The 55,316-nt window shown below is 59.5% G+C and carries 54 protein-coding genes and 3 pseudogenes (1 of these 57 only partly in view); 32 read left to right on the top strand and 25 right to left on the bottom strand.

All coding sequences use genetic code 11. The features are described 5' to 3' along the window. The 7 genes in view from rutA to rutG are tightly spaced (at most 21 nt apart) and all read left to right on the top strand, a layout consistent with a single transcriptional unit that may run on beyond the window. Positions 1-174, top strand: partial view of a pyrimidine utilization protein A gene (rutA, locus tag FQK12_RS12480; RefSeq protein ID WP_014228799.1) — the 3' end only. Its footprint begins 918 nt before the window's first position; 174 of the gene's 1,092 nt are visible here — the last part of the coding sequence; its start codon lies beyond the left edge, outside the window; the stop codon is at positions 172-174. Further along, complete coding sequence (rutB, locus tag FQK12_RS12475; protein WP_004849808.1) at positions 174-884, top strand: pyrimidine utilization protein B; 711 nt, start codon at positions 174-176, stop codon at positions 882-884. Before rutA ends, rutB begins: the two co-directional genes overlap by 1 nt. After that, positions 877-1,269 carry a pyrimidine utilization protein C gene (gene rutC, locus FQK12_RS12470; protein WP_014228798.1) on the top strand — a complete coding sequence of 131 codons (393 nt, stop codon included), beginning with the start codon at positions 877-879 and terminating at the stop codon, positions 1,267-1,269. The genes rutB and rutC overlap by 8 nt, the downstream gene beginning before the upstream one ends. Continuing rightward, complete coding sequence (gene rutD, locus FQK12_RS12465) at positions 1,266-2,069, top strand: pyrimidine utilization protein D (protein WP_014228797.1); 804 nt, start codon at positions 1,266-1,268, stop codon at positions 2,067-2,069. Before rutC ends, rutD begins: the two co-directional genes overlap by 4 nt. Next, the gene (locus FQK12_RS12460) at positions 2,066-2,656 is read left to right on the top strand and encodes a malonic semialdehyde reductase (protein ID WP_014228796.1); all 591 of its coding nucleotides are present in this window, start codon (positions 2,066-2,068) and stop codon (positions 2,654-2,656) included. Before rutD ends, FQK12_RS12460 begins: the two co-directional genes overlap by 4 nt. Positions 2,657-2,665: 9 nt before the next feature. Further along, positions 2,666-3,160: an NADH-dependent FMN reductase RutF gene (gene rutF, locus FQK12_RS12455; RefSeq protein ID WP_014228795.1), complete on the top strand. Its 495-nt coding sequence runs from the start codon at positions 2,666-2,668 to the stop codon at positions 3,158-3,160. 21 nt (positions 3,161-3,181) lie between these two features. Next, a complete protein-coding gene (gene rutG / locus FQK12_RS12450) occupies positions 3,182-4,504 on the top strand; it encodes a pyrimidine utilization transport protein G (RefSeq protein WP_009653397.1) in 1,323 nt (440 codons plus the stop codon). A 235-nt stretch (positions 4,505-4,739) separates the two neighbouring features. On the opposite strand, the gene FQK12_RS12440 is transcribed toward rutG, so the two are convergent. Further along, positions 4,740-4,913, bottom strand: a complete 174-nt coding sequence (locus tag FQK12_RS12440) for a general stress protein (protein ID WP_004131287.1) — start codon at positions 4,911-4,913, stop codon at positions 4,740-4,742. Between the two features lie 374 nt (positions 4,914-5,287). Here FQK12_RS12440 and wrbA point away from each other — a divergent pair, with 374 nt between their 5' ends. Both wrbA and FQK12_RS12430 read left to right on the top strand, forming a co-directional pair. Next, positions 5,288-5,884, top strand: coding sequence for an NAD(P)H:quinone oxidoreductase (gene wrbA / locus FQK12_RS12435; protein ID WP_004100968.1), 597 nt, complete (start codon positions 5,288-5,290; stop codon positions 5,882-5,884). Positions 5,885-5,904: 20 nt separating this feature from the next. Then, positions 5,905-6,132, top strand: coding sequence for a YccJ family protein (locus FQK12_RS12430; protein ID WP_014228794.1), 228 nt, complete (start codon positions 5,905-5,907; stop codon positions 6,130-6,132). Positions 6,133-6,271: 139 nt separating this feature from the next. Here FQK12_RS12430 and agp read toward each other — a convergent pair whose 3' ends face one another. Next, positions 6,272-7,519: a bifunctional glucose-1-phosphatase/inositol phosphatase gene (agp, locus tag FQK12_RS12425; protein ID WP_014228793.1), complete on the bottom strand. Its 1,248-nt coding sequence runs from the start codon at positions 7,517-7,519 to the stop codon at positions 6,272-6,274. Between the two features lie 139 nt (positions 7,520-7,658). Then, on the bottom strand, positions 7,659-7,883 hold the full coding sequence (locus FQK12_RS12420; RefSeq protein WP_014228792.1) for a hypothetical protein: 225 nt from the start codon (positions 7,881-7,883) through the stop codon (positions 7,659-7,661). 271 nt (positions 7,884-8,154) lie between these two features. Here FQK12_RS12420 and FQK12_RS12415 point away from each other — a divergent pair, with 271 nt between their 5' ends. Continuing rightward, complete coding sequence (locus FQK12_RS12415; protein ID WP_004849777.1) at positions 8,155-8,277, top strand: small membrane protein; 123 nt, start codon at positions 8,155-8,157, stop codon at positions 8,275-8,277. A 122-nt stretch (positions 8,278-8,399) separates the two neighbouring features. On the opposite strand, the gene FQK12_RS12410 is transcribed toward FQK12_RS12415, so the two are convergent. Both FQK12_RS12410 and puuA read right to left on the bottom strand, forming a co-directional pair. Further along, complete coding sequence (locus tag FQK12_RS12410) at positions 8,400-9,791, bottom strand: APC family permease (RefSeq protein ID WP_014228791.1); 1,392 nt, start codon at positions 9,789-9,791, stop codon at positions 8,400-8,402. A 352-nt stretch (positions 9,792-10,143) separates the two neighbouring features. Further along, on the bottom strand, positions 10,144-11,562 hold the full coding sequence (gene puuA, locus FQK12_RS12400; protein WP_004849770.1) for a glutamate-putrescine ligase: 1,419 nt from the start codon (positions 11,560-11,562) through the stop codon (positions 10,144-10,146). A 224-nt stretch (positions 11,563-11,786) separates the two neighbouring features. On the opposite strand from puuA, the pseudogene puuD (FQK12_RS12395) reads away from it, so the two are divergent. From puuD (FQK12_RS12395) to FQK12_RS12375, 5 genes and pseudogenes are all read left to right on the top strand, one after another. Next, positions 11,787-12,533: pseudogene (gene puuD, locus FQK12_RS12395) on the top strand (gamma-glutamyl-gamma-aminobutyrate hydrolase); the annotation flags it as partial. Between the two features lie 185 nt (positions 12,534-12,718). Further along, complete coding sequence (gene puuD / locus FQK12_RS12390) at positions 12,719-13,471, top strand: gamma-glutamyl-gamma-aminobutyrate hydrolase (RefSeq protein WP_020802183.1); 753 nt, start codon at positions 12,719-12,721, stop codon at positions 13,469-13,471. Positions 13,472-13,496: 25 nt separating this feature from the next. Beyond that, a complete protein-coding gene (puuR, locus tag FQK12_RS12385) occupies positions 13,497-14,054 on the top strand; it encodes an HTH-type transcriptional regulator PuuR (RefSeq protein ID WP_004849766.1) in 558 nt (185 codons plus the stop codon). Positions 14,055-14,297: 243 nt separating this feature from the next. Next, a complete protein-coding gene (puuC, locus tag FQK12_RS12380) occupies positions 14,298-15,785 on the top strand; it encodes an aldehyde dehydrogenase PuuC (protein WP_014228789.1) in 1,488 nt (495 codons plus the stop codon). Between the two features lie 2 nt (positions 15,786-15,787). Further along, positions 15,788-17,068 carry an NAD(P)/FAD-dependent oxidoreductase gene (locus FQK12_RS12375; RefSeq protein WP_014228788.1) on the top strand — a complete coding sequence of 427 codons (1,281 nt, stop codon included), beginning with the start codon at positions 15,788-15,790 and terminating at the stop codon, positions 17,066-17,068. 29 nt (positions 17,069-17,097) lie between these two features. On the opposite strand, the gene FQK12_RS12370 is transcribed toward FQK12_RS12375, so the two are convergent. Then, positions 17,098-18,045: a LysR substrate-binding domain-containing protein gene (locus FQK12_RS12370; protein WP_162097164.1), complete on the bottom strand. Its 948-nt coding sequence runs from the start codon at positions 18,043-18,045 to the stop codon at positions 17,098-17,100. A gap of 82 nt (positions 18,046-18,127) precedes the next feature. On the opposite strand from FQK12_RS12370, the gene FQK12_RS12365 reads away from it, so the two are divergent. Continuing rightward, positions 18,128-19,216, top strand: a complete 1,089-nt coding sequence (locus FQK12_RS12365) for a tartrate dehydrogenase (RefSeq protein ID WP_014228786.1) — start codon at positions 18,128-18,130, stop codon at positions 19,214-19,216. 611 nt (positions 19,217-19,827) lie between these two features. Here the strand turns inward: FQK12_RS12365 and ptsP are convergent. After that, positions 19,828-22,329: a phosphoenolpyruvate--protein phosphotransferase gene (ptsP, locus tag FQK12_RS12355; protein ID WP_014228785.1), complete on the bottom strand. Its 2,502-nt coding sequence runs from the start codon at positions 22,327-22,329 to the stop codon at positions 19,828-19,830. 309 nt (positions 22,330-22,638) lie between these two features. Here ptsP and FQK12_RS12350 point away from each other — a divergent pair, with 309 nt between their 5' ends. The 5 genes from FQK12_RS12350 to FQK12_RS12330 are packed head-to-tail and all read left to right on the top strand — an operon-like array spanning position 22,639 to position 27,603. Further along, positions 22,639-23,715: a PTS fructose transporter subunit EIIC gene (locus FQK12_RS12350; protein ID WP_004131253.1), complete on the top strand. Its 1,077-nt coding sequence runs from the start codon at positions 22,639-22,641 to the stop codon at positions 23,713-23,715. 20 nt (positions 23,716-23,735) lie between these two features. Next, positions 23,736-24,056, top strand: a complete 321-nt coding sequence (locus FQK12_RS12345; protein ID WP_004100938.1) for a PTS fructose-like transporter subunit IIB — start codon at positions 23,736-23,738, stop codon at positions 24,054-24,056. A 51-nt stretch (positions 24,057-24,107) separates the two neighbouring features. Beyond that, positions 24,108-26,405, top strand: coding sequence for a formate C-acetyltransferase (locus tag FQK12_RS12340; RefSeq protein WP_014228784.1), 2,298 nt, complete (start codon positions 24,108-24,110; stop codon positions 26,403-26,405). Next, positions 26,371-27,246 carry a [formate-C-acetyltransferase]-activating enzyme gene (locus tag FQK12_RS12335; protein WP_014228783.1) on the top strand — a complete coding sequence of 292 codons (876 nt, stop codon included), beginning with the start codon at positions 26,371-26,373 and terminating at the stop codon, positions 27,244-27,246. The genes FQK12_RS12340 and FQK12_RS12335 overlap by 35 nt, the downstream gene beginning before the upstream one ends. Positions 27,247-27,261: 15 nt before the next feature. After that, complete coding sequence (locus tag FQK12_RS12330) at positions 27,262-27,603, top strand: PTS fructose-like transporter subunit IIB (RefSeq protein WP_004849743.1); 342 nt, start codon at positions 27,262-27,264, stop codon at positions 27,601-27,603. Between the two features lie 240 nt (positions 27,604-27,843). Here the strand turns inward: FQK12_RS12330 and FQK12_RS12325 are convergent, their stop codons facing one another. After that, the gene (locus FQK12_RS12325) at positions 27,844-28,611 is read right to left on the bottom strand and encodes a phytanoyl-CoA dioxygenase family protein (RefSeq protein WP_014228782.1); all 768 of its coding nucleotides are present in this window, start codon (positions 28,609-28,611) and stop codon (positions 27,844-27,846) included. A gap of 252 nt (positions 28,612-28,863) precedes the next feature. Between FQK12_RS12325 and FQK12_RS12320 the strand changes: the two genes are divergently transcribed. Continuing rightward, entirely contained in the window at positions 28,864-29,697 is an 834-nt protein-coding gene (locus FQK12_RS12320) for a helix-turn-helix transcriptional regulator (RefSeq protein ID WP_014228781.1), read from the top strand. A 1-nt stretch (position 29,698) separates the two neighbouring features. Here FQK12_RS12320 and FQK12_RS12315 read toward each other — a convergent pair whose 3' ends face one another. Both FQK12_RS12315 and FQK12_RS12310 read right to left on the bottom strand, forming a co-directional pair. Continuing rightward, a complete protein-coding gene (locus tag FQK12_RS12315) occupies positions 29,699-30,601 on the bottom strand; it encodes a GGDEF domain-containing protein (protein ID WP_014228780.1) in 903 nt (300 codons plus the stop codon). A 132-nt stretch (positions 30,602-30,733) separates the two neighbouring features. Beyond that, on the bottom strand, positions 30,734-31,048 hold the full coding sequence (locus FQK12_RS12310) for a hypothetical protein (protein ID WP_032693404.1): 315 nt from the start codon (positions 31,046-31,048) through the stop codon (positions 30,734-30,736). A gap of 110 nt (positions 31,049-31,158) precedes the next feature. Between FQK12_RS12310 and FQK12_RS12300 the strand changes: the two are divergent. After that, positions 31,159-31,302 (top strand): annotated as a pseudogene (locus FQK12_RS12300) (DUF2938 family protein); the annotation flags it as partial. Positions 31,303-31,373: 71 nt separating this feature from the next. On the opposite strand, the gene FQK12_RS12295 reads toward FQK12_RS12300, so the two are convergent. Continuing rightward, the gene (locus FQK12_RS12295) at positions 31,374-31,688 is read right to left on the bottom strand and encodes a chorismate mutase (protein ID WP_014228778.1); all 315 of its coding nucleotides are present in this window, start codon (positions 31,686-31,688) and stop codon (positions 31,374-31,376) included. 76 nt (positions 31,689-31,764) lie between these two features. Next, entirely contained in the window at positions 31,765-32,301 is a 537-nt protein-coding gene (locus FQK12_RS12290; protein WP_014228777.1) for a helix-turn-helix transcriptional regulator, read from the bottom strand. Positions 32,302-32,993: 692 nt separating this feature from the next. Between FQK12_RS12290 and FQK12_RS12285 the strand changes: the two genes are divergently transcribed. Continuing rightward, complete coding sequence (locus FQK12_RS12285; protein ID WP_014228776.1) at positions 32,994-33,695, top strand: oligogalacturonate-specific porin KdgM family protein; 702 nt, start codon at positions 32,994-32,996, stop codon at positions 33,693-33,695. 68 nt (positions 33,696-33,763) lie between these two features. Next, entirely contained in the window at positions 33,764-35,473 is a 1,710-nt protein-coding gene (locus FQK12_RS12280) for a pectate lyase (RefSeq protein WP_014228775.1), read from the top strand. 63 nt (positions 35,474-35,536) lie between these two features. Here FQK12_RS12280 and hpxK read toward each other — a convergent pair whose 3' ends face one another. The 7 genes from hpxK to hpxU form a co-directional block, all read right to left on the bottom strand. Further along, a complete protein-coding gene (gene hpxK, locus FQK12_RS12275; protein ID WP_038423237.1) occupies positions 35,537-36,799 on the bottom strand; it encodes an allantoate amidohydrolase in 1,263 nt (420 codons plus the stop codon). After that, positions 36,796-38,037 (bottom strand): pyridoxal-phosphate-dependent aminotransferase family protein, encoded by a 1,242-nt coding sequence (locus FQK12_RS12270; protein ID WP_014228773.1) that lies wholly within the window; start codon positions 38,035-38,037, stop codon positions 36,796-36,798. Before FQK12_RS12270 ends, hpxK begins: the two co-directional genes overlap by 4 nt. Positions 38,038-38,047: 10 nt before the next feature. Continuing rightward, positions 38,048-38,788, bottom strand: coding sequence for an amino acid ABC transporter ATP-binding protein (locus tag FQK12_RS12265; RefSeq protein WP_014228772.1), 741 nt, complete (start codon positions 38,786-38,788; stop codon positions 38,048-38,050). Beyond that, positions 38,769-39,425: an amino acid ABC transporter permease gene (locus FQK12_RS12260; RefSeq protein WP_014228771.1), complete on the bottom strand. Its 657-nt coding sequence runs from the start codon at positions 39,423-39,425 to the stop codon at positions 38,769-38,771. Before FQK12_RS12260 ends, FQK12_RS12265 begins: the two co-directional genes overlap by 20 nt. Next, entirely contained in the window at positions 39,425-40,090 is a 666-nt protein-coding gene (locus FQK12_RS12255; protein ID WP_014228770.1) for an amino acid ABC transporter permease, read from the bottom strand. Before FQK12_RS12255 ends, FQK12_RS12260 begins: the two co-directional genes overlap by 1 nt. A gap of 9 nt (positions 40,091-40,099) precedes the next feature. Further along, complete coding sequence (locus FQK12_RS12250; RefSeq protein ID WP_014228769.1) at positions 40,100-40,885, bottom strand: transporter substrate-binding domain-containing protein; 786 nt, start codon at positions 40,883-40,885, stop codon at positions 40,100-40,102. Positions 40,886-41,099: 214 nt separating this feature from the next. Continuing rightward, a complete protein-coding gene (hpxU, locus tag FQK12_RS12245; RefSeq protein WP_014228768.1) occupies positions 41,100-41,939 on the bottom strand; it encodes a MurR/RpiR family transcriptional regulator HpxU in 840 nt (279 codons plus the stop codon). A gap of 168 nt (positions 41,940-42,107) precedes the next feature. On the opposite strand from hpxU, the gene hpxW reads away from it, so the two are divergent. From hpxW to hpxZ, 4 genes are read left to right on the top strand one after another with little or no spacing between them, the layout of a single operon-like run. Beyond that, complete coding sequence (gene hpxW, locus FQK12_RS12240; protein WP_014228767.1) at positions 42,108-43,691, top strand: oxamate amidohydrolase; 1,584 nt, start codon at positions 42,108-42,110, stop codon at positions 43,689-43,691. Positions 43,692-43,700: 9 nt separating this feature from the next. Then, the gene (gene hpxX / locus FQK12_RS12235) at positions 43,701-43,889 is read left to right on the top strand and encodes an oxalurate catabolism protein HpxX (RefSeq protein WP_004131209.1); all 189 of its coding nucleotides are present in this window, start codon (positions 43,701-43,703) and stop codon (positions 43,887-43,889) included. Then, positions 43,886-45,283 carry an AtzE family amidohydrolase gene (locus tag FQK12_RS12230; RefSeq protein WP_014228766.1) on the top strand — a complete coding sequence of 466 codons (1,398 nt, stop codon included), beginning with the start codon at positions 43,886-43,888 and terminating at the stop codon, positions 45,281-45,283. The genes hpxX and FQK12_RS12230 overlap by 4 nt, the downstream gene beginning before the upstream one ends. Beyond that, positions 45,280-45,666 (top strand): oxalurate catabolism protein HpxZ, encoded by a 387-nt coding sequence (hpxZ, locus tag FQK12_RS12225; RefSeq protein WP_014838039.1) that lies wholly within the window; start codon positions 45,280-45,282, stop codon positions 45,664-45,666. The genes FQK12_RS12230 and hpxZ overlap by 4 nt, the downstream gene beginning before the upstream one ends. Positions 45,667-45,903: 237 nt before the next feature. On the opposite strand, the gene puuE is transcribed toward hpxZ, so the two are convergent. The 3 genes and pseudogenes from puuE to FQK12_RS12210 form a co-directional block, all read right to left on the bottom strand. Next, complete coding sequence (puuE, locus tag FQK12_RS12220) at positions 45,904-46,836, bottom strand: allantoinase PuuE (protein ID WP_014228764.1); 933 nt, start codon at positions 46,834-46,836, stop codon at positions 45,904-45,906. Continuing rightward, a pseudogene (locus FQK12_RS12215) lies at positions 46,724-47,596 on the bottom strand (aspartate/glutamate racemase family protein); the annotation flags it as partial. The gene puuE and the pseudogene FQK12_RS12215, both read right to left, overlap by 113 nt. Then, positions 47,596-48,312: a GntR family transcriptional regulator gene (locus FQK12_RS12210; RefSeq protein WP_014228762.1), complete on the bottom strand. Its 717-nt coding sequence runs from the start codon at positions 48,310-48,312 to the stop codon at positions 47,596-47,598. The pseudogene FQK12_RS12215 and the gene FQK12_RS12210, both read right to left, overlap by 1 nt. A gap of 144 nt (positions 48,313-48,456) precedes the next feature. On the opposite strand from FQK12_RS12210, the gene FQK12_RS12205 reads away from it, so the two are divergent. After that, the gene (locus FQK12_RS12205; protein ID WP_014228761.1) at positions 48,457-49,944 is read left to right on the top strand and encodes an NCS1 family nucleobase:cation symporter-1; all 1,488 of its coding nucleotides are present in this window, start codon (positions 48,457-48,459) and stop codon (positions 49,942-49,944) included. A gap of 109 nt (positions 49,945-50,053) precedes the next feature. Next, complete coding sequence (gene guaD / locus FQK12_RS12200) at positions 50,054-51,373, top strand: guanine deaminase (RefSeq protein ID WP_014228760.1); 1,320 nt, start codon at positions 50,054-50,056, stop codon at positions 51,371-51,373. A 104-nt stretch (positions 51,374-51,477) separates the two neighbouring features. Here guaD and uraH read toward each other — a convergent pair whose 3' ends face one another. From uraH to FQK12_RS12185, 3 genes are read right to left on the bottom strand one after another with little or no spacing between them, the layout of a single operon-like run. Next, positions 51,478-51,804 (bottom strand): hydroxyisourate hydrolase, encoded by a 327-nt coding sequence (uraH, locus tag FQK12_RS12195; RefSeq protein WP_014228759.1) that lies wholly within the window; start codon positions 51,802-51,804, stop codon positions 51,478-51,480. Continuing rightward, positions 51,801-52,301: a 2-oxo-4-hydroxy-4-carboxy-5-ureidoimidazoline decarboxylase gene (uraD, locus tag FQK12_RS12190; protein ID WP_014228758.1), complete on the bottom strand. Its 501-nt coding sequence runs from the start codon at positions 52,299-52,301 to the stop codon at positions 51,801-51,803. The genes uraH and uraD overlap by 4 nt, the downstream gene beginning before the upstream one ends. Continuing rightward, positions 52,279-53,661 (bottom strand): nucleobase:cation symporter-2 family protein, encoded by a 1,383-nt coding sequence (locus FQK12_RS12185; RefSeq protein WP_014228757.1) that lies wholly within the window; start codon positions 53,659-53,661, stop codon positions 52,279-52,281. Before FQK12_RS12185 ends, uraD begins: the two co-directional genes overlap by 23 nt. Positions 53,662-54,007: 346 nt before the next feature. On the opposite strand from FQK12_RS12185, the gene hpxO reads away from it, so the two are divergent. Further along, entirely contained in the window at positions 54,008-55,162 is a 1,155-nt protein-coding gene (gene hpxO / locus FQK12_RS12180) for an FAD-dependent urate hydroxylase HpxO (RefSeq protein WP_014228756.1), read from the top strand. Positions 55,163-55,316: the final 154 nt, after the last annotated feature.

Raw genomic sequence — 55,316 nt, 5'->3', positions numbered from 1 at the left:
TCTTACGCCAGCGTCGCCCGCATGCTCGACGAAGTGGCGGCGGTCCCCGGCACCGACGGCGTGCTGCTGACGTTTGATGATTTCCTTATCGGTATCGAAGCCTTTGGTCAGCGCATTCAGCCGCTGATGCGCTGCCGCGACCATATCGCCACCATGACTCAAGAGGTTGCCTGATGATTACCCTGCCCGCTCGCCCGGAATCCCTGACCTTTGCGCCGCAGCAGAGCGCGCTGATCGTTGTCGATATGCAGAACGCCTACGCCAGCCAGGGCGGCTATCTCGACCTCGCCGGATTTGACGTTTCCGCCACCCGCCCGGTTATCGACAATATCAACGTCGCCGTGGCCGCCGCGCGCGCCGCCGGGATGCTGATTATCTGGTTCCAGAACGGCTGGGACGACCAGTACGTGGAGGCCGGCGGCCCCGGTTCGCCGAATTTTCATAAATCCAACGCGCTGAAAACCATGCGAAAGAACCCGGAGCTGCAGGGCAAGCTGCTGGCGAAAGGCGGCTGGGACTATCAGCTGGTCGATCAGCTTAAGCCGCAGCCCGGCGATATCGTGCTGCCGAAACCGCGCTACAGCGGCTTCTTTAACACCGCGCTCGACAGCATTCTACGCAGCCGCGGCATCCGCCATCTGATCTTTACCGGTATTGCCACCAACGTCTGCGTGGAATCGACCCTGCGCGACGGCTTCTTCCTCGAGTATTTCGGTATCGTGCTGGAAGACGCTACCCATCAGGCCGGTCCGGCGTTCGCCCAGCAGGCGGCGCTGTTCAATATCGAAACCTTCTTTGGCTGGGTCAGCGATGTCGCCAGCTTCTGTACCGCCCTTGAGCCCGCCGCGCCGCGCGCCTTTTCCGAGGAGAAACGTTATGCCTAAACAGGTGATTATTCCGCCAGGCACCACCACGCCTATCGCCCCGTTTGTCCCGGGCACGCTGGCCGACGGCGTGGTTTACGTCTCCGGCACCCTGCCGTTTGATAAGCAAAACAACGTGGTTTATATCGGCGACCCAAAGGCGCAAACCCGCCACGTGCTGGAAACCATCAAGAGCGTTATCGAGACGGCGGGGGGCAGTATGACGGATGTGACCTTCAACAGCATCTTTATCACCGACTGGAAAAACTACGCCGCGATTAATGAGGTCTACGCGGAGTTCTTCCCCGGCGACAAACCGGCGCGTTTCTGCATTCAGTGCGGGCTGGTGAAGCCCGATGCGCTGGTGGAAATAGCCACCGTCGCGCATATCGGGAAGCCGGCATGATGAAGCTAAATGTCTCCCCGGCACCTTATCCGGGCGCGCCGGTGGTGGTTCTGAGCGCCGGGCTCGGCGGCGCGGGCGGCTACTGGCTACCGCAGCGGGCGGCGCTCGAACCGCACTATCAGCTGGTGAGCTATGACCATAAAGGCACCGGTGAAAACGGCGGCCCGCTGCCCGTCGGCTACAGCATGGCGGCCATGGCGCAGGAGCTTAACGCGGCGCTGCAGGAGGCGGGGATTGTGCGTTTTGCGCTGGTCGGTCACGCCCTGGGCGCGCTGATCGGTCTGCAGCTGGCGCTGGACCATCCCGAAGCGATAAGCGCCCTGGTGCTGGTGAACGGCTGGCTGACGCTCTCCCCGCATACCCGCCGCTGCTTTCTGGTGCGCGAACGCCTGCTGCACGCGGGCGGCGCGCAGGCGTGGGTAGAAGCGCAGCCGCTGTTCCTCTATCCGGCGGAGTGGATGGCCTCTCGCCTGCCGCGGCTGGAGGCCGAAGACGCGCTCGCCATCAGCCATTTCCAGGGCAAAGAGAATTTACTGAAAAGGCTGAACGCCCTCAAGCAGGCCGACTTTTCGCGGCGGGCGGCAGCGATAACCTGCCCGACGCTGATTATCAGCGCCGCTGACGATCTGCTGGTCCCGGCCTCCTGCTCCCGCGTGCTGCAGGCGGCAATCCCCGGCAGCCAGCTGGCGGAAATGGCCTGGGGCGGCCACGCCTGCAACGTCACCGATACCGCCACCTTTAACCCTATTTTATGCGACGGGCTGGCCGCGATGCTGCCCGTCCCCCAGGAGAATCTATGAGCGAAGCCATTAGCCCGGCCGCCTGCGCCGCGCTGTTTACCGAGGCCCGAACCCACAACGGCTGGCTGGACAGGCCGGTCAGCGACGAGCAGCTGCGTGAAATCTACGCCTTGCTGAAAATGGGACCGACCTCCGCTAACTGCTCCCCGGCGCGCTTCGTTTTCATCCGCACACCGGAAGGCAAAGAGAAGCTGCGCCCGGCCCTGTCGAGCGGCAACGTTGCGAAGACCCTGCAGGCGCCGGTCACCGCTATCGTCGCCTGGGACAGCGCGTTCTATGACCGGCTGCCGGAGCTGTTCCCTCACGGCGACGCCCGCAGCTGGTTTACCTCCAGCCCGCAGATGGTGGAAGAGACCGCCTTTCGCAACGGTTCATTGCAGGCGGCGTACCTGATTTTCGCCTGCCGCGCGCTGGGTCTGGACACCGGCCCCATGTCGGGCTTTGACCGCGAAAAAGTCGATGCGGCGTTTTTTGCCGACGGCGCCTGGAAAAGCAACCTGCTGATTAATATCGGCTACGGCGATCCCGGCAAGCTGTACGCTCGCCTGCCGCGTCTGCCTTTTGATGATGCCTGCCAGCTGGCATAAGGAGCCCGTATGTCTACTGCCGATAAACAAAGCTTTCGCGACGCCATGGCCCACGTCGGGGCGGCGGTCAACATCATCACCACCGATGGTCCCGCAGGCCGCGCCGGCTTTACCGCCAGCGCCGTCTGCAGCGTTACCGACGCGCCGCCCACGCTGCTGGTGTGCCTGAATCGTTCCGCCTCGGTATGGCCGATCTTCAGCCAGCACCAGGCGCTGTGCGTTAATACCCTGGCGGCCGGTCAGGAAGGACTCTCGAACCTTTTCGGCGGTAAAACGCCGATGGCGGAGCGCTTCGCCGCCGCCGACTGGCAAACCGGCGCGACCGGCTGTCCGCGTCTGGAAGCGGCGCTGGTCAGCTTCGACTGCCGCATCAGCCAGATCGTCAGCGTCGGAACTCACGACATCCTGTTTTGCGAAGTGGCGGCGATTGTACGCCATCCGGAACCGCGCGGACTGATGTGGTTCGACCGCGGCTACCACACGCTGATGCGTCCAGCCTGTTAACCCTAAACCCAGGATCTCATCATGGCTCTCTTCGATTTTCCTCGCTGGCAGTTAACCTCCCCCTCCGCCGCGTCCGGCGTCGTGGCCCCCGATGAACGTCTGTCGGTCGGGCAAACCGTGGTGATGGGCGTTCAGCACGCGGTGGCGATGTTTGGCGCGACCGTCCTGATGCCAATCCTGATGGGGCTGGATCCCAATCTGTCGATCCTGATGTCCGGCATCGGCACCCTGCTGTTCTTTTTGGTTACCGGCGGGCGCGTGCCGAGCTACCTTGGCTCCAGCGCTGCCTTTGTCGGCGTGGTCATCGCCGTTACCGGCTTCAACGGCCAGGGGCTTAACCCGCATCTTAGCGTCGCGCTGGGCGGCATTATCCTCTGCGGGCTGGTTTATACCCTGATTGGCCTGGTGGTGATGAAAATCGGTACCCGCTGGATTGAGCGGCTGATGCCGCCGGTAGTCACCGGCGCGGTGGTCATGGCGATAGGCCTTAACCTCGCGCCCATCGCGGTACGCAGCGTATCAGCAACGCCGTTCGACGGCTGGATGGCGGTGCTGACGGTGCTGTGCATCGGCCTGGTCGCGGTGTTTACCCGCGGGATGCTGCAGCGGCTGCTGATCCTCGTCGGGCTGATTATCGCCTGCGCGCTGTACGCATTGCTGGCCAACGGCCTCGGGCTGGGCAAGCCGCTGGATTTTAGCCTGCTTGAGCAGGCGGCGTGGTTCGGTTTGCCGCAGATGACCGCCCCGACCTTTAACGGCCAGGCAATGATGCTGATCGCTCCCGTGGCGGTGATTCTGGTGGCGGAAAACCTCGGCCACCTGAAGGCGGTTGCCGGGATGACCGGGCGCAATATGGACCCGTATATGGGCCGCGCGTTCGTCGGCGACGGACTGGCAACGATGCTCTCCGGCTCGGTTGGCGGCAGCGGCGTGACCACCTACGCGGAGAATATCGGCGTGATGGCGGTCACCAAAGTATACTCGACGCTGGTGTTCGTCGCGGCGGCGCTGATTGCGATGCTGCTTGGGTTTTCACCGAAATTTGGCGCGCTGATCCATACCATTCCGGGACCGGTGATCGGCGGCGCATCGATTGTGGTGTTCGGCCTGATTGCCGTCGCGGGCGCGCGAATTTGGGTGCAGAACCGCGTGGATTTGAGCCAGAACGCAAATCTGATTATGGTAGCGGTGACGCTGGTGCTGGGGGCGGGCGACTTCGCGCTTTCGCTCGGCGGCTTTACCCTCGGCGGCATCGGGACGGCCACCTTCGGCGCGATCCTGCTCCACGCTCTGCTTAACCGCCGTCCGCGTGAGGCCGGGCAAACCAACGTCACCCCGGTATGAAAGCGTGCAACGCCAGCAGACCCGTACCGGGAAATCCCCGGTCGCGCTGCGCTTACCGGGGCTACAAAACAGCGTCACCCCGTAGCCCGGCTAAGGCGTTTACGCCGCGAGCCGGGCGTTCCTCCCGCTTAGCGGAACCTGCAAAGCGGAAAAAAAACCGCCGACGTGACGTCGGCGGCGAGGGTGATGGGGTCGGGCCCGGGAGATTAACCCCCATCAGCAACAATCCGGCGCGCTAGCTTTCGCGGCTACCATGACTGTTTTTGCCCCCTTTCTTGCCCGCTTCGGAAGCGCGTTGAGGATCGTTTTTAAAGTTCCCCCCGCTATGCTGGCCACCTTTACGACCTGCTTCTGATGCTCTTTCACGGTCTTCGGCAAAGTTGCCAGCACCGCCACGATGGTTTGCCATTACTGACCTCCATTTAGGTTAGACATCATGCTGCATTAGGTGAAACACGAGGCTCTGGCCTCCGCGATACGGGTTGCGTATCACGTGCTTTTAAGGTTAGCGAAGGAAAGCCGTGCCGGGTGGATATCGTCACATTCTGAAATAGATTTTGTATAAAAACTGCCGCTATTGCGCCGGACGCGCGCTAAGCGACTCTTATGACAGCCTAAAATAGCGCCGCTGAAGATGTATCTTTTTGCAACAGCCCTGAATGTTAGCAATGTTGTTATAAATCAAATAAATGATTGTTGCATTTGCACTCTTCGCCAGAGGTCTTATCTTTAAAGGTAGCCAGTCGACTGGCTGGCTCATAACGCAACCGAGGAGTGATGCAAATGGCTAAGATTCTGGTGCTTTATTATTCCATGTACGGACACATTGAGACCATGGCGCATGCCGTCGCCGAAGGAGCAAACAAGGTAGATGGCGTTGAAGTGGTCGTGAAGCGCGTGCCGGAAACCATGCAGGCAGAGGTTTTTGCCAAAGCAGGCGGGAAAACGCAAAACGCGCCCGTCGCCACGCCGCAGGAGCTGGCTGAGTACGACGCCATCATCTTTGGTACCCCAACCCGTTTCGGCAATATGTCCGGACAGATGCGCACCTTTCTCGATCAGACCGGCGGCCTGTGGGCGTCCGGAGCGCTGTACGGCAAACTGGCCAGCGTATTCAGCTCAACCGGTACCGGCGGCGGTCAGGAGCAAACCATCACCTCAACCTGGACCACGCTTGCCCACCACGGGATGATTATTGTACCGATTGGCTACGGCGCCCAGGAGCTGTTTGATGTCTCGCAGGTTCGCGGCGGCACGCCTTACGGCGCCACCACCATTGCCGGCGGCGACGGCTCACGCCAGCCAAGTGAAGAAGAATTAGCCATTGCCCGCTATCAGGGGCAACACGTTGCGGGTCTGGCAGTGAAATTACACGGTTAATCTTCAGCAGGAGGACAAGCATGCCGAATCAAGAAACAAAGGCCCACCGCGTGGGTGAATGGGCCAGTCTGCGCAATACGTCTCCCGAAATTGCCGAGGCGATTTTTGAATTAGCCAATTACGATGAAAAGCTGGCGGAGAAAATCTGGGAAGAAGGCAGCGATGAAGTCCTGCCCCTCGCCTTCGCCAAAACCGACAAAGACTCCCTGTTCTGGGGCGAACAAACTATCGAACGCAAGAACGTGTAGCCGGGACAGGTACGCAGTACCGCCTCCGGGAGTTCTTGCATGAGCTTCCCGGAGGCGGGGCGTTGCGCCTGTTCGGGCTACAAGACCAGGCTAAACATCGGCAGCAAGACCCGGATTGCTCCGGGTTTTTTATACTCTGCTACTTCGTGGCCTCGGCCATCGCTTTTTTAAAGGTGTCCATCGGACAGAAGCCGTTGTCATCGACCGGACAACCGTTTAGCGCCAGCGTCACCCGCTGCGGCGGCGATTGCAGGGTCAGCGCATCGGCATTGCGCAGCTGTTCGGTACTTTGATACACGTACTCAATCTTCATCAAGTCGCGATGGCCGCTCTTATCATGCCAGCGCTGGAACACCAGCTTGCCGCCGATGGGCGTACGTTCGTACTGGTTGTGCAGCTGATAAGGTTTAAAATCCAGCGCCGTCAGCAGCGAGGCGATATTGGAATCGTGCCCCACCAGCAGCGTGACTTTCGCCGCTTTCGCCGCGTCGCCCACCAGCGCGTTATCGATATATTTCACCAGCGGTTTAGCCACGTTGCGCGCCACTTCCGGCGAGGTGAAGAGACTGTCCTGATAGCCGTTTTTCAGCTTCGACAGCACCTGCCACTGCTTATCGCTGGCGATTTCGCCCCACGCCACCTGGTCTTTCGGGAAACCTTCGTAATATTGCAGCGTAAAGGCGTCAACCAGCGAGTTGCCGACTTTAAGCGGCCCGGAAACGCCCGGCTCCTGCTGATATTTGGCGCTAAAGGTGTCTTTCGCGTCGCTCAGCGAGCACTGCTGCTTCTCTTTGCAGGACGGGGAGTTACGGTAGTCGGTCATCTCCTCCAGCAGCTTATAGCTTTCGCTCAGCTGCATCCCCTGCCGCTCTTTCTCCATCGCCTGCACCGCCTTTTCGCTAAACGCGGCGGAATCGTCGACGATCACCGGATTAAACGTCGGGTCCATGGTGCCCATTTTTTCCTGATGGTGCACGGTCACGCCGCAGCCGGGAAACGCGCCGGTGATAAAGAACTGCGCGGTGGCGACGGTGCGCTGCAGGCTATTGGCATAGGCGTAGACCGCGTTCTCCGGCGGGCATTCGCCGCTGGTCACCAGCCCCTGCTGCGCCAGCCATTCGCGCATATAGTGCCCCATATACACTTCCAGCACCCCGCCCTTGGTGGTCAGCTGGCCGCCGGGGACATCCCACTCAGGCCAGGACTTCGGCGTTGATTGCTCCAGCACGCTGCCGTTGTTCGCCAGCGGCGCGCGCAGGTTATGGCGGCTCATGATCAGCACCTGCTGAAGCTGGTACCCTTCCGGTGCCGCCTGTTCCTGCGCCTGGACGCCGGCGGAGAGTAAAATAACGCCGGTCACGGCGGCAGCGAGTAGACTTTTTCTCATCCCTTAATCCTCAGTCAGTGATTATCATCGCCTTAATTGTGACAAATTTATGACATTTTTCCGGGCAATGGCTCGCAAAGTGCGGAAAGAAATACGCTTTCCGCCAGAACGAAGGGAGGCTGAAATCAGAGGGAGGGCGTTACTCCGGTAGCGGTACCGCCGCCAGCGTGCAGATAGCCGCATGCTTGCCGCCGCGATGGTCGACGATCTGCACTTTATCGCCGGCTTTTTTTCCTTCGCAGGGTTTTAACACCTGCTCGACAATACGTTCACGAATTGACGGATGCCCGGCGTCAGCCAGGCTATGCAATGAAGTCAGAATCAACAACGGCCCAATAAGACCGATGATATGCTTGTTAAACATTTATTACTCTCAACCCTATTTAAGCGGGCCAAGGGTAGCAGCCTGTGGGACTCTCGTCTGTAAATTCGCTTAAACGAGTGTAACCCGTTCATTTTTTCACCACGCCTTTGCTTTACTCTTCACATTTATTCATGTAAATAATAATTTCAGTGTATTGCTGGCAGTCTATTTTCGTCTGATTCATCGGGTCATCTTTAAGAAATATCCCGATGCTATTATCTCGATATCACGGTATTTTTTCTTCATGTTAAACATAACATTAGGTTAATCTATGTCAGGTATCCTGCTCTTTATCGTCGCGGTGGTTTTGCTGGGAGTAGCCATCTTCAGCCTGGTCTCCTATGTGAAGGATCGGCGCTCTGCACAGCTGCCAACTCATAAGAAAAAGAAATAATACGTCCTCACTATTCTTACCTTCTGCCCCTGCTATCTCCTCCCGAGCGCCTGATTTCAAACGAGAATGACAAAAAAGAAGGCAGGCTCAATCGCCTGCCTTTGTGTCGGCGTAAAAAATCGTTACGATTCCCAGGCCTGTTCCGCTTTGGCGCCGTCAAACTGCGGCGGCGGCTTGCGGAAGCGGCGGGTCAGATACGTCAGATACAGCAGCCCGAGGCCCGCCCATATCAGACCCAGCGTCAGCGAGGTCGCCTCCAGGTTAATCCACAGTACGCCCACCGTTAGCGCGCCCACCATCGGCAAAAGCAGATAGTGAAAGCGATCTTTCCAGGTTTTGTTAAAACCTTTACGCCGCCAGAAGTGGTTAAATACCGACAGGTTAACGAAGGTAAACGCCACCAGCGCGCCAAAGTTAATCAGCGCCGTGGCGGTGACCAGGTCAAAGAACAGCGCCGACAGCGCGACAATCCCCACCATGATCACGTTCAGCGCCGGGGTACGCCATTTCGGATGGACGTAGCCGAAAATGCGCTCCGGGAAAACGTTATCGCGGCCCATGACGTACAGCAGCCGTGACACGCTGGCGTGCGAAGCCAGGCCTGAGGCCAGGGTATTCACAAACGTCGTGCACAGGAAAATCGACTGGAACAGCTTGCCGCCAACGTAGAGGGCGATCTCCGGTAGCGCCGCGTCCGGGTCTTTAAAACGGCTAATATCGGGGAAAAAGAGCTGCATAAAAAACGAGGCGGCGATAAAAATCACCCCACCGTAGACCGCAGTAAGGAAGATGGCCTTCGGGATCACCCGCGCGGCGTCCGGCGTCTCTTCGGAAAGAGTGGTCACCGCATCGAAACCGAGGAACGAAAAGCAGACTATCGTCGCCCCGGTAATGATCGGGATCAGGTGCGCATTCTGGCTAATAAACGGCTGGAGCGACCAGACGGTGCCCACCCCTTCCCCTTTATGCAACCCCTGCACCACCAGCACGATAAAGACCACCATAATCGAGATCTGCACCAGCACGAACAGGGTGTTGAAGTTCGCCACCAGGTTGACGCTTTTCAGGTTCGCCGCGGTGAGAATAGCCACAAACGTCACCACCCACACCCAGGGCGGCACGTCCGGAAACAGCGCGGAAAGATAAATCTTCGCCAGCAGCACGTTGATCATCGGCAGGAATAGATAATCCAGCAGCGATGACCAGCCCACCATAAAACCGACGTGCGGGCTGATCGACTTCTGCGCATAGGTATAGGCCGAACCCGCCTGCGGAAACTGGCGCACCAGCTTGCCGTAGCTGATGGCGGTAAACAGCACCCCGGCCAGCGCCAGCAGATAGGACGCCGGGACGTGGCCGTTGCTGATGCCGGAGACGATGCCGAAAGTATCGAAAACCGTCATCGGCGTCAGATAGGCGAGGCCCATCATCACCACCTGCCACAGCTTGAGAGACTTGCGCAGGCGCGGTTTTTCCGCCCCGGAGGCGTTATCGAGAGAGGGATTAATAGACATAGCCATTTCCCCCGCTGCACACCTGGGTTTGCGGTCGTAGAGACCGGGAAACCAACCTGCTTCGCAACGGGGTTAATGGCAAATCAAAAGGTAAAAAGAACCGACGAGCGGCGGTGGCGACGCATTCCATGCGGCCATGACGGCCCCCTTCTCCCTGCGGATATTTAAACATCTGCATCATTTCCTACCTCGTTACACACTGTGTCGTTAACTGAAGCCCCGTTGCCGCCTGCGCTCCTTAACGCGACATCCGGGAATGGCTGGGCTCCCAGCAAAAACGTCCGACCAGGCTCCGCTCAGGCCGCATGATGCTACTCGTGATAATGCTAAAGCGCCCCTCGCGGGGCGAAAATCAGGCGTTTTTCAACATCCACTCGATTTCAGTTTCTGTGATCAGACGCTCAAACTGCAGTAATTCGTCATTTTTACAGGCGTGATAAACGTGGCAGAAGCGTTCGCCAAGCCGCTCGCGCAGATGATCGTTTTGCATAAACTCCCACAGCGCATCGCTCTGGCGAATCGGGAACGGCAGCCCCTCCTGCTCGAGGCCGTTGCCCTCCACCTCTTCCTGTAACGGCAGCGGATTATCCAGACCGTGGAGGATGCCGGCAAAAATCGCCGCCATCACCAGATACGGGTTGGCGTCCGCCCCGGCCACGCGATACTCGACGCGGTGATTGTGCCGATCGCCGCACGGAATGCGCAGCGCCACCGTCCGGTTGTTGTGCCCCCACGACGCCTGGGTCGGCACGTACATTCCCGGCTGGAAACGACGATACGAGTTCACGTTCGGCGCCAGCAGCGCCATCGACGCCGGCATCAGGTCAATCATCCCGGCGAGCGCGCGTTTTAACATCGCGGAATCTTCGCCGTCCGCGTCCGCCAGCACGTTCTCGCCTTTGTTGTTCTGCATGCTGATATGGATATGCATCCCGCTACCGGCGTGCTCTTCATAGGGTTTCGCCATAAAAGTGGCGTGCATCTTATGCTTCTCCGCCATCAAACGCACGAGACGTTTTAACGCCAGCGCATCATCGCAGGCGTCGAGCACGTTATCGGTATGGTGGAGGTTGATTTCAAACTGGCCGGGAGAGGCTTCCGCCACCGCGCCGTCGGCGGGGATCAGCTGGAGCTGGGCGATCTCATCGATTTCGTTAAGCACGTCGGCAAAGTGGTTGAGGTTGTCGACGGAGTAAACCTGGCTTTGGGTATTGCGATCGCCGGTTCCCGGCGCGCACGGCGGCTGCAGGTAACCTTCCGCGTCGCGCTTGCGGTCAAGTAAATAGAACTCCAGCTCTACCGCTACCACGGGGAACAGCCCGCGCTGGCGCAGCTGCTGCCAGAGCCGGTTCAGCACGTTCCGCGGCTCAACGTCAAAGGGAGCGCCATCTTCATCAACCATGGTCAGCAGAACCTGACCAATGTATTCCGGGTCCGCCGCCGACGGGGTTAAGGTTCCCAGCACCGGCACGCAGGTGCGGTCCGGTTCGCCCATCTCCTGGCCGAGCCCCGCCTCTTCCACCACGTTGCCGAGAATATCCATCGCAAACACCGAAGCCGGGAAATAGCACCCCTTCTCCAGCTTGCTCAGGCTGGACACCGGGATCCGCTTACCGCGGAAGCAGCCGTTCAGGTCGGTTAGCAGCACATCAACGTATTGCGTATTGGGGTAACGCTCGAGGTAGCGCTTCACTTCCCAGGTGAATGCGCTGACCCGTCTCTCTTCCGACTGCTGAACAAAATTCTCAACTTCTACGATATTGGTTTCCATGATTCACCGCCGTTGTTTTAGTTTCGGACCCTGAATGGCACTGTTAAATATAATGTCCACCCTTCGAATGTGTATGCAAACAAATTGTTTGTCAAATGTTAAATTAAGTTTGCAAAGGGCTATATCCGCTGCTAGATTGAGAAAATATTGAACGAAATGGCCGTTTTACCCGCTAATCCGGTCATAATTTAGTCCACTTTGTGAGGGCGATCATGGAAAATATAATGTACAAGCCAGTTATTGGCGTGGTGATGTGTCGAAACAGGCTTAAGGGTCACCAGACCCAGACTCTGCAAGAGAAGTACCTGAACGCGATTGTTCACGCCGGCGGCGTGCCGATTGCCCTGCCGCACGCGCTGGCCGAGCCGGAACTGCTTTCTGCGCTACTGCCGAAACTGGACGGCATTTATCTGCCCGGCAGCCCGAGCAACGTACAGCCGCACCTCTATGGTGAAAACGGCGATGAGCCTGACGCCGATCCCGGGCGTGATCTTCTGAGCATGGCGCTGATCGACGCCGCGCTCGAAAGGCGCATCCCCATTTTCGCCATCTGCCGTGGACTACAGGAACTGGTTGTCGCCACCGGCGGGACTCTGTATCGTCGTCTGTTCGAGCAGCCTGAGCTTCTTGAACACCGCGAAGACCCCGAACTTCCCGTCGAGCAGCAATATGCGCCCTCGCATGAAGTTCAGGTTCAGCAAGGAGGATTACTTTCTCAGTTAATACCGGGCTGCAACACGTTTTGGGTAAACTCGTTACACGGGCAGGGAGCAAAAACGACGGGTCCACGGCTGCGCGTGGAGGCGCGTTCTCCGGACGGGCTGGTGGAAGCGGTCAGCGTTAACGACCACCCTTTCGCCCTCGGCGTGCAGTGGCATCCTGAATGGAACAGTAGCGAATACGCCCTGTCGCGAATGTTGTTTGAAGGTTTTATCACCGCCTGTCAGAGCTATATTGCTGAAAAACAGCGACTNTTAAATATAATGTCCACCCCATCGACTGTGTATGCAAATAAATTGTTTGTCAAATGTTAAATTAAGTTTGCAAAGGGCTATTTCCACTGCTAGATTGAGAAAATATTGAACGATATGGCCGTTAAACCCGCTATAGCGGTCATAATTTAGTCCACTTTGTGAGGGCGATCATGGAAAATATAATGTACAAGCCAGTTATTGGCGTCGTGATGTGTAGAAACAGGCTTAAGGGTCACCAGACCCAGACCTTGCAAGAAAAGTACCTGAATGCAATTGTGAACGCCGGCGGACTGCCGATTGCCCTGCCGCATGCGCTGGCGGAGCCGGAGCTACTGAACGCGGTCGTTGATAAACTGGACGGGATCTACCTGCCAGGCAGCCCCAGCAATGTGCAGCCGCACCTTTATGGTGAAAACGGCGATGAGCCTGACGCCGACCCCGGGCGTGATCTTCTGAGCATGGCGCTGATTAACGCCGCGCTCGAAAGGCGCATCCCCATTTTCGCCATCTGTCGTGGACTGCAGGAACTGGTTGTCGCCACCGGCGGGACTCTGTATCGTCGTCTGTTCGAGCAGCCTGAGCTCCTTGAACATCGCGAAGATCCTGAACTGCCCGTCGAGCAGCAGTATGCGCCGTCCCATCAGGTTGAGGTTCAGGAAGGAGGATTGCTGTCGCAATTGATACCGGGCTGCAACACGTTTTGGGTAAACTCGCTACATGGGCAAGGGGCAAAAACCCTCAGTCCGCAGCTGCGCGTGGAGGCGCGAGCGCCGGATGGACTGGTGGAAGCGGTCAGCGTGAACGATCATCCTTTCGCGCTGGGCGTACAGTGGCATCCAGAATGGAACAGTAGCGAATACGCCCTGTCGCGTATGTTGTTTGATGGTTTTATCACCGCCTGTCAGGGCCATCATGCTGAAAAGCGGCGGCGCTGACCACTACCGTTAAGGAAATGCAAATATGAGCGATGACGGACTGGCGCCAGGGAAACGTCTGTCAGAGATCCGCCAACAGCTGGGTCTCTCACAGCGTCGTGCCGCCGAACTGTCTGGGTTAACACATAGTGCCATCAGCACCATAGAGCAGGACAAAGTCAGTCCTGCAATCAGTACGCTGCAAAAGCTGCTGAAAGTCTACGGGCTGTCGCTCTCGGAATTCTTTTCTGAACCAGAAAAACCGGCTGAACCGCAGGTGGTTATCAATCAGGACGATCTGATTGAAATCGGCAGTCAGGGGGTGTCGATGAAGCTGGTTCATAATGGCAATCCGAACCGCACGCTGGCGATGATTTTTGAAACGTACCAGCCTGGAACCACAACCGGGGAGAGGATCAAGCATCAGGGTGAGGAGATAGGCACCATACTGGAAGGTGAAGTCGTGCTGACCATCAACGGTCAGGCGTATCATCTGGTGGCTGGGCAAAGCTATGCCATTAACACCGGCATACCGCATAGCTTCAGCAACACCTCGGCGGGTATCTGCCGAATTATCAGCGCCCATACCCCCACCACATTCTGATTTTTTCGCCTGAGGTTTTCTCAGGCTTTCTTCAGGCCTGCGCCGCCGGAGGCGAACTCCGGCGGCGCGAAGATAACGCAGTTCACCTTGCGCAATGCGGAAAGACTTATTCCGCTGGCCCCGGATAATTCACGCCTGTTAATGGGCAATTTAAACGGTACTCAACCCCGGGGACGCCCTGCGCCCTGAGGATCTGAAATCACCACTTTTTTATTTTTCCGATTATGTCATTAAGGAGTCATGATGGATTTTCACAACCTGGCTTACTGGCAAGAAAAAGCAAACAATATCGCGATTGAAACGCGGCTATTTATTAACGGCGAATACAGCGCCGCCGCCGATAATAGCGTGTTCGCCACCGTCGACCCTACCGCCCAGCAGACGCTCGCCGAGGTCGCGCGCGGCAAAAAGGCCGACGTCGATCGCGCGGTCCAGGCCGCCCGCGGCGTCTTCGATCGCGGCGACTGGTCGCAGGCCTCCCCTGCCCAGCGCAAAGCGGTGCTGCATAAATTCGCCGACCTGATGGAAGCCCACCGCGAAGAGCTGGCGCTGCTGGAAACCCTCGACACCGGTAAACCGATTCGCCACAGCCTGCGCGACGATGTCCCCGGCGCCGCCCGCGCGATCCGCTGGTACGCCGAAGCCATCGATAAAGTGTACGGCGAAGTCGCCCCCACCGGCGGCAACGAGCTGGCCATGATCGTCCGCGAACCGATTGGCGTGATTGCGGCGGTTGTGCCGTGGAATTTTCCGCTGCTGCTGGCCTGCTGGAAGCTTGGCCCGGCGCTGGCGTCCGGCAACAGCGTGGTGCTTAAGCCGTCGGAAAAATCCCCGCTTACCGCTCTGCGCCTGGCGGGCCTGGCGAAACAGGCCGGGCTGCCGGACGGCGTATTCAACGTGGTGAGCGGTTTCGGCCATGAGGCCGGTCAGGCGCTGGCGCAGCATCATGACGTTGAAGTCATCACCTTTACCGGCTCCACCCGCACCGGTAAACAGCTGCTGAAAGACGCGGGCGACAGTAATATGAAGCGCGTCTGGCTGGAGGCGGGCGGTAAAAGCGCCAATATCGTCTTTGCCGACTGCCCGGACCTGCAAAAAGCGGTTAACGCCACCGCCGGCGGTATTTTCTACAATCAGGGCCAGGTCTGTATCGCCGGTACCCGTCTGCTGCTTGAGGAGAGCATCGCCGACCGCTTTCTCGACCTGCTAAAAGAGCAGGCAAAGGGCTGGCAGCCTGGCAATCCGCTCGACCCGAATACCACCATGGGCATGCTGATCGACAACAGCCACGCCGATAGCGTCCACAGCTTTATTCGCGCCGGCGAAGCGCACAGCACGCTGCTGCTGGATGGACGTAAAAATCCGTGGCCCGCGGCGGTCGGCCCGACCATCTTCGTCGACGTCGACCCCGCCTCCGCCCTCAGCCAGGAGGAGATCTTCGGCCCGGTGCTGGTGGTGACCCGCTTTAAAACCGAAGAGCAGGCGCTGGCGCTGGCCAACGACAGCCGCTACGGCCTCGGCGCGGCGGTCTGGACCCGCGATCTCTCCCGCGCTCACCGCGTCAGCCGCCGTCTGAAAGCCGGCTCCGTCTTTGTGAACAACTACAACGATGGCGATATGACCGTGCCCTTCGGCGGCTATAAGCAGAGCGGCAACGGACGCGATAAGTCCCTGCACGCGCTGGAAAAATTCACTGAACTGAAAACTATCTGGATTGCCCTGGAGTCTTAATCATGAGCGAACATACCACCAGCTATTACGCCGCCAGCGCCAACCGCTATGAGCCGTTCCCGACGCTGGACGAATCGATCGGCTGCGACGTCTGCGTCGTCGGCGGCGGCTATACCGGCCTCTCTTCGGCGCTGCATCTGGCCGAAATGGGCTACGATGTGGTGCTGCTGGAAGGCGCGCGCATCGGCTTCGGCGCCAGCGGACGCAACGGCGGCCAGCTAGTCAACTCCTATAGCCGCGATATCGACGTTATCGAAAAAACCTACGGCCCGGATGCCGCGAAAATGCTCGGCAGCATGATGTTTGAAGGCGGCGACATTATTCGCGAACGTATCCAGCGCTATCAGATTGCCTGCGACTATCGCCCCGGCGGGCTGTTTGTCGCGCTGAATCATAAACAGCTGGAGACCCTGGAAGAGCAGAAAGCGAACTGGGAGCGCTACGGCAATACCCAGCTGGAGCTGCTGGATGCCAGCGCCATTCGTCGCGAAGTGGACAGCGACCGCTACGCCGGCGCGCTGCTGGACCACAGCGGCGGTCATATCCATCCGCTCAATCTGGCGATTGGCGAAGCGGACGCCATTCGGCTCAACGGCGGCCGGGTTTACGAACAATCACCGGTCACCGGCATTCAGCACAGCAGCCCGGCGGTAGTGACCACCGCACGCGGACAGGTCACCGCCCGCTACGTGATCGTCGCCGGTAACGCCTATCTCGGCGATAAGCTCGAGCCGGAGCTGGCGAAACGCAGCATGCCGTGCGGCACCCAGGTGGTCACCACCGCGCCGCTGTCTGAGGATCTGGCGCGCTCGCTGATCCCGAAAAACTACTGCGTAGAAGATTGTAACTATCTGCTGGATTACTACCGCCTGACCGCCGACAACCGTCTGCTGTACGGCGGCGGCGTGGTGTACGGCGCGCGGGATCCGGACGACGTTGAGCGGCTGATTATGCCGAAGCTGCTGAAAACCTTCCCGCAGCTGCAGGGGGTGAAAATCGACTACCGCTGGACCGGCAACTTCCTGCTGACCCTCTCGCGAATGCCGCAGTTTGGCCGCCTCGATAACAATATCTATTATATGCAGGGCTACAGCGGCCACGGGGTCACCTGTACCCACCTCGCCGGACGGCTGATTTCGGAGCTGCTGCGCGGGGACGCCGAACGTTTCGACGCCTTCGCCAGGCTGCCGCACTATCCGTTCCCCGGCGGGCGCAGCCTGCGTATTCCGTTTACCGCCATGGGCGCGGCTTACTACAGCCTGCGCGATCGGCTCGGCGTGTAATCCCCTCGGCCGACGGCGCCGGCCGTCGGCTATTTTTTCTCGCCGTTGCGCGGCGGAAATCGCTGCTGGAAGTAGTGGCGCAAAAACTCCACGGTGGTACGAATTTTGGCCGAGGTCGCCAGCCGCGACACGTATACCGCCCAGATATTGGCGGGCTGATAGTACTCCGGCAGCAGCTGCACCAGATTGCCGCTGGCGATATTTTCCCTGACGTCCCACCACGAGCGCAGCGCAATCCCCTGCCCCTCCAGGCACCACTGATGGACGATTTCACCGTGGTTAGACGACAGCGGTCCGGTCACCTTGATGGCGTGCTCCCCCTCTTTATCATCGCGCAGCTGCCAGACGCCAAAGGGCCGGTCGCGCTCTTTGATCACCAGACAGGGCAGCGCGGCGAGATCGCTGAGCTGTTTCGGCCGGGGATAGCGGGCGACAAACGCCGGCGAGGCGCAGAGGATGCGGTGATTGCTGGCAAGCTGGCGGGCTATCAGATTGGGCGCGATATCGTCGCCGACGCGAATATCCAGATCGACCCCTTCATTGGCCAAATCCACCAGCCGGTCGGCGACGTCAAAACGGATCTCCAGCTGCGGGTAGCGACGGGCCAGCTCGGAGAGCGCCGGCGCGACTACCCGCCGGCCAAAGCCAAAGCTGCTGATAATCCGCAGCGTCCCCTGCGGCACCTGCCGCACATCGGAGAGCTCATCCATCATCTGGTCGACATCCTGCAAAATGCGTAGTCCCCATTCGTAGATGCGCTCGCCCTCTTCGGTGATAGCCACGCGCCGGGTGGTACGGTGCAGCAGCTGGACGTTGAGCGTTTGCTCCAGCAGCGACACGCGCTTGCTGACGAAAGCCGGCGAGACGCCGAGCTCTTCCGCGGCGGCGGCAAAACCGGCGCGGCGGGCAACCAGCATAAAGACGCGTAAATCGTTCAGCAGCGGCAAATTATTCATGATTCGTGTTTTATGTTTCACCAGTTAACGGGATTAATTATGAATCAGTCAATTATAGGATAGCGGTGAAGTCAATTTTCCTTACCTCAAACTGAGAATAACGATGAATAAAACCTTACGTATTGCCGCCATCCCCGGCGATGGCATCGGTAAAGAAGTGCTGCCGGAAGGCGTCCGCGTGCTGCAGGCCGCCGCCGAACGCTGGGGGCTGGCGTTAAGCTTCGAGCACTTTGAGTGGGCCAGCTGCGACTATTACGCGCAGCACGGCGCCATGATGCCCGACGACTGGCGCGCGCAGCTGCAAACGTTTGATGCGATCTACTTCGGCGCGGTCGGCTGGCCGGATATCGTGCCGGACCACATTTCACTGTGGGGCTCGCTGCTGAAGTTCCGCCGCGAGTTCGACCAGTACGTCAACCTGCGTCCGGTGCGCCTGTTCCCCGGCGTCCCCTGCCCGCTGGCGGGTAAACAGCCCGGCGATATCGATTTCTACGTGGTGCGTGAAAACACCGAAGGGGAATATTCCGCCCTCGGCGGCCATGTGAATCCGGGGACCGAACATGAAGTGGTGATTCAGGAGTCGGTATTTACCCGTCGCGGCGTTGACCGGATCCTGCGCTACGCCTTTGAATTAGCGCAGAGCCGCCCGCGCAAAACCCTGACCTCGGCGACCAAATCCAACGGTCTGGCCATCAGCATGCCCTTCTGGGACCAGCGCGTCGAAGCGATGGCGCAGCACTACCCGGAGGTGAAATGGGATAAGCAGCACATTGATATTCTGTGCGCCCGCTTCGTGCTGCAGCCGGAACGTTTTGACGTGGTGGTCGGCTCCAATCTGTTCGGCGATATCCTCTCCGATCTCGGCCCGGCCTGTACCGGCACCATCGGCATTGCCCCGTCGGCAAACCTCAATCCGGATCGCACCTTTCCGTCGCTGTTTGAAGCGGTACACGGTTCGGCGCCGGATATTTACGGCAAAAATATCGCCAACCCGATTGCCACCATCTGGGCCGGCGCGATGATGCTCGACTTCCTCGGCAACGGGGACGCACGCTACCAGGCCGCCCACGACGGCATTCTGGCGGCGATTGAGCAGACCATCGCCAGCGGACCGAAGACGCCGGATATGCAAGGCAGCGCCTCCACCCAGCAGGTGGGCGAAGCGATTTGTCGGGCGATTGCCGGGCAGTAGATCGCCCAGACGGGCGCGGCAGCGCCGCCTCCGGGACGATGTTCGTGCAGCTACGATATGCCTCTGAAACAACGTGATATGCAGCGATGCCCTGGTGCCCGCTGAAATCGGCGAACCGGAGGTCGGAAGACAAGGGCTGGCCGCCAGGGATGGCGGCCAGAGGCGAATCGAGACACGACAAAATTGCCTGGAGCAATTTTGAACAGCGCTTGCGCTGGCCCCGTAGGGGCGAGTCCCAGGGATGGGACGAGTAATATCGAGTTGAGCCGACCGCGGGCTGAGGACCGGGAGGTGAGCGCAGTGCGCAGCACCGATTTCTTTGCGGGACCGCGGGGATTGTAAAGGGGGAGACGGTTTTCTCCCCCTTTACCCGTTCACCTACCACGGTGAGACATTTTCTGCGGGATAGCGGTGAACGGAACCCCTGCACGCTTTCCCGGAGGCGGCGCTTACGCGCCTGTCCGGGCTACCCAATCTGCCTCCCTCAGGCTCCGGGCCCGGAAATCCCGGGTCGCGGCGTAAACGCCTTATCCGGGCTACTGCCCCGCAGACGGCTGGAAACCCGTAGCCCCGGTAAGCGCAGCGCCACCGGGGAGATTCTCCGGACCGAATTACAGCTCCAGCTCGCGCTGCAGCAGCGCCGCAATCGCCTCGCTGCTCTGCGCCGTCACCAGCGATTGCCGGAACTCCGCATGCATAATGCGCCGCGCCAGCCGCGAGAAAATACGCATATGCTGATCCCCCGCCGAATGCTTATTGAGCGTCAGCATAATCACAAACTGCGCCTCGTCGTCGCCCCACGCCACCGGCTGCGCCAGACGGGCGACGCTGATGGTCGACTGCTCAATATGCTCCGATTTACTGTGCGGAATGGCGAAGCTAAACCCTAACCCGGTGGAGAACACCGCTTCACGGGCCCACAGATCCGCTTCCAGCTTACGCGGATAGCGGCAGCGCCCGGCCAGCAGCAGATTGTCGGTCATGCCCTTAATCACCTCCTCTTTACTGCGCCAGTCGCTGTTCAGCGTAATGCACTGAGGGGTAATCAGCGGCGCGTCCTGCTGGGTCATACGGAACTGGGCCAGCAGGTGCTCGACCTCCAGCGAAGTACGGCACTGCATCGCCTGATTCAGCAGCTGACGGCAGGCGCGGCTGTCAAGCTGCGCCAGACGCGCCTTGGTCGCCGGGATCGATGGCGCGCTCATGCTCAGCTCATCCAGCCCCAGCCCCACCAGCAGCGGCAGCACGGAACCTTTGGCCCCCAGCTCGCCGCACAGGCCGATCCATTTACCCTGGCGATGCACCGCCTGAACCGCGTAATCCAGCGCGCGCAAAAAAGCCGGATTGAGGCTGTTGTAGTGGCGCGTCACCCTGGCGTTATCGCGATCCACCGCCAGCAGATACTGGGTCAGGTCGTTGCTGCCGATACTAAAGAAATCAATCTCTTCGCAGCACTGGTCGATGATAAACATCACCGACGGCACCTCGAGCATGATGCCCAGCGGGATCTTTTCATCAAACGGAATCTGTTCGCCGCGCAGCGACTGTTTGGCATCCGCCAGCTGCTCTTTCACCCACAGAATCTCCTCCATCGAGGAGATCATCGGGATCATGATTTTCAGCGCGCCGTGCGCGGAAGCGCGCAGAATCGCCCGCAGCTGAGTGCGGAACAGTGCCTGATACTCCTCATAAATACGCACCGCCCGGTAGCCGAGGAACGGGTTGTTCTCCGCCGGAATGTTGAGGTAGGCCACCGGCTTGTCGCCGCCGATATCCATGGTGCGGATGATAATGCTGCGCCCGTTGGCCGGCTCCAGCGCCTGGCAAAATAGGTTATACAGCTCGTTTTCCGACGGCGCGCTGGGCCTGTCCATATAGAGCATTTCGGTGCGGAACAAGCCTACCGACTGCGCGCCGTTGTTGAAGGCCGCCGTCGCCTCTACCGAATGGGCGATGTTGGCCGCCACCTCCAGGCGAATACCGTCTTCCGTACGCCCCGCTTTATCCAGCCAGGCCTGCTGCTGGCGGCGGATCTGCGCCTGCACCCAGGCCTCCTGCTGATAGTAGCGCGCCACCGCTTCATCGGGATTCACCACCACCAGCCCGGCGTTACCGTCAATCTGCACTCGCCGATCGACCCACGGCAGCAGCGCCTCCATATCGACGCCCACCAGGGTGGGAATATTGAACGAACGCGCGAGGATCACCGTATGTGACGTGGTGCCGCCGCTGCGCAGCAGCAGACCTTTAAGCAGGGTTTTATCCAGTTCAAGAAACTGACTGGGGGTGAGTTCATCGGCGAGGCAGATAGCCTCTTCCGTCAGCTTACCCGGTGCCGGAAAACGATCCTCACCGTAGATATGCTGCAGAAGCTGGAAGCAGACATCGCGCACGTCCAGCACCCGCTCCTGCAAATAACTATTGCCGGAAGCGCTGAACTGGGCGCAAAAGTGTTCGCCGGTCGCGACCACCGCCTCAGCGCAGCTCAGGCCGCTCAACAGCCCGCCCAGCAGATGCTGGCGCAGCGAGGCGTCGGTGGCCAGAGAGCGATGCGCCTCAAGGATCGCGCTGGCGGTCCCGTCGTTATCCAGCAGGCGGAACTCAATATTTTTCACCAGCAGGGTCAGGCCCCTGTCCAGCGCCGCCTGTTCCTGTTCAATTGCGCCCGCTGCGGGCAGCGCGCCTGAATCGCGCAGGTCGAGGGATTTAAGATGGGTGAGCCTGCCGCCCGCGCTGCCGGCGCAGACCGGCTGGGCGTGAAACAGCGTGGGATTGAGGCGCGAGAGGGATTCAGGAACCGGCTGAACGTCCATGGATTCCGCCGTCGGCAGCGGCGCATCGCAGTGCGGGAACTCCTCGCTGATAAATGCCGACAGCGCATCAAACGCCTGCTGTTCATCTTCACCGCTGACGACCAGCTGGCAGCGGTCCCCCTTCAAGGTATTGGTGCCGATAATCGCCAGCGCGCTTTTCGCGTTTCCGCGTCCTTCCGTGCGGGTATTTAACCATTCGACCGAAGACGAAAAAGTATTGCACAGGGTTTCTACCAGGCTTGCCGGACGCGCATGCACGCCGTTGGGCAAATCACATATGAATTCAATTACCAGAGCCATCGCCTTCCTCCTGAATAATGCGTATTTAGCCAAAAGGTAAAGAAAGAACCGGCCCGCCACTACACGATAAAAGTGGCAATTACTGGATAATTGTATGCCCGACTCTTTTTTATGCTCGCGGTCACAAATCGCCTGACTAACGGCGCCAAAAACCCACCAGCGCTAAGATTTGAGGTGGATCGCAATTTTCCTCTGGCCTTACAAATATCCAGTAAATGCACTTTTTCTCTACTATTTTATGCGCCGCCCTTTTTCTAAGGTTGAAGCATCAACTCAGTCACGGGCCACGCAGCGCTCAGGAGAATAACAATGAATGAACTGGTGCAAATATTAAAAAATACCCGCCAGCACCTCATGACCGGGGTTTCACATATGATCCCGTTTGTCGTGTCCGGAGGGATCTTGCTGGCAGTCTCCGTCATGTTGTACGGCAAGGGCGCGGTGCCCGATGCCGCCACCGACCCTAACCTGAAAAAACTGTTTGATATCGGCGTGGCCGGCCTGACGCTTATGGTGCCGTTTCTGGCGGCCTATATCGGCTACTCCATCTCCGACCGCGCGGCGCTGGCTCCCTGCGCCATCGGCGCCTGGGTCGGCAACAGCTTCGGCGCCGGTTTCTTCGGCGCGCTAATTGCCGGGATTATTGGCGGGCTGGTGGTCTACTACCTGAAGAAAATCCCGGTGCACAAGGTGCTGCGCTCGGTGATGCCCATCTTCGTTATCCCGATTATCGGCACCTTTATTACCGCCGGGATCATGATGTGGGGCCTCGGCGAGCCGATTGGCGCGCTCACCGCCAGCCTGACCGGCTGGCTGCAGGGCATGCGCGAAGGCAGCATCGTGATTCTCGCCATCATCATGGGCCTGATGCTGGCCTTCGACATGGGCGGTCCGGTGAATAAGGTCGCCTACGCCTTCATGCTGATTTGCGTTTCCCAGGGCGTTTACAGCGTGGTGGCCATCGCCGCCGTCGGTATCGCCGTGCCGCCGCTGGGCATGGGCCTGGCAACGCTGATTGGACGTAAATACTTCTCCGCGGAAGAGCGCGAAACCGGTAAGGCCGCGCTGGTGATGGGCTGCGTTGGCGTGACCGAAGGCGCGATCCCCTTCGCCGCCGCCGACCCGCTGCGCGTTATCCCGGCCAATATGATCGGCGCCGCCGCCGGCTGCGTTACCGCCGCGCTGCTCGGCGCCCAGTGCTATGCCGGCTGGGGCGGGCTTATCGTTCTGCCGGTCGTTGAGGGTAAAGGCGGATTTATTGCCGGCCTCGCGGTTGGCGCCATCGTCAGCGCCGCCTGCGTCATCCTGCTTAAGGCCCTGGCGAAAAAGAAAACGTCTGACGCCAAAGCCGATGACGAGATGGATCTTGATTTCGAAATTAACTGAGACACGGGAAGGAATATTGTATGACCAAAATTATCGCCGTTACCGCTTGCCCGTCTGGCGTCGCCCACACCTATATGGCCGCCGAATCGCTGGAGAGCGCCGCTAAGGCCAAAGGCTGGCAGGTCAAAGTCGAGACCCAGGGCTCCATCGGCATTGAGAACGAGCTGACCGCAGAAGACGTCGCCAGCGCCGATATGGTGATTCTGACCAAAGATATCGGCATCAAGTTTGAAGAGCGTTTTGCCGGTAAAACCATCGTGCGCGTCAACATCAGCGACGCCGTGAAGCGCGCCGAAGCCATTATGAACAAAATCGACAGCCACCTTTCGCAGAATGCCTGACTGAATGCACGGGGCGCGGCCTGCGCCCCGCAAAATAACATGGAGCTTGTCATGACTAATCGCACTCAACGCTTAAAAGATCGTCTGTTCGCCAACCCGCGCGAAATCTCCCTCGAGCGAGCGCTGCTCTACACCGCCAGCCATAAACAGACCGAGGGGGAGCCGGTGATGATCCGCCGGGCGAAAGCGACCGCATGGGTCCTCGATCATGTGCAGATTTCGATTCGTGATGATGAACTGATTGCCGGCAACCGTACGATCAAGCCGCGCGCCGGGATCATGTCGCCGGAGATGGATCCCTACTGGCTGCTCAAGGAGCTGGACCAGTTCCCGACCCGCCCGCAGGACCGCTTCAACATCAGCGAAGAAGATAAACGCATCTACCGCGAAGTGCTGTTCCCCTACTGGGAAAATCGCTCGATGAAGGACTTCATCAACGCCCAGATGACCGATGAAGTGAAGGCCGCCGTTAGCACGCAGATTTTTAGCATCAACCAGACCGATAAAGGCCAGGGACATATCATCATCGACTACCCTCGTCTGCTGGAAAACGGCCTCGCCGCGCTGGTGGCGGAGATGAAAGCGGTGAGTCAGCGGCACCCGCAGAACAATTTTTATCAGGCGGTGCTGATCCTGCTGGAAGCCTCCCAGCGCCATATTCTGCGCTATGCGGCGCTTGCCGATGACATGGCCGCCGGCTGCAGCGACGGGCAGCGGCGCAAAGAGCTGGAGACCATCGCGGACATCTCCCGCCATAACGCGGTGCACCGCCCGGAAGATTTCTGGCAGGCCTGCCAGCTCTTCTGGTATATGAACATCATTTTGCAGTATGAATCCAACGCCAGCTCCATTTCGCTGGGCCGCTTTGACCAGTACATGCTGCCGTACTATCAGGTTTCGCTGAATCGCGGCCAGGATCCGCAGTTTCTTCAGGAGCTGCTGGAGTCGCTGTGGGTGAAGTGCAACGATATTGTCCTGCTGCGCTCCACCAGCAGCGCGCGCTACTTCGCGGGCTTCCCGACCGGCTATACCGCCCTGCTCGGCGGCCTGACCGAGACCGGACGCAGCGCGGTCAATATCCTGTCGTTTTTATCCCTCGACGCCTACCAGAACGTTCGCCTGCCGCAGCCGAACCTCGGCGTGCGGGTCAACGAGCTGGTCGATCGCCCTTTTCTGCGCAAAACCGCCGAGACCATTCGCCTCGGCACCGGCATTCCGCAAATCTTCAATGATGAAGTGGTGATCCCGGCGTTTCTTAACCGCGGCGTCTCGCTGGATGACGCGCGGGATTACTCGGTGGTTGGCTGCGTTGAGCTGTCGATCCCGGGGCGCACCTACGGCCTGCACGATATCGCCATGTTCAATCTGCTGAAGGTGATGGAAATCGTGATGCTGGAAAACGAAAGCAACCCTGACATCACCTGGGATGGGCTGATCGACCAGATCCGCGACAAGATTCGCTATTACATTAAGCTGATGGTCGAAGGCAGCAATATTTGCGATATCGGCCACCGCGACTGGGCGCCGGTTCCCCTGCTCTCTTCCTTTATTGAGGATTGCGTGCAGCACGGCCAGGATATCACCGAAGGCGGCGCGCGCTATAACTTCTCCGGGGTCCAGGGCATCGGCATCGCTAACCTCAGCGACTCGCTGCACGCGCTTAAAGGGATGGTGTTTGAGCAAAAACGACTCAGCTTCGCTGAACTGATCGCGGTGCTGAAAGCCAACTTCCAGACGCCGGAAGGGGAAAAAATCCGCGCGCGCCTGATCAACCGCTTCGAGAAATACGGCAACGATATTGACGAAGTGGACAACATCAGCGCCGATCTGCTGCGCTTCTACTGCAAAGAGGTAGAGCAGTACCGCAACCCGCGCGGCGGTCGCTTTACGCCGGGCTCCTATACCGTCTCTGCCCACGTGCCGCTCGGCTCGGTCGTCGGCGCCACTCCGGACGGACGCCTGGCCGGAGAGCAGCTGGCGGACGGCGGGCTGTCGCCGATGCTCGGCCAGGACGTGCAGGGGCCGACCGCGGTGCTTAAGTCGGTCAGCAAGCTGGATAACTTTCTGCTCTCCAACGGTACGCTGCTGAACGTCAAATTCACCCCGGCGACCCTTGCCGGCGACGGCGGCCTCAATAAGCTGGCCGACTTCCTGCAGGCATTCACCAGGCTGAAGCTGCAGCATATTCAGTTCAACGTGGTCAACGCCGATACGCTGCGCGAAGCCCAGCAGCGGCCGCAGGATTTTGCAGGTCTGGTGGTGCGCGTTGCGGGCTACAGCGCCTTTTTCGTCGAGCTGTCGCAGGAGATTCAGGATGACATTATCCGCCGCACCGCGCATCAGCTGTGAGGTCCTGGAAACGCGCGCCGATAAGGCGCGCATTTTTAATATCCAGCGCTACTCTTTGAATGACGGTCAGGGGATCCGCACCGTCGTGTTTTTTAAAGGCTGCCCGCATACCTGTCCCTGGTGCGCCAATCCGGAGTCGATCTCGCCGCAAATTCAGACCGTACGCCGGGAGAGCAAGTGCCTGCGCTGCTCCCGCTGCCAGCAGGACGTGGTCGAGTGCCCTTCCGGCGCGTGGCAGCAGATTGGCCGCGACGTCACCCTCGATAATCTGCTTAAAGAGGTGCTGAAGGATGAGGTCTTCTTCCGCGCCTCCGGCGGCGGCGTGACCCTGTCGGGCGGCGAAGTCCTGATGCAGGCCGAATTCGCCGCGCGCCTGCTGCGCCGCCTGCGCGAATGGGGGATCAGAACGGCGATTGAAACGGCGGGCGATACCGCCTACCGCCGCTTTTTTCCGCTGGCGCAGGCCTGCGATGAAGTGCTATTCGATCTAAAAATCATGGATGAAACGCTGGCCCGCGAGCAGCTGCGGATGAATATGCCGCGGGTGCTGGATAACTTTACCCGTCTGGTAGAAGCGCATATTCACGTGATCCCCCGGGTGCCGCTGATTCCGGGATTCACGCTTGATGAAGCGAATTTCCGCCGGATTCTGGCATTTTTGGCCCCCTTTAAGCTGCCGGAAATTCATCTTCTGCCGTTCCATCAGTACGGCGAAGCCAAATATCACTTACTGGGAAAAAAATGGTCGATGTCGATGATTAAAGCCCCTGCAGAATCTGAGATTCAGCCATTCAGGACGCTGGCCGAACGGGCCGGTTTTAGCGTGACCGTCGGCGGATAACGCCAGGAGGATGCTATGGATTTCACTATCGTTGCCGTCACGGCCTGCGTCAGCGGCGTCGCTCACACCTATATGGCGGCCGAGCGGCTGGAAAAAGTCGGCCACCAGGAGAAATGGAATATCAAAATTGAAACCCAGGGCGCGCTGGGGGTGGAGAACAAAATAATGGCCGACGACATCGCCCATGCCGATGTCGTTCTGCTGGTGACGGATATTGAAATTGACGATGCCGGACGCTTTAGCGGCATCCGCACCATTAAGACCAGCATCAAAACCTTTCTGCTGCAGCCGCAGCAGATTGTCGACGCGGTGAAATGCATTATGAAAAAGCCGGTGGTTTATCTTGAGATCCCGTGAGTACACCGGTGATTTTGCCGCCCGGGCAAGGCGCTTGCCCGCGGCCCGGGGAAATAGCACCGCGCCCGCTCAGACTTCCCCCGGTCGCGCTGCGCTTACCGGGGCTACAGGTTCACCGCCGTTTGCCGTTTTGTAGCCCGGGCAAGGCGCTTGCGCCGCGGCCCGGGGAAATAACACCGCGCCCGCTCAGACTTCCCCCGGTCGCGCTGCGCTTACCGGGGCTACCATTCCATGCGATTTTTACGCCACCCCCAGCAGCCATTTCTGCGCGGGCGTCAGGCGGCTGGCGGTTTCCGGCGTCAGCCAGCGCTGCTGATCCTGCTGCGCGGTATCCGCCCTGTCGATATATAAACCGTGCAGCACGCGCCTTCTGCTGCCGACGCGGTTGCGCGTCCCGCCGTGCCAGGCGTGGGCGTTATAAATCATCACGCTGCCCGCCGGCGCGGCGAACACCACCTCATCAGGATGCGCCAGCTCCGGGTCATCCAGCACCTCTTCCGGCAGCTCCGGACGCAAATGGGTGCCGGGAATAATGCGCGGCGCGCCGTTGTCAGCGCTCAGATCATCGATAGCCCAGATGGTATTCACCAGATGCACTTTCGGAAAATCGTGACGCGGCTTTTTCCAGTCCGCATGCAGCGGCTGATGGCCGCCGTTGAACAACGCTTCCCGCGCGTTCAGGCTGGAGACTTTAAAATCCCCCTGAAAAACATGCCGACAGGCGGAGAGAATCAGCGGATGGGACCAGACCTTTTCCCAAATCGCGCCTTTGTTAATCAGGTTGGCGATGCGGGTTGCCGTCGCTTCCTGGTGGTGCTCGATCGCCAGATTATCGCCCTCTCTCTCGACGATGGCGTCGATAAGCGCGCGCATCGCCGCCAGCCACTCCGCGTCCGCCACGTTATGCACAACGGTGTAGCCCAGGGTATCCAGCTCCTGTTTCATTGCCGGGCTCAGCGCAACGTTCGCCCCCAGCGCATCCAGATAAACCGCAGATTGTTGTTCCATATTTATATTCCTTAACTTATCGATAACACAAAACAAACTCTAATCGGCGGCGGGCGGGAATACATGAGGGCAAAACTACGAAAAACTGGACGAGCGTACGCGGCAGGGAAAAGTGTGATGGCCATCAAAATCCAGCTTTTTCCCCCTTCCTGCAGGGCAGGCATTAGCGAAGTCGCCTGATACAGAACAAACCTGTGCAGATAAAATAGATTATAATCAACAGGATAATTGCTCTCTTCTAAGGCATACGGAATGATTGACGATCTGGCGGATATTTTAAATCGTTTAGTAAATCAGAAAGATAATCTGCACGTCAGGTTCCCCGACCCGGATATCTCCGAGCCCGCGCTGGCGTTTAAGGTGCCCTTTCCACGGCTGGAAATTGTGCTTGAGGGTGAGCTTAAGGAGAGCGGGCTGCCGCTGTCGGAGACGATGCTCTCCGCCTCGCAGGTGCTCTACGTTCAGGCGGGTAAATGGACGCTGCCGGAATGGACCGCGCCGGCGTCGACGTTAAGCATTCTGTTTGGTCGCCAGAAGCTCGGGTTTTGCGTTCAGCACTGGGACGGCAAGCAGCTGCGCACGGAAAAGCAGAACGTCGCCCGCCTCGGACCGCGCGTGGGCTCCTACCTGCTGCTGTCGCTCAATGAAATCTGCCTGCAGCCGGACCCGGTAACCGCCAGGCTGGTGGTCGCGGCCCTGTTGAGCCACTGCCTTGAGCAGCTGGTCGGGCTGGAGATGCGCGTCAGCCGCAGCCGCGATCTGTTTCTGGCGGTACAGGATTATCTCGAAGAGCATCTCACCCAGCCGCTGACCCGCGAGTCGGTAGCGAAGCGTTTTCATATTACGCCCAACTACCTGTCGCATATATTCCAGAAATCCGGCTCCGTCGGTTTTAATGAGTTTCTCACCAGCGTCCGCCTGGAAAAGGCGAAAAAGCTGCTGCGCGGCTACGATCTTAAGGTCAAAGAGATCGCCCACAACTGCGGTTTTGTCGACAGCAACTATTTCTGCCGGGTGTTTAAACGCTACACCGAGCGCTCGCCTTCCGAATATCGTCGCCACTGCCGCAGCGCGCAGCAGGGATAGTTCACGCGGCCCATTCAACCCGTCCGCGGCCGTTATTTTTCGCCTTATAGAGCGCGTCATCGACCTTTTTAATAAACAGGTTCTGCGGCTCGTCTTTATGGCGCAGACCGACGCCAATGCTGATCGACAGCGGGTTATCGTGGTTGATCAGGATCGCGCGGGCGTTTTGCAAAATCGACTGCGCCAGTTCATCCACTTCCTGCGCCGACAGGCCATCGACAATAATGGCAAACTCTTCTCCGCCAATCCTCGAAGGCAACACCTTATCGCTGGTAAGCTTCGCCAGCTGTTTGCCAAGGGCAAACAGCACTTCGTCCCCCACCAGATGTCCCCAGGTGTCATTAATTTTCTTGAAGTAGTCGATATCCACAATCATCAGCGCCAGCCTGCGCCCCTCCTTCTCGCGGATGGTGTCGATAAAAAAGCGACGGTTGGGCAGCTGGGTCAGCTCATCCTTGAGCGATTGCGAACGCGCGTCGACGTACAGGAGATTGATGCGCTCAATAATTTTGTAGACCCCGACCGCGCTCAGCAGCATGCCGGACAGGCGCAGCAGATCTTCGCAGTAGTACCCCATCCAGCGCGGCTGGTGGAATATTTCGTCCATCAGATCGAAAGTGCCCCCGGCAATCCACAGCAGCAGGCCGTAGCGTACCCAGTTAACCGCCACGTGGTTCATCCGCACCTTGGTCGAACTCCAGAGCATAAACAGCAGAAATAGCAGCGCCAGCAGATCGATATACATCCCTGGATTGGTCAAAATTTCGCGCCACGGCCCCAGCGGCGGCGAGACGAACGCGCACAGGCTCGATACGGCGACAATCGCCAGCAGTGCCGGAAGAATATGCGTTCGAGAGATAGAAGAACAGGGTTGAATATGGATGTTTTTTTCGCGTTCGGGCATGGTCAGGTCTCATTACAGCGCGGCTTGCCGGGTTTTTAGCATAACAGCGCAGAGCGTTTGCGCGAACTGTAAAGGTGCGATGCCGGGCGACGGGCGCGGATTTCCTGGTCCGCCGCAGACTCAGCCTTAAGGTTATCTCGAACTATCTGCCTCGACGTTAACGCTGACGTTCAGTCTCTTCGCCTCCATGGTTATTATCTTCCGGGCAAGCGCCCTGTCGCTCCCGTGCACCCGATCTATCAGCGCCTGGACGATTGTCATCATGAGAAAGTGCTGATTAGCCGGACAGAAATCGGTCATATCAATCCCGCAATCCACCAGCTGCTGGTGCGCATCGCGCTCTGTCTGCTCAATGGTTTCAATCACTTTCTCTTTCATATGCTCGATACGCGCAAAAACCACGCGATTAATGATTTCGATTTGCTCAGGCGTAAAATTTTTTTCCATCATTATGCTCTCGTCAAAGTATAAGGTTCTTAATTAGCTGACCAGCCTCAGCTCTCTCGCCACAATCCTTTTAAACTCTTCACAATGCCTATGCTCCGGCTGCGTGCAGCGTACTTCAGCCCGCATTGGGCTTCGGCATTGCGGCATCGCAAACACCTCACCCGTGGCTGGCTCGCTTGCTAAGCGTGCTCACACATCTGGCCTGGGGATTCGGGCTCTATAGCGCGGCACTGGCTATCAGAGCGTGGGGATAATAGCTTAGCAGCCCGTCGGGGAGTCAGAATGAGGCTAACTGACCCTGCGCGCCAGGAGAATATCGTGTGGGTCACTCACCCAACACACCGTTACTTTTTTGCCGCTGTAGCTGATTATGTTGCTCAAGCTCATACTCAATAAAGGCGTCTATCATGGACCGATACACTTTCTCAATAATCACTTCGGGTAACCCTGCGGCAGCCGCCTTTTCGCGAACCCGATCAATAACCTGCTGCACGCGCGCGGGAGCACGAACGGCGGAGTGGTCAGTTTTGAATGCGGCAGCGGCTTTAACGCACTCAGCACGTTGAGCAATCAGGCTAACCAGTTCGCTATCAATCGAATCGATCTGGCTTCTGACATCGGCAAGGGTGGAAAACGTCATCACTTTGAACCTTTAAACTAGTACAATGGCTCAGAATAATATCTCAAATTTCGCCAGATTCCAGCCCTGCGTTTATTCAGAAAGCGCTGGTACGCATAGCCGCATAGAGGGAGCAGAGCTCCTGCAGGCTTTTGGTTCCCATGCGCTTCATCAGCCGGGTACGCTGGACGCTGACCGTGGACGGGCTGACCCCGCGGATACGGGCAATATCATCCAGAGAATGGCCGCGTAAACTGAGCCTCATGATCTGTTGCTCGGCATGGGTAAAATTAAACGTATCGGGCAGATAAGCAACGCTCTGGTTCTGGGCCGATAACAGGCCCATCACTTTTAACGCCTGACGCAGCTCTTCGACCGTCAACCTCTCTGACAAACAGAGCTTTAACAGGCCCGGAAACAGCCGGTTGATGGTCTCAAAATGGCGCTCAGAGGTGATGAAGATGGCGTAGTGCTCCGGCGGATGGCGAAAGAACAAAGCATATATCTCCTGGATATCCATCCCGCAGGTGACATACACGCAGTTGCTTAACCCGGCATCCGCGCCATCGCTCAGCTCCTGCACTATATTCTCAACGCCAGAAATAAATACACGATCCTTTCCATGAATAGTCATCTTGAAGTCCCGAGGTTACCGTCTTTTATTATCCTTCCATATGGATGCTTTTCTGAGAGTGTTATGTCGTCAGTCTGGCAGATCAATACCGCCCTCTTTTCCGTTTAGCTTTCGTTTAGCTTAAAGGGATTGGCAGTACTGGCTTCGGTTTAACCATTGAAACCATCGAACTATTTTTAACTTTTAACAAACTGAGCGCTTAAAAATATAGGAATAAGATTACCGTCAATTCACAAAAAATCCTTATATTCGCAAATAAAAACGCAAAATAAACCCAAAGAAACCACTCAACAAGCTGATTTAAAAGAATAATTAATTATTAGGATTATCTTTATAAATGACATAAAAAATATTTACCCTCTATTTTTAATATTCAGATCTCGATCTCAAAACACCATTTCATTTTGTGTAAAAGTAATTTTCAATAAAATTACAGACAGTACTAATTAGTCATCACCAGGGAATAAAGAATAATGTGTGGTGAATCCCCCTAAGCGGCGGGGTCATGCTGAATTGAGGAATGCCCTCATCGACGTTTCGTTTTTATAGACGAATCAGGAAGTCAGCGCCTGATTCACCGGGAGGCACCCGGCACCACACTACCATCTAATAATTTCATTTGTATCGTTCTGCCTGCTTTACGGCAGGTAATTTCTTGTACCTTTGGAAAATAAAAAAAGTAGAGGCACCCTATGTTTCGTTCCTTATTATTAGTCACGATCCCTTTTATCAGTATTGCTGCCCACGCGGTGACATTTGATTATCGTCATGAAACCAATGACAAAGCCGGCAATAATCATAAAGACAGACTGCTGATGTCTCACCGTTTTGCCAATGGCTTTGGCCTGTCGCTGGAAGGGAAATGGAAAGGTTCGCAGGATAAAAATAAAGCCTATGATGAAACCGTCAGTAACGGCACCGAAGTGGTGGCGAGCTATGTGCATAAAATAAATAAAACCTTCCAGATTGAGCCCGGCTTCTCTCTGGATACCAGTTCGTCCTCAAACAACTATCGTCCCTACCTGCGCGGTAAAGCGAATCTGACCGACGATGTCAGCGCCTCATTGCGCTACCGACCTTACTACAAGCGCAATTCAGGCAATATCGGCACGTCTAAAGACACCTCGGAGAACGGCTATAATCTGACCAGCGTTCTTTCCTGGAAATTCCTCAAAGATTATCAGCTCGATTATGAACTGGACTATAAAAAAGCCAACTCCGCGGGGGTTATTTTAGCGGATAACGAAAGCTATGACTGGACCCATGATTTTAAGCTAACCTATAAATTTGATAAAAACTGGTCTCCTTATATGGCCATCGGCAACGTTTCCGGCAGTAAAACCACCGATGAACGCCAAACGCGTTATCGCGTTGGTGTGAAATACTCCTTCTGATAACTTCCTGTCAGCCAGATAATAAATAAGGGTTTTATTAAACCCTTATTTTCATTAAGAGGATAATAATGAAGATTGCAAAAATCACCCTGGCATTGGGCGCTCTGAGTCTCTTCTCACTGAGTGCTGGCGCCCAGGAGAACGCGCGCCTGAGCAGCGTAAAGCAGTTCGCTGACGTCGTGCTGGATAAAGCGGGAGATCGGTACGGCCATCACTCTCCTCTGCTGGCCAATGGCGTGGATCCTCGCACCGGCAAGCAAATGGAATGGGTCTTTCCGGACGGTAAAGTGACCGTGCTGTCGAACTTCTCGGCCCAGCAAAACTTGATGCGGGTGCTGGTAGGGTTAAGCAACCTGACCGGCGAAGCAAAATATAAGCAGCGGGTCGCGGAGAATATTCGCTACTACTTTGACCACTATCAGGACGCCAGCGGGCTACTGCTGTGGGGAGGCCATCGCTTTGTTGATTTGAAAACGCTGCAGCCTCAAGGCCCGAGCGAAAAGGAGATGGTCCATGAACTTAAGAACGCGTATCCCTATTACGACATGATGTTTGCCGTCGATGACAAGGCCACCGCGCGCTTTATCAAGGCTTTCTGGAACGCTCATGTTTACGACTGGAAAACGCTGGAAACCAGCCGTCACGGGGAGTACGGCAAAGCGATGGGCGCGCTCTGGCAAAGTGATTTTGTCCAACAGCCGCCCTTTTTCGCCACCAAGGGCCTGAGCTTTCTCAATGCCGGCAACGACCTTATCTACTCCGCATCGCTGCTCTATCAATACGATGGTGACGCTGGCGCGCTGACGTGGGCGAAGCTTCTGGCCGAACAGTACGTTCTGCCGCGAGATAAGAAGACCGGACTGGGCGTCTACCAGTTTACCCAACCGCTAAAACGCGCTGACACCACCGATGACAGCGACACGCATTCGAAATACGGCGACCGCGCGCAGCGTCAGTTTGGCCCCGAACTGGGCCCGGACGCGCTGGAGGGCAATATGCTGCTGAAGGGCCGGACCAGCACGCTCTACTCAGAAAATGCGCTGATGCAGCTTGCCCTGGCAAAATCGCTCGGCAAAGACGGTGACGATCTCAAAAAATGGACCCTTGATGGCCTCAAGGCCTTCGCGACCTACGCTTACGATGAGCAGAACAATACCTTCCGCCCGATGCTGGCCAACGGTACGGATCTCTCCGGCTACGTGTTAAAACGCGATGGCTATTATGGGAAAAAAGGCACGGTGCTCAAAGCCTATCCGGCGGGAAATGAATTTCTTCTCTCCTACGCCCGCGCCTGGACGCTTGAACCGGATCGTGCCATCTGGAAAGTCGCCCGCGGCATCGCGAAAGGCCAGGGTTTAGGCGATATCGGTGAACCCGGCGGCGCAAACCGCAGGCTGAATAGCCAAACGGAGAACCATCAGCCGTATGCGATTTTCGCGCTTATCGACCTGTGGCAGGCCACCGGGCAGCAGGACTATTTGACGCTGGCGGATCGCATCGGCGCAAACATCATCAACAAGCAGCGCCTCAACGGCTTTTTTGTCGATGATCCTGAGGCCGAATATGCCAGTATCGATAGTATTGCCCCCTATGCGCTTCTCGCCCTGGAAGCCGCCTTCCGCAACACGCCGGACGCGGTGGCGCCGTTCCTGAACGGCGCGGGATTCACCGAGGGTGCTTATCGGCTGGCTGACGGGACGGTTCGCTACTCCACCCGAGATGACGAGCTGTTCAGGCTCAGACCCGGCGAACAGCTTAAACCGAACGGCAAAAGATAAAACAGCCCCCACCGTGGTGGGGGTTGCGCTATGCCCGGTTTACCAGAAGCGAAACGATAGCCGCTACTTCCCGGCATCCAACGCCGACACCGCGCGCGAATAGGCCGCTATCGCCAGCGCCACATCGTCGGCGGTGACCGACTCGGCGGGATGATGACTGATGCCGCCTTTGCAGCGCACAAATAGCATCGCTGACGGCCAGCGTTCGGCCATGGCGATGGCATCATGCCCGGCGCCGCTCGGCAGCGTCAACGAACGCCCCTGCACCGCCTGCACCGCCTCGCTCAGTACCTGCTGCAATCCGCTATCGCAGGCGGTGGCGGCAATACGGTAAAACTCTTCGGCGCTGAACCGCAGCTGGCGACGAGAAGCAATGGCCTGCGCCTCATTCAGCAGCGTATCCAGTAGCGCATCCAGCGGCTGGTCGTGCGGCCCGCGAATATCCAGGGTCAGCGTAACGTCGCCGGGTATCACGTTAACCGCGCCGGGCGCGCAGCGCAGCGTACCCACCGTGGCGACCCGGTTTCCGCCCTGCTCGCGGGTCAGGGTCTCTACCCGCACCATCCACTCGGCGGCGGCGACCAGCGCATCTTTGCGATGACTCATCGGCACGGTCCCGGCGTGTCCCGCCTCGCCGGTAAAGCGGCAGTTCAGGCGACGCGCGCCGTTGATCGCCTCGACCACCCCCAGCGCCAGCCCTTCCTGCTCGAGGCACGGCCCCTGCTCGATATGCAGTTCCAGGTAGGCGGCAATCTCCTCCGGGCGGCGGGCGGCAAGATGAATGCGCGCCGGATCCAGCCCCGCCAGCACCATCGCCTGCGCCACGCTGACGCCGTCGGCATCGGTCTGCGCCAGCCAGCTCTCGGGCCAGGTACCGGTTATCCCGCGGCTGCCGAGCAGCGTAATACCAAAGCGCGTCCCCTCTTCATCGCAAAAGCCGACAATCTCGATGGCCTGTTTCAGCCGCCGCCCCTGTTGATGCAGACCGTGCACCACTTCGATCGCCGTGAGTACGCCGAGCATCCCGTCGTAGCGCCCGGCGTTGCGCACCGTATCAAGGTGCGACCCGAGCAGGATGGCGGGCGCTCCCTCCTGCTCTCCCTCGTAGCGGCCGCAAATATTGCCGACGCTGTCCTGCCAGACGGTCATTCCGGCCTGGGTCATCCACCGCGCCGCCCGCTGGTTGGCCTCGAGATGCTGTGGGGAGAGATAAACCCGGGTCAGGGCATCCGGCGTTTCGCTGATCGCGGCCAGCTCATCGGCGCGGGCCATCACCCGCGCCGCGGCCTGCTGCATTTCCGCCTGCTGGCGTTGTGCTGGACTCATTGGGCGCTCTCGCTGCGATAGTGATCCCACGCGGCCTGCATCGCCGCGCCCTGAGTGGTGGGGAATTTGAGATAGTTCAGCACCGACTCCAGCGCGCTGAGCGTGGTCATCACGCAGTCTTTACGCGCGTTGTAGCCCATGGTGCCGATCCGCCACACTTTGCCGTGCAGCGGGCCGAACGAGGTACCGATTTCAATACCGAAATCTTCCAGCATCAGCTTGCGCGCCTGGTCGCCGTTGATACCCTGCGGGATAACGACGCCAAGCACGTTGTTCATCTTATGTTTCAGGTCGCCGAAGGTCTCCAGCCCCATCGCCTGAATGCCTTTGACCAGCGCGTCGCCGTGCAGCTTATGGCGGGCAATGCCGTTATCCAGCCCCTCCTGGAGGATCAGCCGTGCGCATTCGCGGGCGCCGAACAGCGCGGTGGTGGCCTCGGTATGATGGTTAAGGCGCTCCGGCCCCCAGTAGTCCATCACCATGCCGAGATCGAAATAGTTGGAGTAGATCATCTCCTCGTCGCCGTCGCGGTGGGCATCGGTGCGAATCCCCTCTTCCACGCATTTGCGGCGGCGAATCGCCTCTTCCATGCGCGCGCTGAGGGTAATCGGCGAGGTGCCGGACGGGCCGCCGAGGCACTTCTGCATCCCGGCCGAGACCGCATCCAGCCCCCAGGCGTCGGTTTCCAGCGGGTTGCCGCCCAGCGAAGCGGTGGCGTCGGTGTAAAACAGTACGTCATAGCGGCGGCAGATATCCCCCAGCTCCGCCAGCGGCTGCAGCATCGTGGTGGAGGTGTCGCCCTGCACCGTCAGCAGCAGGCGCGGACGAATACGTTTGATGGCATCCTCCACCTGGTCCGGGGTAAACACCTCACCCCAGGGTACTTCAATGGTGTGCACTTCCGCCCGGCAGCGGCGGGCGATTTCGCACAGCAGATGGCCGAAGCGGCCAAACACCGGCACCAGCACCTTGTCCCCCGGCCGAATAGCCGAAACCAGGATCGCCTCAATCCCGGCCCTTGAGGTTCCGTCCACCAGCATCGTCCAGCGGTTTTCGGTACGAAATACGCCGCGGTACAGCGCCATCACTTCGTTCATATAGTGGGTCATCGCCGGGTCGTACTGGCCGATCAGCTGGCTCGACATGGCGCGCAGCACGCGCGGGTCGGCGTTAATCGGGCCGGGCCCCATCAGCAGGCGCGACGGCGGGTTGAGTTGCGGAAACTGAGTGATATCCATCTTTAAGTCCTTATTGATTGAGGCCGCGCACGGAGGAAATAAACTGCTTCAGTTCGCTGGTCTGCGGGTTGGCGAACAGCGTTTTGCTGTCGCCCTGCTCCCAGACGCGTCCCTGATGCATAAACACGACGCGGTCGCCCACTTCGCGGGCAAAATTCATTTCATGGGTCACGAGAATCAGCGTCATGCCCTCCGCCGCCAGCTGCTCCAGCACCTTAAGCACTTCGCCAACCAGCTCCGGATCCAGCGCCGAGGTGATCTCGTCACAGAGTAAAACTTTTGGCGACATCGCCAGCGCGCGGGCAATCGCCACGCGCTGCTGCTGGCCGCCGGAGAGACTCGACGGGTAGTAATCGAGCCGGTCGCCCAATCCGACCTTTTCCAGCATCCGCTGGGCCAGTTCACGGCACTCGGCGGCGCTCTTCTTCAGCACCCGACGCGGCGCCAGCATCACGTTTTCCAGCGCCGTCATATGCGGAAACAGGTTAAAACTCTGGAACACCATGCCGATAGAGCGGCTGATCTCCCGCGCCTGCGAGTCGCGGTCGGTAATGGTCATCCCGCCGAGCTTAATGCTGCCTTCCTGATAGCCTTCCAGGCCGTTGATACAGCGCAGCAGCGTGCTTTTGCCCGACCCGCTGCGGCCGATAATCGAGATCACTTCGCCCATATCGATATCCAGATCGACGCCCTTGAGCACGTGGTTATCGCCGTAGTACTTCTGCATCTGATTAATGGTGATGAGAGGCATTGAATTTGTTCTCCAGATGACGGCTGTAGCGGGACAGCGGGTAACACAGAATGAAATAGCCCAGCGCCACCAGCGCAAAGACTTTAAACGGCTGATACGTCACGTTGGTCAGCATTGTTCCCGCTTTGGTCAGCTCGACGAAGCCGATAATCGACGCCAGCGCGGTACCCTTGATCACCTGCACGGCAAACCCCACCGTCGGGGCGATGGCGATCCGCAGCGCCTGCGGGGCGACGACCCGATACAGCGTCTGGCCAAAGCTCAGCCCCAGACAGCGCGAGGCTTCCCACTGCCCTTTTGGCAGGGCGCGGATGCTGCCAAACCAGATATCGAGCAAAAAGGCGCTGGTATACAGCGTCAGCGCCAGCGACGCCGCGGTCCACGCCGAAACGTCGATGCCGAACAGCGCCACGCCGAAAAAGGCGAGAAACAGCTGCATCAGCAGCGGCGTCCCCTGAAACAGTTCGACATAGCCGCGGATCAGGCGTTTTACCTGACGCCCGCCGGTCATGCGCAGCAGCAGGAGCGGCAGCGTGACCAGCGCGCCGCCGAGAAACGCCACCAGCGACAGCAGCACCGTCCAGCGCCCGGCCAGCAGCAGATTGCGGACAATGTCCCAATCGGTAAAGGTGGTCATCATGCCTGCACCCCCAGCCATTTACGTCCCGCCGCCATCAGCAGCTGACGCATCGTTATCGACAGCGCTAAATAAATCCCCGTCGTCACCAGATAGACCTCAAAACTGAGGAAGGTGCGCGACTGAATCAGGTTAGCGGCAAAGGTCAGCTCTTCATAAGAGACCTGCGACACCACCGACGAACCGAGCATGACGATGATGCACTGGCTCACCAGCGCCGGATAAATGCGCTGCAGCGCGGGCGGCAGAATGACCTGAATAAAGGTCTGCGTCCGGGTCAGCCCCAGTACGCGCCCCGCTTCCCACTGACCTTTCGGCGTCACCTGAATCCCGGCGCGTACGATCTCGGTACTGTAGGCCCCAAGATTGACCACCATCGCCAGCAGCGCGGCCTCGCCCGCCGTCATCTTCAGCCCCAGGTTCGGTAAGCCGAAGACGATAAAAAACAGCTGTACCACAAACGGCGTGTTGCGAATCAGTTCGACATACCCGCCCCAAATCCGGCTGAACCACGTGGGACGCCCGCTGCGGATGGCGGCGCCGAAGATGCCAATCGTCAGGCCACCTATCGTCGCCAGCACCGTCAGCTGAATGGTCACCCACAGCCCCGCCAGCAGCTCCGGCCAGTGCGGCCAGAGCGCAGAAAAATGAAGTTGCTCCGTCATGCCCGGACCTTACGCGCCGAGGCTGGCAGGCAGCGGCGCTTTCAGCCACTTCTCAGACAAACCGTTCAGGGTGCCGTCTTTTACGCCCTGCTCAATCAGCGCATCCACTTTCGCCTTCAGGGCCGGTTGATTCTTTTTCAGGCCGATAAAGCACGGCGAATCCTTCAGCATAAAGCTCGGCACCGGGGCCTTGTCAGCGTTCTGCCGGGAGATGGCCGCCACCACCAGGTTGCCGGTGGCCACATACTGCACCTGGCCAGATAAATAGGCCGACAGCATGGTGTTGTTATCTTCGTAGCGCTTAATCTGCGCCTCTTTCGGCGCCACGCTGGTCAGCACCATATCTTCCACCGCGCCGCGGGTCACGCCCACGCTTTTACCGCTCAGCGCCGCCGGGTCTTTCAGCTCCGCGCCTTTCGGGCCAAATACGCCGAGGAAGAACGGCGCATAGGCGCGGCTAAAGTCGATCACCTTTTCGCGCTCGGCGTTTTTACCGAGGCTGGAAATCACCAGGTCCACCTTATCGGTTTGCAGATAAGGCACGCGGTTGGCGCTGGTCACCGGCACCAGCTGCAGCTTGAGCTTCATCTCTTTGGCGAGATAGCGCGCCATATCGATGTCGTAGCCCTGCGGCTGAAGGTCGGTACCCACCGAGCCAAACGGCGGGAAATCCTGCGGCACCGCAATGCGGATCGTGCCGCGCTTTTCAATATCCTGGAGCTGGTCAGCTTTCGCCGCCGGGAGGTTGGTTAACAGACAAGCGGCCCCGGCCAGTGCGATCAACAGTTTCTTCATGATGTTTACCCGTTACGTTAGCATGAAACAAAAGATTCTTTGAAGTCACTTTTGCAACTAATGTGCCAGATAAAGCGCCGCGCATCGGGTTAGCCCGCCGCTTGGCTAAGCGAACGTAAAACAAGGGAAATTGAGGAATTAAGAGGGAACGACCGCGCGTTCCCCCATTATTTTATCGCACCAAAACCATGCAAAGCACCACGCTGGCGCCCCATTATCGTTGTTCCAGCTCGTCCAGCTGCTGATAAAGGGTGGCGATGTCGTGAATGCGCGGGCGGCCTTTATCGAGAATTTCGTGCAGAAAGGCGTTCGACAGCAGATTGATCAGGCTATTGACCGAGGCGTAGCTGTCGTAGGCCGATACGCTATCCAGCGGTGCGCAGAGCCGCCAGCGCGCCAGCGGAAACAGGCCGTGGGCCTGCGGCTCGCACATCAGCAGCGCCGGAATGCCGCTGCTCTGCAGCTGCAGCAGCAGCGGGCGAATAATTCGCGGGCGGCGGCGGAACGCCATCACCACCACCAGATCGTCGGCGCTGAGATCCACCAGTTCCTCGCTCAGGCTTTGTCCGGGCTGCGGCAGCACCAGTACCTGCCCGCGCGCCTGCAGTAGCTGCTGACGCAGATGCAGCGCCGCAGGATAAGCATTACGCATGCCGACAATCACAATACGCCGGGCGGCGACCAGCGCCTGAATCGCCTCGGCGAACTGCTGAACATCCAGCGCGTTAACCCATTGTGTCAGGTTGGCCATCTCTTGTTTATAGTGGCGCGCCAGCAGAGTATTGCCCTGTACCGCATCGCGATTATCGGTCAGCGGCATTCCGCTCTGGCGCAGGGTGCGCAGCTCATCGCGCATATCTTTATATTTTTCATAGCCCAGGCGCTTGAACAGCCGGCTGACCGTGGCTTTCGATACGCCGCTCAGCTGCGCCAGCTCGGCGCTGTTGTAGCTAATCAGGTCATCAAAATGATCGAAAATAAAATCCGCCACCCGCTGCTCCTGGGGTGATAATGACGGGTACTGCTCTTTCAGTCGTTCATCAAGCTGTTGCATAAGACCTCTGTAACTTTCGTTTCACCGCACTATACCGCTAACGCCTTTCATAATGCATGCCAGTTCGGCAAAAAACGCGCATCGTCGGCAACGATTGAAACTTTACGTTCAGACATGGAACAGCTTTTGCAACCCTCTGCGGACATTTCGCTTAATTGAGGACACCCCATGCAAAGTCATGTTGCCGCCCGCGGGATGGCGGTTGCGCCCCATCATCTGGCCAGCCAGAGCGCGCTGGCGATTCTGCGCGAAGGCGGAAGCGCCATAGAAGCGATGGTCGCCGCCGCTGCGACCATCGCCGTGGTTTACCCGCATATGAACGGCCTCGGCGGCGATGGCTTCTGGCTTATCGTGCCCACCGAGGGCGATCCCATCGCCATTGACGCCAGCGGCGCGGCGGGGTCGCTGGCGACGCCGCAGGCCTACGCCGGCCTCGCGCAGATCCCCCACCGCGGACCGCAGGCGGCCCTGACCGTGGCGGGCACCGTCAGCGGCTGGGACGAAGCGCTTAAGGTTTCGCGGGAGTTAACCGGGAAATCGCTGCCGCTGACGCGTCTGCTGGAAGATGCCATCGGCTACGCCGCCGGCGGTATCCCGGTGACCGCCTCGCAGGCCAGCGCGACCGCCGATAAATTCAGCGAACTGCGCGACCAGCCCGGCTTCGCCGAAACCTTTCTGGTGGACGGCCAGCCGCCGAAGGCCGGGAGCCGCTTTTTGCAGCCGGCGCTGGCGAACACCCTGCGCCGATTAACCGAAGACGGTTTAGACAGCTTCTATCGCGGGCCGCTGGCGGAGCAGCTGGCCCGCGGTATGGAAAAGTACGGGCTGCCCGTCACCCTTAGCGACCTGCAGCAGCATCGCGCTCGCCGCCCCCAGCCGCTCAGGCTGGCGCACCGGCACGGCGAACTGTGGAACCTCGCGCCGCCGACCCAGGGGCTGGTTTCGCTGGCGATCCTCGGCATCACCGACAGGCTGGCGATGGCCGATGCCGACGATGCGATGACCGTCCACCGAATTGTGGAGGCGACCAAGCTGGCCTTCGGCCTGCGCGACGCGCATATCACCGATCCCCGCCACCTTGATGTCGATATCCAGAGCCTGCTGACGCCGGCGGCGCTGCAGCCGCTGGCGGAGAATATCGACGACCAGCGGGCGGCCCCGTGGGGCGCGGGCAAAGGCCCGGGCGACACCGTGTGGATGGGGGTTATCGATAAAAGCGGGCTGGCGGTTTCCTTTATCCAAAGCCTGTACCACGAGTTCGGCAGCGGCGTGGTGCTGCCGGAAAGCGGCATTGTCTGGCAGAACCGCGGGGCATCGTTCAGCCTCGACCCGCGCCACCTGCTGGCGCTGGCGCCCGGCAAGCAGCCGTTTCACACCCTCAACCCCGCCGCCGCAAGGCTGAACGATGGCCGGGTGATGGTGTACGGATCCATGGGCGGCGACGGCCAGCCGCAAACTCAGGCCGCTATTTTCACCCGCTACGTCATGCAAAACGTGCCGCTACAGGAGAGCATCACCCGGCCGCGCTGGCTGCTGGGGCGCACCTGGGGGCAGACTTCCGACTCGCTCAAGCTGGAGGGCCGCTTCAGCGCCGAAAGCGTTGCCCGCCTGCGTCAGCTGGGGCACGACGTTGACGTGCTGGCCGATTTTAGCGAAGCCATGGGCCACGCCGGGGCGATTGTACGCCATCCCAACGGCCTGTTTGAGGGGGCCAGCGATCCGCGCAGCAACGGCTCCGCCGCCGGCTATTAGGAGCTGATGATGAACACACCGCACAACGAATGGGACGCTTACCTCACACAAATGGAACAGCTGCTGGCGCTGGAGCTGGACGATGCGCGGCGCGCAGAGCTCAGGGTGCAGTTTAGCCGCATCGCCGCCATGGCCGGGCCGCTGCTGGCCTTTCCCCTCGACGATCGCGTCGAAATCGCCGGAGTCTATAAAGCATGAAGCTACCTGAAATGACGATTCACGAAATCCAGCGCGCGCTGGCCGCCGGCGAGCTCAGCGCCAAAGAGATCGCCCGCCACACCCTGGAGAACATCGCCCGCGTTAACCCGCAGATCAACGCCTGGACCCACGTCAGCGAAAAGCGCATGCTCGCTGAGGCAGAGAATATCGATACCCTGCGGCGGGAAAAAAAGCCCCTGCCCGCGCTGGCAGGCGTTCCCTACGCGGTGAAAAATCTGTTCGATGTCGCCGGCCATACCACCCTTGCCGGGGCGCAGCTGCTGAGCGATCGCCCCGCCGCCGCCGCCGACAGCTGGGCGGTGCGCCAGCTACATAGCGCGGGCGCGCTGCTCTCCGGGATGCTGAATATGGATGCCTACGCCTACGGTTTTACCACCGAGAACAGCCACTACGGGGCGACGCGTAACCCGCACGATCTTTCGCGGATCGCAGGCGGCTCCTCGGGCGGGTCGGCGGCGGCGGTGGCCGCCGGGCTGGTGAATTTCTCGCTGGGCAGCGATACCAACGGCTCCATTCGCGTCCCGGCCTCGCTGTGCGGGATCTTCGGCCTCAAGCCGACCTTTGGCCGGTTATCGCGCTCCGGCAGCCATCCTTTCGTCGCCAGCCTCGACCATATCGGTCCGTTTGCCCGCTGCGTCAGCGACCTTTCCGCGGTTTACGATGCGCTGCAGGGTCGCGATCCGGGCGATGGTTTTCAGGCCGACAAGGCCAGCGAGCGCACGGCGAATCTGCTGTCGCGCGGGCTCGAAGGCCTGCGCTGCGCCACCCTCGGCGGTTATTTTACGACATGGTGCGATAACGACGCCCGTGCGGCCGTCGCTCGCGTCGCCGGGGCGCTGGCGGCGCATGAGGCTGTGATTTTCCCGGAGGCGGAGCTGGCCCGCTCGGCGGCGTTTATTATCAGCGCCGCCGAGGGCGGAAATCAGTACCTGCCCGCGCTGCGTAGCCAGCCCGAACGTTTTGAGCCGAACTCCCGCGAGCGCCTGCTGGCGGGCGCGATGATCCCGTCGGCCTGGTATCTTCAGGCCCAGCGCTTCCGCCGCCACGCGCAGCAGGCGTTTAAAGCCCTGTTCGCCCATGCGGATGTGCTGATCGCCCCGGCCACGCCGTGCAGCGCGACGCTCATCGGCGCGCAGACCATGGAGATTAACGGCCAGCCGCTGCCGATTCGCGCCAGCATGGGGATGCTGACCCAGCCCATCTCCTTCCTTGGCCTGCCGGTGGTCACCGTGCCGCTGCGTACGGCGAACGGTCAGCCGATTGGCCTGCAGCTGATTGCCGCGCCTTTTAATGAACAAGCCTGTCTGCGCGCGGCGCGGGCGCTGGAGGAAATGGGCATTACCGACGCCCGCCCGGTGGAGATAGCAGCATGATGACGCAAGAGCAGATTAATCGCCCGTTGGTTCTCGCCGAGGTGACGGCGGCGTTTTACCGCTATGAGGAAGCGCTGGTGAGCAACGATATCGCGGTGCTGGATGAGCTGTTCTGGCACGATAAGCGCACGGTGCGGCTGGGGGCCGGGGAAAATCTCTACGGTATCGACGAAATCCGCGCCTTTCGCGCCGCCCGCCCGGCCGCCGGCCTGCAGCGCGCGCTGCGGCACACCACCATCACCACCTTCGGCGAGGATTACGCGGTGTGCAGCACCGAATTCACCCGCCAGGGCAGCGAACGCATTGGCCGACAGCAGCAAACCTGGGTGCGCTTCCCCTGCGGCTGGCGCATCGTCGCCGCCCAGGTGAGTTTGATGAGTTAAGCCTCGCGCCTTTCCCGGTATCCCCCGGGTTGCGCTGCGCTTACCCGGGCTACGGATCCGCAGAGGGTGATGAACCCGTAGCCCGGGCGGGCGCCCGGCGCCGCCCCCGGGGACATAGCGCAGGATGGCGTCATTTCCCGGAGGCGATGCTGCGCATCTGTCCGGGCTACCGGATTGCGGCCGTTTGCAGAGCTGTAGCCCGGGTAAGCCGCTTGCGGCGCGACCCGGGGAACGCCTTTACCCCCGGAACGGATGAACGTCGCGCCAGTGGTCGGCAATCTGCTGACGAGTGCAGACCCAAACCTGGTCGTGCTGCTGCACATAATCAAGGAAACGCTGCAGCGCGCGGAAGCGGCCCGGGCGCCCCAGCAGGCGGCAGTGCATCCCGATGGACATCATCTTCGGCGCGCTGGCCCCCTCGGCGTACAGCACATCGAAGCTGTCTTTCAAATAGGTGTAAAACTGCTCGGCGGTATTGAACCCCTGGGCGGTGGCAAAGCGCATATCGTTGGCGTCGAGGGTATAAGGTACGATCAGGTGCGGCTTACGCGTCCCGTCGCCGCAGGCCACCTCGCTCCAGAACGGCAGATCGTCGCCATAATAGTCGCTGTCGTAATCAAAACCGCCGTGCTCCACCACCAACTGGCGGGTATGGGGACTATCGCGCCCGGTATACCAGCCGGTGGGCGGTTTGCCAAACAGATCGGTTAACACCTGCACGGCTTTATGAAGATGCTCCCGCTCCTGCTCGATAGGCATATTCTGGTAGTGGATCCAGCGCCAGCCGTGGCTGGCCACGTCATAGTTCGCCGACTTAATCGCCTCGACCACCTCGGGATGACGCGCCAGCGCCATGGCGACGCCAAACACGGTCAGCGGCAGTCCCCGCTGGCTGAACTCATTATGGATGCGCCAGAAACCGGCGCGGCTGCCGTACTCATACAGCGAATCCATCGACATATGCCGGTCAGGATAGCTGGCGGCGCCGATAATATCGGACAGAAACTGCTCAGAACCGGCATCGCCGTGCAGCACGTGGTTTTCCGAGCCCTCTTCGTAGTTCAGAACAAACTGCACGGCGATGCGCGCATTGTTCGGCCACCGCGCGTGCGGCGGCTGTCCGCCGTAGCCGCGCAGATCGCGCGGGTAATCGTCTGCCAAAAATGCCATCTGCTACCTCTTCATATTAAAAGGGATTTAATGCCTGAAATTTGCCGCTCAACGCCTTGGCTTCCGGAAACCCTAAATCGCCCTGCTTGCTGGTCGACAGGCCTAACGCCACCAGCGACTCAACCATTTTGACCGCCGCGCTGACGCCATCGATCACCGGCACGCGCAGTTCGCGGGTCAGCTCCTGGGCCAGCGTCGCCATCCCGCCGCAGCCCAGCACGATAGCCCCGCAGCCGTCCTCTTTTAGCGCCTGGATACAGCGCGCTCGTACTTTCTCCTGCGCCAGACCGCTGCCGTCCTCCAGCGCCAGCACCGGTAAATCAATGGCGTGCAGGGCGGCGCAGTGGTCATGAAAACCATACTGGTGCAGCAGATGACGGGCGATGATCAGGGTGCGCGGCAGCGTGGTCACGATGGAAAAACGGGTGGCCACCAGCGTCGCCATATGCATCGCCGCTTCGGCAATCCCCACCACCGGCCCCTGCGCCAGCTCGCGCGCCGCCAGCAGCCCGGGGTCGCCAAAACAGGCGATCACGTGCCCGTCTACCCCCTGTTGACGACCGGCTTTGATCTGCTCCAGCACGCCCACGGCGGCGATGGCTTCATCAAAGTGGCCCTCTATCGACGGCACGCCCTCGCGTGGGCAGACCGCCAGAATCTCGGTTCCCGGCGCGGCAGCCGCCCGCGCGGCGGCACCGATGGTTTCCGTCATAGCCAGGCTGGTGTTGGGGTTGATGACTTGTATACAAACAGCGGCCATTACGGCTCCTTATAGCCGGCAAACAGCCGGGCAAAATCGGGCAGAGTCACGCCAGAGCGCTCAAAACAGAGGCTGGCGACAATATGTTCAAAATGGTGGCTTAAGGCGTCGCTCAGGGGCTGGAGCGCCTTGTCGCGCAGCAGCTGGACAAGCTGTTCGTGATCGTCGCAGCGGCAGCCCTGACGCCACGGCGATCCCCACGCCGCGATAACCAAGGATGAACGCTGGCTCAGGCGGGTCACCATCTCGGTGAGCACCTGATTGCCGGAGATCGCCTGCAGCTGAATATGAAACTCGGCCGAATAGCGGATCGCCGCCGGGCCGTCATAGCGTTCATGCGCCTGCTGCTCCTGACGGATAATGGCCTCCAGCGCCGCCAGGTGCGGCGGCTGGCAGCGGGTCAGCACATCCGGCAGGTTGGCCACCTCCAGCAGCGCGCGGGTACGAAAGATCGCCTGCGCCTCTTCGACCGTTGGGCTGGCGACCTGTGCACCACGTTTGGGCGTCAGGGCGACCATTTGCACAGTCGCGAGTCGTTGCAGCACTTTTCTGATCCCGGTGCGGCTTACGCCAAACACCTCCGCCAGCGCCTCCTCCGGCAGTTTGCTCCCCGGCGGCAGCTGATGCTCGACGATCGCGGTCATCAGCGCCTGATAGATGGATTCGTCTTTATCCTGCAGCTCTGGCGCGGCCTGCAGACGATGTTGGTTGCTCATTAACCACTCCGACTTTCACTTTTTGATATCGAATCGTATACATAAAATTTAATTCTTGCATACAAAATTAACTGTTTTGGCCTGATTCCTGCAACAGCCTCGGCAATCCATTTAAACGGGTGTTCATTTACAGGAGCAGGTTTCATGCCAAATCAACAAAATACGCATCAGGTTAAGGCCGCTGATCCCCACGCTGGATACAGCCCACGGCTTTGCAATGAGGATCTGGCGCCGACGCGCGACCAGAACTGGAGCTGGTACAACATCTTTTCTTTCTGGATGTCGGACGTGCACAGCATGGGAGGCTACGTGGTGGCGGCGAGCTTCTTTACCCTTGGTCTTGCGAGCTGGCAGGTGCTGCTGTGCCTGCTGGTGGGGATTTGCATCGTTCAGCTGTGCGCCAACCTGGTGGCGAAGCCCAGCCAGATGGCGGGGGTGCCCTACGCGGTCATTTGTCGTCAGGCGTTTGGCGTCTTTGGGGCCAATATTCCGGCGGTGATCCGCGGGCTTATCGCCTTCGCGTGGTACGGCATTCAGACCTATCTCGCCGCCAACGCGCTGATGCTGGTGCTGCTGAAGTTCTGGCCCTCGCTGTCGACGCTCACCGCTTCCAGCTTCCTTGGCCTGTCGCATCTGGGCTGGCTCTGCTTCGCCACCATGTGGCTGCTGCAGGCGATGGTGTTCTGGCACGGGATGAACGCCATCAAGCGCTTTATCGATATCGCCGGCCCGGCGGTCTACGTGGTAATGCTGGCGCTGGCGGGATGGATTGTATACAAGACCGGTTTTGACGGGATCTCCTTTACCCTCGCCAGCAAATCGCTGAGCGCCGGGGAGCAGACCTGGCAGATGATCACCGCCACCGCGCTGGTGGTCTCCTACTTCTCCGGCCCGCTGCTCAACTTTGGCGATTTCTCGCGCTACGGCAAAAGCATGGGTGAGATCCGCCGCGGCAACCGCTGGGGCCTGCCGTTTAACTTCCTGCTGTTCTCCATCGTGACCGTGGTGATTGTCTCCGGCACGCAGTCGCTGTTTGGCCGCATGATCACCGACCCGATTGAGACCGTGAGCCGCGTGGGCAACGACCTGGCGGTCGCCATTGGCCTGCTGACCATGATCACCGCCACCATCGGGATTAATATCGTGGCCAACTTTGTCTCCCCGGCGTTCGATTTCTCTAACTGCTCGCCGCAGAAAATCAGCTTCCGCACCGGCGGGATGATTGCCGCCGTGGGATCGATTTTGCTGACGCCGTGGAACCTGTTTAACTCGCCGGAGCTGATCCACTACACCCTCGACGTGCTGGGGGCGTTTATCGGCCCGCTGTTCGGTATCCTGATCGTGGACTTTTACATCATTAAGCGCGGCAAGGTTTCCGTTAACGATCTGTTCGACGACACGCCAAAAGGCCAGTACTGGTACCGCAACGGCTTTAACCCGAAAGCGATCGCCGCCCTGGTGCCCTCCGTCGCGATTGGTCTGGTCATCAGCTTTATTCCGGCCCTGCACGAAGTGGCTAACTTTAGCTGGTTTATCGGCGTCTTCCTGAGCGGCGCGGCCTACCGCTGGATCGCCCGCGACGAGCGCGTCGGCGCCACCGCCGGCTTCAGCGCCCTCGCCCAGAAAGAGTAACCCGGCCTTCCCGCCGCGGCGTCACGTCGCGGCGGCTCTCCGCCTGCGCAAACTGGCATTAATCTTGCTCAATCAACCTATCCTTTCGCTAACCCACAGGGCAGCTATGATGATGGACTACCATGCCGCAGTTCGCGGCGCATTTTTCGATATCGCCGGGGTTGCCGAGAGCGCCGACGATATCGACCGCCAGGCGCGCTATCTCGAGGATGGCGTGCTGTTTCTTCGCGACGGACGCATTCAGGCGCTGCTGCCGTGGCAGGAGGGCGAACGCTTTCTGCACCCGCAGAAGGGCTATCGCGACCTGCACGGTAAGCTATTGCTGCCGGGGTTTGTCGATGCCCACGTCCACTATCCGCAAACCGAGATGATCGGCGCATTTGGCGAGCAGCTGCTGGAGTGGCTCACCACTTATACCTTTCCCGTGGAGAGCCAGTTTGCCGATGCCGACTACGCCGCGGAGATCGCGCAGTTTTTTGTCAACCAGCTGCTGAGCCACGGCACCACCACCGCGCTGGTTTTTTGTACGCTGCATCCGCAATCGGTGGATGCCCTGTTTAACGAAGCGCTGCGCCTGAATATGCGCCTGCTCGCCGGCAAAGTGATGATGGATCGCCACGCGCCGGACTACCTGAGCGAAAGCGCGGAGCAGAGCTACCGGCAAACTCGCGAACTGATTGAACGCTGGCACCGGCGCGGCCGCCTCGGCTATGCCATTACGCCGCGCTTCGCGCCGACCTCAACGCCGGAGCTGCTGGCCGCGGTGCGGCAGCTGCGGGAAGAGTTTCCCGATACCTGGCTGCATACCCATTTGAGCGAAAACCTCAACGAAGTGGCGTGGGTAAAAAGCCTGTGGCCGGAGCATGAGCACTATCTTGACGTCTACCATCACTATCGGCTGACCGGCGAGCGTAGCGTGTTTGCCCACGGCATTCACCTTGCGGACGCCGAATGGCAGTGCCTGCACGAGACCGGCTCAGCGCTGGCCTTCTGCCCGACGTCAAACCTGTTTCTCGGCAGCGGGCTGTTTCGTTTACCGACCTGCTGGCAGAACAAAGTGCGCATGGGCATCGGTAGCGATGTTGGCGCGGGCACCACGTTCAGTATGCTGCGCACCCTCGGCGAGGCGTATAAGGTCAGCCAGCTGCAAAGCTATCGCCTGCGCGCCAGCGAAGCCTTCTACCATGCGACCCTTGGCGGCGCGCGCGCGCTGCGCCTTGACGAGAAGATTGGCAATTTCCAGCCCGGCAAAGAGGCCGATTTCGTGGTTATCGACCCGGCGGTCACGCCGCTGCAAAAGTTACGCAGCGGGCGCTGCAAAGATATCTATGAACAGCTGTTCGTGCTGATGACCCTGGGCGATGAACGTAATATCAGCGAGACGTGGGTAAACGGCGAGCGCGTGTGGGGGGATGCGGCTGCGCAGTAGTCCCTTTCCCGGAGGCGGCACGCTGTGCCTGTCCGGGCTACCAGACCACAGACAGCGCCGAACTCATAGCCCGGACAGGCGCGCAGCGCCGCCTCCGGGGAAATTTAGCTGCCGCGATAGGTAGACCAGCCGCCGGGGGAAATTAAAAACGGTAAATGATAGTGCTCGCCAGCCGCTTCGCGGATGACGAAATCAATCTGCGCGCTCAGGTAGAGCGTCTCGCGCCCGCTGGCGGCAAACCACTCGCCGATTTCCGCGCACAACCGGTAACGCCCCGGTGCCAGCGTCCCGGCGCCGAGTTCGCCAATGCGGCCGTTATCATCGGTGACGCCGCGGGCAACCAGCGCGCCTTCGCGCTCCAGCGCAATCTTTACGCCCTGCGCCGGTCGGCCGGTGGAAATATCCAGAATATGGGTGCTTAAGGTACTCATTCGCCAATCGCTCCTTCCAGTCTTAATAGGGTGATTTCGCGCAGCTGCGCTAACGCGTCTTCGACTTCTGCGCGCTCGCTGTTTTGCAGGCGACGCGACAGCGCCGCCAGGATTTCATCCCCGCTGCGCCCTTTCGCGCGAATCAAAAAGACCCGGCCAAACCGCGCTTCGTAGCGGGCGTTGCCCTCTTTCAGCGCCTGCGCCAGCGCAGCATCGCGGTCATCAACGCTTCCCTGTTCCTGACGCGAGAGCGCCGCGTGCGCCTGAGACCCGGCGGGCTTTTCGCCGATACGCGGATGGGCGCTTAGCGCCTCGGTCAGCTCCGCTTCGCCCCACGCCGCCATCAGCCGCCGGGCGGCGCTGAGTAAATCAGCGCGGCTGCGCCAGGGCCGGCCGGCGGCCAGCGCCGCCGCCCAGCCGGAGACGGCCACGCAGGGTTCCAGCACGGCGACGGCATGTTCGCCGCTCAGCTGATTAAAGTGATTCAGCGCGATCATCGGTGCTCCTTGTGGCCGCCGCCGCGGCCGGTTTCTCTTCCGGAATAATCAGATTCAGGACAATCGCCACCAGCCCGCCGCTGGTCGCCGCGGAACCGAACAGGTTACCCACGATCGGCGGGAAGTGGGTCAGAAACGCCGGAACCGCTTCAATGCCGAGACCAAAACCGAAGGCCAGGCCAACGATCAGCATATCGCGGCGGGTCAGCGGTTTCTGGGTGATAATGCGGATCCCCGCCGCCACAACGCAGCCAAACATCACCATCGTCGCGCCGCCCAGCACCGGCGCCGGGATCTGGCGCAGTATCTCGCCGAACGGCGGAAACAGGCCCAGCAGAATCAAAATCACCCCGATGTAGCGGCCAACGTAGCGGCTGGCGACGCCGGTCATCTGAATCACGCCGTTGTTTTGCGCAAAGGTGGTATTGGGGAACGCGCACAGCATCGCCGCCACCATGCAGCTTATGCCATCGGCAAGAATGCCGCCTTTCAGCCGCGAACGAAAGGCCTCGTCATCTATCGACTGCTGAGAGATCAGGCAATTGGCCGTCAGATCCCCCACCGCCTCAAGAATGCAGACCAGCGACACCAGCGCAATCGGCAGAAAAATCGCGCTGTTAAACTGAAAACCAAACGGGAACAGCTGCGGTAAGCGGAACCAGACATCGCCGACGCCTTTAAGCTGGAACGATCCGCTCAGCGCCGCCGCCGCGCAGCCGACGGCAATCCCCACCACCACCGAAGAGAGACGCAGCCAGCGGTTTTTCGCACAGCTCAGCAGGACGATGGTCCCCAGCGTGCCCGCGCCGAGGGCGATATTGCTCATGCTGGCAAACGCTTTAGCCTGCTCGCCGCCGCACCAGTTAATGACGCTGACTTTAATCAGGCTAATGCCGATCAGCGCAATCACGCTGCCGGTAATCACCGGAGTAAAAATGCGCTTCAGCGGTTCAATAAAGCGGCTGACGAGACAAGGCACCAGCGCGGCGACAACGTTGACGCCAAACAGCATGGCCATAATATCCTGCGGCGTGCCGCCCTGCCCTTTTACCCACATACCGCCGGCAATGGCGACGCCGAGGAACGCAAAGCTGGTCCCCTGCATACAGATCATGCCCGCGCCGATCCCCCACAGGCGGTTGGATTGCAGGAAGGTCCCGATGCCGGAAGCCAGCAGGGACATGCTGATCAAATAGGGCAGCCACTCCCCCAGCCCCAGCGCCGCGCCGATAATCAGCGGCGGCGTAATAATGCCTACCAGCCCGGCGAGTACGTGCTGTAAGGCGCTAAAAAAAGCCGGGAGCGGCGGGATCCGCTGCTCAAGGCCGTACAGTAAGCCGCCGTTTTTTTCATCTGACATGGTCGTTTCATCCCGTTGCGAATAAGCGTGCGGGAACGGGTGCACAAAACAGGCCAAACTCGCTCACATTTGCGCAACATTTAATTTTATTCCGTTTTTTCAAGCAGATAAACCATCAGTTTTGCCAGCCCCCTGGCGTCTGACCTCGGCGCGACAATGAAACATTAGATTCTCCATTGCAAATTTAGAAATTATTGATTCATAAAAAGGCAATAAAACCCGCTCTGCGCACCAGCGTTGTGCAACCGCACGGTCGCGGGGAGCCCGAATCGGCGAAATCAGCGCCTGCGCCAAAGTGGTACGCAAATTGCTCAAGCCAATAACGACGTATGTAAAGGAGAAGCAAATGAAAGCATTAGTTATCGGCGGCGGAATCGGCGGCCTGAGCGCGGCGGTGGCATTAAAAAATGCCGGTATCCACTGCGAAGTCTTTGAAGCGGTGAAAGAAATCAAGCCGGTGGGCGCGGCCATCTCCATCTGGCCTAACGGCGTTAAGTGCATGAAGCATTTAGGCATGGGGGATATTATCGAGAGTTACGGCGGCCCCATGTATTTTCTGGCTTACAAGGATTATCTGCGCGGGGAGACTCTGACGCAGTTCAGCCTCGCGCCGCTGGTGGCGCGCACCGGCGGCCGTCCCTGTCCGGTTTCCCGCGCCGAGCTGCAGCGCGAGATGCTCGACTTCTGGGGGCGCGACGCCGTGCAGTTTGGTAAACGCGTCACCCGCTGCGAAGAAAATGCCGACGGGGTTCGCGTCTGGTTTACCGACGGGTCGATGGCTGAAGGCGATTTTCTGATTGCCGCCGACGGTAGCCATTCGGCGCTGCGCCCGTACGTGCTCGGCTATACCCCTGAGCGCCGCTACGCGGGCTACGTTAACTGGAACGGTCTGGTGGAAATTGATGAGGCGATTGCGCCGGGCAACCAGTGGACCACCTTCGTTGGCGAGGGGAAACGGGTGTCGCTGATGCCGGTCTCCGATGGACGGTTTTACTTTTTCTTTGATGTTCCGCTCCCGGCGGGGCTGGCCGAGGATCGCAGCACCCTGCGCGCGGATCTCAGCCGCTACTTCAGCGGCTGGTCGCCGCAGGTGCAGAAGCTGATTGCCGCCCTCGACCCGCAGACCACTAACCGCATTGAAATCCATGATATCGAGCCGTTTGAACGGCTGGTTCGCGGCAAGGTGGCGCTGCTGGGCGATGCCGGGCACAGCACCACGCCGGATATCGGCCAGGGCGGCTGCGCGGCGCTGGAGGATGCGGTGGTGCTGGGGGATCTGTTCCGCCAGAGCCGCGATATCACCGAGGTATTGCGCCAGTACGAAGCGCAGCGCTGCGACCGGGTGCGCGACCTGGTGCTGAAGGCGCGTAAGCGCTGCGATGTGACCCACGGTAAAGATATGGCGCTGACGGAAGCCTGGTATCAGGAGCTGAAATCCGAAACCGGAGAGCGGATTATCAACGGTCTGTGCGAAACCATTCAGGGCGGCCCGCTGGGGTAAAGATGCTGGCATCAGCCCCCTTCCCGGCTCGCGGCGTAAACGCCTTCGCCGGGCTACCGGATCGCAGATGCGAGGGAACCCGTAGCCCCGGTCAGCTCGTAGCCCGGCTAAGCGCAGCGCGAGCCGGGAAGAAGCCACGCCGATGCATCACCCC

The organism is Klebsiella sp. ME-303, assembly GCF_007910085.1.
GTDB lineage: Bacteria > Pseudomonadota > Gammaproteobacteria > Enterobacterales > Enterobacteriaceae > Klebsiella > Klebsiella michiganensis.
This window is presented reverse-complemented; position numbering and strand designations above follow the sequence as displayed.

What these genes read in the sequence shown, in the direction of transcription:
- guaD (WP_014228760.1), top strand. Translation starts at nt 50,054, where the DNA reads ATGATGGACTACCATGCCGCAGTTCGCGGCGCATTTTTCGATATCGCC.
- FQK12_RS12290 (WP_014228777.1), bottom strand. Translation starts at nt 32,301, where the DNA reads ATGACTATTCATGGAAAGGATCGTGTATTTATTTCTGGCGTTGAGAAT.
- FQK12_RS12365 (WP_014228786.1), top strand. Translation starts at nt 18,128, where the DNA reads ATGAATAAAACCTTACGTATTGCCGCCATCCCCGGCGATGGCATCGGT.
- hpxK (WP_038423237.1), bottom strand. Translation starts at nt 36,799, where the DNA reads ATGAGTCCAGCACAACGCCAGCAGGCGGAAATGCAGCAGGCCGCGGCG.
- FQK12_RS12185 (WP_014228757.1), bottom strand. Translation starts at nt 53,661, where the DNA reads ATGTCAGATGAAAAAAACGGCGGCTTACTGTACGGCCTTGAGCAGCGG.
- FQK12_RS12310 (WP_032693404.1), bottom strand. Translation starts at nt 31,048, where the DNA reads ATGGAAAAAAATTTTACGCCTGAGCAAATCGAAATCATTAATCGCGTG.
- rutF (WP_014228795.1), top strand. Translation starts at nt 2,666, where the DNA reads ATGTCTACTGCCGATAAACAAAGCTTTCGCGACGCCATGGCCCACGTC.
- puuR (WP_004849766.1), top strand. Translation starts at nt 13,497, where the DNA reads ATGAGCGATGACGGACTGGCGCCAGGGAAACGTCTGTCAGAGATCCGC.
- puuC (WP_014228789.1), top strand. Translation starts at nt 14,298, where the DNA reads ATGGATTTTCACAACCTGGCTTACTGGCAAGAAAAAGCAAACAATATC.
- FQK12_RS12205 (WP_014228761.1), top strand. Translation starts at nt 48,457, where the DNA reads ATGCCAAATCAACAAAATACGCATCAGGTTAAGGCCGCTGATCCCCAC.
- FQK12_RS12415 (WP_004849777.1), top strand. Translation starts at nt 8,155, where the DNA reads ATGTCAGGTATCCTGCTCTTTATCGTCGCGGTGGTTTTGCTGGGAGTA.
- FQK12_RS12325 (WP_014228782.1), bottom strand. Translation starts at nt 28,611, where the DNA reads ATGGAACAACAATCTGCGGTTTATCTGGATGCGCTGGGGGCGAACGTT.
- FQK12_RS12295 (WP_014228778.1), bottom strand. Translation starts at nt 31,688, where the DNA reads ATGACGTTTTCCACCCTTGCCGATGTCAGAAGCCAGATCGATTCGATT.
- FQK12_RS12270 (WP_014228773.1), bottom strand. Translation starts at nt 38,037, where the DNA reads ATGGATATCACTCAGTTTCCGCAACTCAACCCGCCGTCGCGCCTGCTG.
- FQK12_RS12330 (WP_004849743.1), top strand. Translation starts at nt 27,262, where the DNA reads ATGGATTTCACTATCGTTGCCGTCACGGCCTGCGTCAGCGGCGTCGCT.
- FQK12_RS12375 (WP_014228788.1), top strand. Translation starts at nt 15,788, where the DNA reads ATGAGCGAACATACCACCAGCTATTACGCCGCCAGCGCCAACCGCTAT.
- FQK12_RS12265 (WP_014228772.1), bottom strand. Translation starts at nt 38,788, where the DNA reads ATGCCTCTCATCACCATTAATCAGATGCAGAAGTACTACGGCGATAAC.
- hpxW (WP_014228767.1), top strand. Translation starts at nt 42,108, where the DNA reads ATGCAAAGTCATGTTGCCGCCCGCGGGATGGCGGTTGCGCCCCATCAT.
- FQK12_RS12255 (WP_014228770.1), bottom strand. Translation starts at nt 40,090, where the DNA reads ATGACGGAGCAACTTCATTTTTCTGCGCTCTGGCCGCACTGGCCGGAG.
- FQK12_RS12340 (WP_014228784.1), top strand. Translation starts at nt 24,108, where the DNA reads ATGACTAATCGCACTCAACGCTTAAAAGATCGTCTGTTCGCCAACCCG.
- FQK12_RS12430 (WP_014228794.1), top strand. Translation starts at nt 5,905, where the DNA reads ATGCCGAATCAAGAAACAAAGGCCCACCGCGTGGGTGAATGGGCCAGT.
- FQK12_RS12260 (WP_014228771.1), bottom strand. Translation starts at nt 39,425, where the DNA reads ATGACCACCTTTACCGATTGGGACATTGTCCGCAATCTGCTGCTGGCC.
- FQK12_RS12285 (WP_014228776.1), top strand. Translation starts at nt 32,994, where the DNA reads ATGTTTCGTTCCTTATTATTAGTCACGATCCCTTTTATCAGTATTGCT.
- rutB (WP_004849808.1), top strand. Translation starts at nt 174, where the DNA reads ATGATTACCCTGCCCGCTCGCCCGGAATCCCTGACCTTTGCGCCGCAG.
- FQK12_RS12250 (WP_014228769.1), bottom strand. Translation starts at nt 40,885, where the DNA reads ATGAAGAAACTGTTGATCGCACTGGCCGGGGCCGCTTGTCTGTTAACC.
- hpxZ (WP_014838039.1), top strand. Translation starts at nt 45,280, where the DNA reads ATGATGACGCAAGAGCAGATTAATCGCCCGTTGGTTCTCGCCGAGGTG.
- agp (WP_014228793.1), bottom strand. Translation starts at nt 7,519, where the DNA reads ATGAGAAAAAGTCTACTCGCTGCCGCCGTGACCGGCGTTATTTTACTC.
- FQK12_RS12210 (WP_014228762.1), bottom strand. Translation starts at nt 48,312, where the DNA reads ATGAGCAACCAACATCGTCTGCAGGCCGCGCCAGAGCTGCAGGATAAA.
- hpxX (WP_004131209.1), top strand. Translation starts at nt 43,701, where the DNA reads ATGAACACACCGCACAACGAATGGGACGCTTACCTCACACAAATGGAA.
- FQK12_RS12460 (WP_014228796.1), top strand. Translation starts at nt 2,066, where the DNA reads ATGAGCGAAGCCATTAGCCCGGCCGCCTGCGCCGCGCTGTTTACCGAG.
- FQK12_RS12335 (WP_014228783.1), top strand. Translation starts at nt 26,371, where the DNA reads ATGACATTATCCGCCGCACCGCGCATCAGCTGTGAGGTCCTGGAAACG.
- rutG (WP_009653397.1), top strand. Translation starts at nt 3,182, where the DNA reads ATGGCTCTCTTCGATTTTCCTCGCTGGCAGTTAACCTCCCCCTCCGCC.
- uraH (WP_014228759.1), bottom strand. Translation starts at nt 51,804, where the DNA reads ATGAGTACCTTAAGCACCCATATTCTGGATATTTCCACCGGCCGACCG.
- puuD (WP_020802183.1), top strand. Translation starts at nt 12,719, where the DNA reads ATGTACAAGCCAGTTATTGGCGTCGTGATGTGTAGAAACAGGCTTAAG.
- ptsP (WP_014228785.1), bottom strand. Translation starts at nt 22,329, where the DNA reads ATGGCTCTGGTAATTGAATTCATATGTGATTTGCCCAACGGCGTGCAT.
- wrbA (WP_004100968.1), top strand. Translation starts at nt 5,288, where the DNA reads ATGGCTAAGATTCTGGTGCTTTATTATTCCATGTACGGACACATTGAG.
- FQK12_RS12315 (WP_014228780.1), bottom strand. Translation starts at nt 30,601, where the DNA reads ATGCCCGAACGCGAAAAAAACATCCATATTCAACCCTGTTCTTCTATC.
- puuA (WP_004849770.1), bottom strand. Translation starts at nt 11,562, where the DNA reads ATGGAAACCAATATCGTAGAAGTTGAGAATTTTGTTCAGCAGTCGGAA.
- hpxU (WP_014228768.1), bottom strand. Translation starts at nt 41,939, where the DNA reads ATGCAACAGCTTGATGAACGACTGAAAGAGCAGTACCCGTCATTATCA.
- FQK12_RS12410 (WP_014228791.1), bottom strand. Translation starts at nt 9,791, where the DNA reads ATGTCTATTAATCCCTCTCTCGATAACGCCTCCGGGGCGGAAAAACCG.
- FQK12_RS12350 (WP_004131253.1), top strand. Translation starts at nt 22,639, where the DNA reads ATGAATGAACTGGTGCAAATATTAAAAAATACCCGCCAGCACCTCATG.
- hpxO (WP_014228756.1), top strand. Translation starts at nt 54,008, where the DNA reads ATGAAAGCATTAGTTATCGGCGGCGGAATCGGCGGCCTGAGCGCGGCG.
- FQK12_RS12320 (WP_014228781.1), top strand. Translation starts at nt 28,864, where the DNA reads ATGATTGACGATCTGGCGGATATTTTAAATCGTTTAGTAAATCAGAAA.
- rutC (WP_014228798.1), top strand. Translation starts at nt 877, where the DNA reads ATGCCTAAACAGGTGATTATTCCGCCAGGCACCACCACGCCTATCGCC.
- FQK12_RS12420 (WP_014228792.1), bottom strand. Translation starts at nt 7,883, where the DNA reads ATGTTTAACAAGCATATCATCGGTCTTATTGGGCCGTTGTTGATTCTG.
- FQK12_RS12230 (WP_014228766.1), top strand. Translation starts at nt 43,886, where the DNA reads ATGAAGCTACCTGAAATGACGATTCACGAAATCCAGCGCGCGCTGGCC.
- FQK12_RS12280 (WP_014228775.1), top strand. Translation starts at nt 33,764, where the DNA reads ATGAAGATTGCAAAAATCACCCTGGCATTGGGCGCTCTGAGTCTCTTC.
- uraD (WP_014228758.1), bottom strand. Translation starts at nt 52,301, where the DNA reads ATGATCGCGCTGAATCACTTTAATCAGCTGAGCGGCGAACATGCCGTC.
- FQK12_RS12345 (WP_004100938.1), top strand. Translation starts at nt 23,736, where the DNA reads ATGACCAAAATTATCGCCGTTACCGCTTGCCCGTCTGGCGTCGCCCAC.
- rutD (WP_014228797.1), top strand. Translation starts at nt 1,266, where the DNA reads ATGATGAAGCTAAATGTCTCCCCGGCACCTTATCCGGGCGCGCCGGTG.
- FQK12_RS12440 (WP_004131287.1), bottom strand. Translation starts at nt 4,913, where the DNA reads ATGGCAAACCATCGTGGCGGTGCTGGCAACTTTGCCGAAGACCGTGAA.
- puuE (WP_014228764.1), bottom strand. Translation starts at nt 46,836, where the DNA reads ATGGCATTTTTGGCAGACGATTACCCGCGCGATCTGCGCGGCTACGGC.